This window comes from Anoxybacillus tepidamans PS2 (assembly GCF_000620165.1).
Taxonomy (GTDB): domain Bacteria; phylum Bacillota; class Bacilli; order Bacillales; family Anoxybacillaceae; genus Anoxybacteroides; species Anoxybacteroides tepidamans_A.
Genome location: NZ_JHVN01000020.1, coordinates 1 through 49,274, shown reverse-complemented (window position 1 = coordinate 49,274; position 49,274 = coordinate 1). Strand labels below are relative to the sequence as shown.

Annotated in this window: 48 protein-coding genes and 1 other annotated feature; of the genes, 7 read left to right on the top strand and 41 right to left on the bottom strand. The window is 43.3% G+C overall.

Annotated features, from left to right (window positions below):
* Positions 1-312: 312 nt before the first annotated feature.
* The 24 genes from N667_RS0114270 to N667_RS0114155 form a co-directional block, all read right to left on the bottom strand.
* Positions 313-1,398: a M42 family metallopeptidase gene (locus N667_RS0114270; protein ID WP_027410205.1), complete on the bottom strand. Its 1,086-nt coding sequence runs from the start codon at positions 1,396-1,398 to the stop codon at positions 313-315.
* A 67-nt stretch (positions 1,399-1,465) separates the two neighbouring features.
* Positions 1,466-1,951 (bottom strand): dUTP diphosphatase, encoded by a 486-nt coding sequence (locus N667_RS0114265; protein WP_027410204.1) that lies wholly within the window; start codon positions 1,949-1,951, stop codon positions 1,466-1,468.
* 16 nt (positions 1,952-1,967) lie between these two features.
* A complete protein-coding gene (locus tag N667_RS0114260; protein ID WP_027410203.1) occupies positions 1,968-2,219 on the bottom strand; it encodes a DUF1294 domain-containing protein in 252 nt (83 codons plus the stop codon).
* Positions 2,220-2,297: 78 nt separating this feature from the next.
* On the bottom strand, positions 2,298-2,657 hold the full coding sequence (gene rplT, locus N667_RS0114255) for a 50S ribosomal protein L20 (RefSeq protein ID WP_027410202.1): 360 nt from the start codon (positions 2,655-2,657) through the stop codon (positions 2,298-2,300).
* Positions 2,658-2,694: 37 nt separating this feature from the next.
* Positions 2,695-2,895, bottom strand: coding sequence for a 50S ribosomal protein L35 (gene rpmI, locus N667_RS0114250; RefSeq protein WP_027410201.1), 201 nt, complete (start codon positions 2,893-2,895; stop codon positions 2,695-2,697).
* 22 nt (positions 2,896-2,917) lie between these two features.
* A complete protein-coding gene (gene infC / locus N667_RS0114245; protein WP_084279233.1) occupies positions 2,918-3,433 on the bottom strand; it encodes a translation initiation factor IF-3 in 516 nt (171 codons plus the stop codon).
* A gap of 213 nt (positions 3,434-3,646) precedes the next feature.
* Positions 3,647-3,780 (bottom strand) — a sequence feature (ribosomal protein L20 leader region).
* 142 nt (positions 3,781-3,922) lie between these two features.
* On the bottom strand, positions 3,923-5,854 hold the full coding sequence (thrS, locus tag N667_RS0114240; RefSeq protein WP_027410199.1) for a threonine--tRNA ligase: 1,932 nt from the start codon (positions 5,852-5,854) through the stop codon (positions 3,923-3,925).
* 505 nt (positions 5,855-6,359) lie between these two features.
* Complete coding sequence (ytxC, locus tag N667_RS18775; protein WP_035099010.1) at positions 6,360-7,238, bottom strand: putative sporulation protein YtxC; 879 nt, start codon at positions 7,236-7,238, stop codon at positions 6,360-6,362.
* An 85-nt stretch (positions 7,239-7,323) separates the two neighbouring features.
* Positions 7,324-8,268: a primosomal protein DnaI gene (gene dnaI, locus N667_RS0114230; protein WP_027410198.1), complete on the bottom strand. Its 945-nt coding sequence runs from the start codon at positions 8,266-8,268 to the stop codon at positions 7,324-7,326.
* A 22-nt stretch (positions 8,269-8,290) separates the two neighbouring features.
* Entirely contained in the window at positions 8,291-9,679 is a 1,389-nt protein-coding gene (locus N667_RS0114225) for a replication initiation and membrane attachment family protein (protein ID WP_027410197.1), read from the bottom strand.
* Positions 9,680-9,744: 65 nt separating this feature from the next.
* Complete coding sequence (gene nrdR, locus N667_RS0114220) at positions 9,745-10,206, bottom strand: transcriptional regulator NrdR (protein ID WP_027410196.1); 462 nt, start codon at positions 10,204-10,206, stop codon at positions 9,745-9,747.
* Between the two features lie 39 nt (positions 10,207-10,245).
* A complete protein-coding gene (locus N667_RS0114215) occupies positions 10,246-10,644 on the bottom strand; it encodes a hypothetical protein (RefSeq protein WP_027410195.1) in 399 nt (132 codons plus the stop codon).
* Positions 10,645-10,754: 110 nt separating this feature from the next.
* Positions 10,755-11,129, bottom strand: a complete 375-nt coding sequence (gene speD, locus N667_RS0114210; protein WP_027410194.1) for an adenosylmethionine decarboxylase — start codon at positions 11,127-11,129, stop codon at positions 10,755-10,757.
* 251 nt (positions 11,130-11,380) lie between these two features.
* Positions 11,381-12,409, bottom strand: a complete 1,029-nt coding sequence (locus N667_RS0114205; protein ID WP_027410193.1) for a glyceraldehyde-3-phosphate dehydrogenase — start codon at positions 12,407-12,409, stop codon at positions 11,381-11,383.
* A 123-nt stretch (positions 12,410-12,532) separates the two neighbouring features.
* On the bottom strand, positions 12,533-13,132 hold the full coding sequence (coaE, locus tag N667_RS0114200; RefSeq protein WP_027410192.1) for a dephospho-CoA kinase: 600 nt from the start codon (positions 13,130-13,132) through the stop codon (positions 12,533-12,535).
* An 18-nt stretch (positions 13,133-13,150) separates the two neighbouring features.
* Positions 13,151-13,975: a DNA-formamidopyrimidine glycosylase gene (mutM, locus tag N667_RS0114195; protein WP_027410191.1), complete on the bottom strand. Its 825-nt coding sequence runs from the start codon at positions 13,973-13,975 to the stop codon at positions 13,151-13,153.
* A gap of 15 nt (positions 13,976-13,990) precedes the next feature.
* Positions 13,991-16,624 carry a DNA polymerase I gene (polA, locus tag N667_RS0114190; RefSeq protein WP_027410190.1) on the bottom strand — a complete coding sequence of 878 codons (2,634 nt, stop codon included), beginning with the start codon at positions 16,622-16,624 and terminating at the stop codon, positions 13,991-13,993.
* A 187-nt stretch (positions 16,625-16,811) separates the two neighbouring features.
* Complete coding sequence (gene pnpS / locus N667_RS0114185) at positions 16,812-18,560, bottom strand: two-component system histidine kinase PnpS (RefSeq protein ID WP_027410189.1); 1,749 nt, start codon at positions 18,558-18,560, stop codon at positions 16,812-16,814.
* Entirely contained in the window at positions 18,553-19,266 is a 714-nt protein-coding gene (locus N667_RS0114180; RefSeq protein ID WP_027410188.1) for a response regulator transcription factor, read from the bottom strand. Before N667_RS0114180 ends, pnpS begins: the two co-directional genes overlap by 8 nt.
* A gap of 86 nt (positions 19,267-19,352) precedes the next feature.
* Positions 19,353-19,823, bottom strand: a complete 471-nt coding sequence (locus N667_RS0114175; protein WP_027410187.1) for a MaoC/PaaZ C-terminal domain-containing protein — start codon at positions 19,821-19,823, stop codon at positions 19,353-19,355.
* 85 nt (positions 19,824-19,908) lie between these two features.
* Complete coding sequence (gene mdh / locus N667_RS0114170) at positions 19,909-20,847, bottom strand: malate dehydrogenase (RefSeq protein WP_027410186.1); 939 nt, start codon at positions 20,845-20,847, stop codon at positions 19,909-19,911.
* A gap of 18 nt (positions 20,848-20,865) precedes the next feature.
* The gene (gene icd / locus N667_RS0114165) at positions 20,866-22,140 is read right to left on the bottom strand and encodes an NADP-dependent isocitrate dehydrogenase (RefSeq protein WP_027410185.1); all 1,275 of its coding nucleotides are present in this window, start codon (positions 22,138-22,140) and stop codon (positions 20,866-20,868) included.
* Between the two features lie 75 nt (positions 22,141-22,215).
* A complete protein-coding gene (citZ, locus tag N667_RS0114160) occupies positions 22,216-23,334 on the bottom strand; it encodes a citrate synthase (protein WP_027410184.1) in 1,119 nt (372 codons plus the stop codon).
* Positions 23,335-23,613: 279 nt separating this feature from the next.
* Complete coding sequence (locus N667_RS0114155; protein ID WP_198020558.1) at positions 23,614-24,042, bottom strand: DUF441 domain-containing protein; 429 nt, start codon at positions 24,040-24,042, stop codon at positions 23,614-23,616.
* Positions 24,043-24,171: 129 nt separating this feature from the next.
* Here N667_RS0114155 and ytvI point away from each other — a divergent pair, with 129 nt between their 5' ends.
* Positions 24,172-25,290, top strand: coding sequence for a sporulation integral membrane protein YtvI (gene ytvI, locus N667_RS0114150; RefSeq protein WP_027410182.1), 1,119 nt, complete (start codon positions 24,172-24,174; stop codon positions 25,288-25,290).
* Positions 25,291-25,320: 30 nt separating this feature from the next.
* Here ytvI and N667_RS0114145 read toward each other — a convergent pair whose 3' ends face one another.
* The 7 genes from N667_RS0114145 to N667_RS0114105 form a co-directional block, all read right to left on the bottom strand.
* On the bottom strand, positions 25,321-25,710 hold the full coding sequence (locus tag N667_RS0114145; protein WP_027410181.1) for an FxsA family protein: 390 nt from the start codon (positions 25,708-25,710) through the stop codon (positions 25,321-25,323).
* Between the two features lie 63 nt (positions 25,711-25,773).
* Positions 25,774-27,534: a pyruvate kinase gene (gene pyk / locus N667_RS0114140; RefSeq protein WP_027410180.1), complete on the bottom strand. Its 1,761-nt coding sequence runs from the start codon at positions 27,532-27,534 to the stop codon at positions 25,774-25,776.
* Between the two features lie 52 nt (positions 27,535-27,586).
* Positions 27,587-28,546, bottom strand: coding sequence for a 6-phosphofructokinase (pfkA, locus tag N667_RS0114135; protein WP_027410179.1), 960 nt, complete (start codon positions 28,544-28,546; stop codon positions 27,587-27,589).
* A 172-nt stretch (positions 28,547-28,718) separates the two neighbouring features.
* Positions 28,719-29,696, bottom strand: coding sequence for an acetyl-CoA carboxylase carboxyl transferase subunit alpha (accA, locus tag N667_RS0114130; RefSeq protein WP_027410178.1), 978 nt, complete (start codon positions 29,694-29,696; stop codon positions 28,719-28,721).
* Positions 29,681-30,553, bottom strand: a complete 873-nt coding sequence (gene accD, locus N667_RS0114125) for an acetyl-CoA carboxylase, carboxyltransferase subunit beta (RefSeq protein ID WP_027410177.1) — start codon at positions 30,551-30,553, stop codon at positions 29,681-29,683. The genes accA and accD overlap by 16 nt, the downstream gene beginning before the upstream one ends.
* Positions 30,554-30,567: 14 nt before the next feature.
* Complete coding sequence (locus tag N667_RS18770) at positions 30,568-31,182, bottom strand: FadR/GntR family transcriptional regulator (protein WP_156936138.1); 615 nt, start codon at positions 31,180-31,182, stop codon at positions 30,568-30,570.
* A gap of 844 nt (positions 31,183-32,026) precedes the next feature.
* Complete coding sequence (locus N667_RS0114105) at positions 32,027-35,362, bottom strand: DNA polymerase III subunit alpha (RefSeq protein WP_027410176.1); 3,336 nt, start codon at positions 35,360-35,362, stop codon at positions 32,027-32,029.
* Between the two features lie 108 nt (positions 35,363-35,470).
* On the opposite strand from N667_RS0114105, the gene N667_RS0114100 reads away from it, so the two are divergent.
* Complete coding sequence (locus N667_RS0114100; protein ID WP_027410175.1) at positions 35,471-35,812, top strand: YtrH family sporulation protein; 342 nt, start codon at positions 35,471-35,473, stop codon at positions 35,810-35,812.
* Positions 35,809-36,315: a sporulation membrane protein YtrI gene (gene ytrI, locus N667_RS0114095; protein WP_027410174.1), complete on the top strand. Its 507-nt coding sequence runs from the start codon at positions 35,809-35,811 to the stop codon at positions 36,313-36,315. Before N667_RS0114100 ends, ytrI begins: the two co-directional genes overlap by 4 nt.
* Positions 36,316-36,395: 80 nt before the next feature.
* On the opposite strand, the gene N667_RS0114090 is transcribed toward ytrI, so the two are convergent.
* The gene (locus N667_RS0114090; protein WP_027410173.1) at positions 36,396-37,343 is read right to left on the bottom strand and encodes a DHH family phosphoesterase; all 948 of its coding nucleotides are present in this window, start codon (positions 37,341-37,343) and stop codon (positions 36,396-36,398) included.
* 91 nt (positions 37,344-37,434) lie between these two features.
* On the opposite strand from N667_RS0114090, the gene N667_RS0114085 reads away from it, so the two are divergent.
* Positions 37,435-37,746 carry a YtpI family protein gene (locus tag N667_RS0114085; RefSeq protein ID WP_027410172.1) on the top strand — a complete coding sequence of 104 codons (312 nt, stop codon included), beginning with the start codon at positions 37,435-37,437 and terminating at the stop codon, positions 37,744-37,746.
* A 25-nt stretch (positions 37,747-37,771) separates the two neighbouring features.
* Here N667_RS0114085 and N667_RS0114080 read toward each other — a convergent pair whose 3' ends face one another.
* Both N667_RS0114080 and N667_RS0114075 read right to left on the bottom strand, forming a co-directional pair.
* Positions 37,772-39,088: a CBS domain-containing protein gene (locus N667_RS0114080; protein ID WP_027410171.1), complete on the bottom strand. Its 1,317-nt coding sequence runs from the start codon at positions 39,086-39,088 to the stop codon at positions 37,772-37,774.
* A gap of 118 nt (positions 39,089-39,206) precedes the next feature.
* On the bottom strand, positions 39,207-39,887 hold the full coding sequence (locus tag N667_RS0114075) for a metal-dependent hydrolase (protein ID WP_027410170.1): 681 nt from the start codon (positions 39,885-39,887) through the stop codon (positions 39,207-39,209).
* Between the two features lie 146 nt (positions 39,888-40,033).
* On the opposite strand from N667_RS0114075, the gene N667_RS0114070 reads away from it, so the two are divergent.
* Positions 40,034-41,128 (top strand): M24 family metallopeptidase, encoded by a 1,095-nt coding sequence (locus N667_RS0114070; RefSeq protein WP_027410169.1) that lies wholly within the window; start codon positions 40,034-40,036, stop codon positions 41,126-41,128.
* A 43-nt stretch (positions 41,129-41,171) separates the two neighbouring features.
* Here the strand turns inward: N667_RS0114070 and ald are convergent, their stop codons facing one another.
* The 6 genes from ald to N667_RS0114040 all read right to left on the bottom strand — a co-directional run bounded on the left by ald (position 41,172) and on the right by N667_RS0114040 (position 46,580).
* Complete coding sequence (gene ald / locus N667_RS0114065; RefSeq protein WP_027410168.1) at positions 41,172-42,293, bottom strand: alanine dehydrogenase; 1,122 nt, start codon at positions 42,291-42,293, stop codon at positions 41,172-41,174.
* A gap of 126 nt (positions 42,294-42,419) precedes the next feature.
* Positions 42,420-43,178: an SDR family oxidoreductase gene (locus tag N667_RS0114060; RefSeq protein WP_027410167.1), complete on the bottom strand. Its 759-nt coding sequence runs from the start codon at positions 43,176-43,178 to the stop codon at positions 42,420-42,422.
* A gap of 188 nt (positions 43,179-43,366) precedes the next feature.
* Positions 43,367-43,525, bottom strand: coding sequence for a hypothetical protein (locus N667_RS20060; RefSeq protein ID WP_198020559.1), 159 nt, complete (start codon positions 43,523-43,525; stop codon positions 43,367-43,369).
* Positions 43,526-43,566: 41 nt separating this feature from the next.
* Positions 43,567-43,719 (bottom strand): hypothetical protein, encoded by a 153-nt coding sequence (locus N667_RS20055; RefSeq protein ID WP_198020557.1) that lies wholly within the window; start codon positions 43,717-43,719, stop codon positions 43,567-43,569.
* Positions 43,720-43,986: 267 nt separating this feature from the next.
* On the bottom strand, positions 43,987-45,375 hold the full coding sequence (argH, locus tag N667_RS0114045) for an argininosuccinate lyase (RefSeq protein WP_027410166.1): 1,389 nt from the start codon (positions 45,373-45,375) through the stop codon (positions 43,987-43,989).
* The gene (locus tag N667_RS0114040; protein WP_027410165.1) at positions 45,372-46,580 is read right to left on the bottom strand and encodes an argininosuccinate synthase; all 1,209 of its coding nucleotides are present in this window, start codon (positions 46,578-46,580) and stop codon (positions 45,372-45,374) included. The genes argH and N667_RS0114040 overlap by 4 nt, the downstream gene beginning before the upstream one ends.
* Positions 46,581-46,776: 196 nt before the next feature.
* Between N667_RS0114040 and N667_RS0114035 the strand changes: the two genes are divergently transcribed.
* Both N667_RS0114035 and N667_RS0114030 read left to right on the top strand, forming a co-directional pair.
* Positions 46,777-47,091 (top strand): hypothetical protein, encoded by a 315-nt coding sequence (locus N667_RS0114035; RefSeq protein WP_027410164.1) that lies wholly within the window; start codon positions 46,777-46,779, stop codon positions 47,089-47,091.
* A 156-nt stretch (positions 47,092-47,247) separates the two neighbouring features.
* Positions 47,248-48,909, top strand: a complete 1,662-nt coding sequence (locus N667_RS0114030; protein ID WP_027410163.1) for an acyl-CoA synthetase — start codon at positions 47,248-47,250, stop codon at positions 48,907-48,909.
* Between the two features lie 107 nt (positions 48,910-49,016).
* On the opposite strand, the gene N667_RS18765 is transcribed toward N667_RS0114030, so the two are convergent.
* Positions 49,017-49,274: transposase (locus N667_RS18765; protein ID WP_035099006.1), on the bottom strand; the 258-nt coding region annotated here is incomplete at its 5' end.

Genomic DNA, 49,274 nt, shown 5'->3' with positions numbered 1-49,274 from the left:
TTGAAGGAAGTATTCTTTCGATAGCCGAAGACACTCATTCCAAACGCGTGCCGACTCCCGATTGCAGGCCACCAGCCGTTCGAGATCCTTCTTGGAGGCACGAAAGGCGATTTTTTGACCGCGAAGCATTGAGATTCCTCCCTTTCCCTACAGCTTGGTTAAGACGATTATAGCACATACGTTCTGTTTTAGAAAGAAAAACATCCGATTCATCCCCCACCTACACTTCGCTTAGAGGTGGGAGACTTCTCGGTGAATGTGTTAAATATAATTTCAAAAAGCCAGCGCACATACACTGGCTTTTCTCAAACATTAATCAAACGTAATCTCTTTCACTTTCTCCTCGTCTAGACGTTTAATCACTTCGACAAGCAGTTTCACCGTATTTTCGTAGTCGTCGCGATGAAGCATCGCCGCATGCGAGTGGATGTAGCGCGTCGGGATGGCGATCGTGAGCGCCGGAACACCGCTTGCTGTCATATGAATGGCGCCCGCATCTGTTCCTCCCCCAGGCATTGCGTCAAAATGGTACGGGATGTTCAGTTCTTCTGCAACATCGATGACGAACTCACGCAACCCTTTATGCGACACGAGCGTCGCATCGTATAACACAATGTGCGGCCCGGCGCCAAGCTTGCCCATCGCTTCCTTTTCAGACACTCCCGGTGTATCGCCGGCAATGCCGACATCGACGGCAAACGCAATATCCGGCTGAATGAAGTTCGCCGATGTTTTTGCACCGCGCAAGCCCACTTCTTCTTGCACCGTGCCAACGCCGTATACAACATTCGGATGCTCGATATCTTTCAGCTGCTTTAATACATCAATTGCGATCGCACAGCCGATGCGGTTATCCCACGCTTTGGCAAGCAGCATTTTTTCGTTGTTCATCACTGTAAACTCAAAGTATGGAACGATCGAATCGCCCGGGCGCACGCCCCATTCCATTGCCTCGTCGCGGCTTGTTGCGCCGATGTCGATGAACATATCTTTAATTTCTACTGGCTTTTTTCTTACTTCCGGAGGTAAAATATGCGGCGGCTTCGAACCGATCACACCAGTGATATCACCATTCTTTGTCATAATGGTAACACGCTGAGCCAGCATGACTTGTCCCCACCAGCCGCCAAGCGGTTGAAAGCGAATAAATCCTTTTTCATCGATTTGCGTAACCATAAAACCGACTTCATCTAAATGGCCGGCAACCATAATCTTTGGACCGTTTTCTTTTCCTGTTTTTTTCGCGATTAAGCTGCCGAGCCCGTCTGTCATCACTTCGTCGGCATAAGGAGTTATGTATTTCTTCATCACTTCCCGCGCTTCTCTTTCGTTTCCAGGCACACCTTTTGCGTCGGTTAACTCTTTTAACATCGTTAAAGTCGCATCCAATTTTGTCATGCTCAAACCCCTTTCACATCTACTCCATCCCCATTATACCTAAACATGAGTCAATGTACAAAATTTGTTAATAATTCTGATTTTGCCGCTCATGGTTGACCTCGTTTTTTTGTGTATACGCCCGCTCGATTTGTTCGGTCGAAAAGCCGAGCTGTTCGCCTAAATATAAATATTCAGCAAATAGATGTTCATAGTTTTCAAATGATTTTGCTTCATAAAATTGATTAACAGCTTGATAGACGCACAAAAACTGTTCAATCGGCGACGAACACAATTTTTGGCTGCGGTTTCCGCCAAACGTAAATCCACAATCAAGCCCGAGCGATAAAATAAAATGCAACCCATCCACATATTCTTCTAATATTTTTTCTTGCGACGCCGGCGGCTTGACGCTCCAAAACTTAAAGCAACGCGTTTCATTCGCAAGCTCGCCAAGTTCGACTAAGAGCGCTAATACCTTTTTATCAACAAGGTTTTCCTGCTGTAATCCGTGTTGTGTTTCAATCCGTTCATCAAGTTGCCGTTGCAATGAGTAAAGCAATGGAATATTCATCTCATTTCCCCCTCTGTTACCAATACAAAGTAATAGATGTGTAAATATCTATAACAGCAAGCATAGGTAATCCGTAGCGGAACACACGATGTTTTGTTTTATGCCGAAAGCTATACATGCCAGCTGTTGCTCCCACCGCACCGCCAGCGAGTGCCAGAAGCCAAATCGTCCGTTCGGAGATGCGCCATTTTCGATGTTTCGCTTTATGCTTATCAATTGCCATCGTCAAAAAACTAATGATATTGATAAACACGATATACCATCCCATCATGATCGCCACCTTGTTTATGAAAAATGACCATTCTCTTAAGCGAGAATGGTCACTTACATTTTCGATTTCCTTACATTATTTATTTAAGTTGGCTTTCGCAAGATCCGCAAGCTGTGCGAATGCTGCTGCATCGTTAACTGCCAAATCAGCAAGCATTTTGCGGTTCACTTCTACGCCCGCAAGCTTTAAGCCGTGCATTAAACGGCTGTAAGAAAGGCCATTCATGCGAGCTGCCGCATTGATACGAGTGATCCAAAGTTTACGGAAATCGCGTTTCCGTTGACGACGGTCACGATACGCGTACATCAACGATTTCATTACTTGTTGATTCGCAACTTTATATAAACGATGTTTTGAACCGAAATAGCCTTTTGCAAGTTTAAGAATTTTTTTGCGACGTCTGCGCGTTACTGTTCCGCCTTTTACACGTGGCATTTGTATTCCCTCCTACGATTATGTTTCGTTCCAAAAATTATTTTAAGTTGTCAAGCAATTGACGAATGCGTTTGAAGTCGCCAGAAGATACAAGCGTTGCTTTGCGAAGTTTGCGTTTTTGCTTTTGCGTTTTGTTTGCAAATAAGTGGCTAGTAAACGCATGAGAACGTTTAAGTTTACCAGTACCCGTCTTTTTAAAGCGCTTTGCAGAGCCTCTGTGAGTTTTCATTTTTGGCATAGGGTGTATCCTCCTCGTTCAATTATTTATCGTTTTTCGGCGCTAACACTAAAAACATGCTGCGACCGTCCATTTTTGGTGCAGATTCCACAATGCTAATATCGGCGCATGCTTCAGAAAAACGATCTAGCACACGTTGACCGATCTCTTTATGCGTGATCGCCCGTCCTTTAAAGCGAATCGTCGCTTTTACCTTATCGCCTTTTTCAAGGAACTTGCGCGCGTTGCGGAGCTTTGTGTTAAAGTCATGCTCTTCAATTGTCGGGCTTAAACGCACTTCTTTGACGTTAATCACCTTTTGCTTTTTGCGCGCTTCTTTTTCTTTCTTTTGTTGCTCAAAACGGAATTTGCCGTAATCCATAATGCGGCATACCGGCGGTTTCGCGTTTGGTGCTACCATGACTAAATCAAGGTTCAGCCTTGCAGCAATCTCCAACGCTTCCTGCTTCGATTTAATGCCTAGCTGTTCACCGTTTGGATCGATTAAACGAACTTCGCGCGCACGAATGCCTTCGTTAATGATAAAATCTTTGCTAATAACTAGCCACCTCCAAGGTTTTTTCGCGAATGACTTGTTTGCATGAGCACCCTCTCGCGGAAAACGGGACGATAGCGCTCGCCTCCGCTTTCCGTTTTGTCTAGCTGTGGCGGCTAACTCTCTTGTGCGAAATAATCTTCCCCTTCGAGGTGCAAGCACCTCTTCAGGTGAAGAACATTTCGCTTCGAGAGCTATTCTCGCCGCCTTCGCTTTTCGAACAAAAAAGCATGGATGCATACGACACCCATGCTTATTACGATCGAAATATATAAGAAACGAACCGTAACAACCTGCCAACAGCCATCTGCGTCAAACAGGTGAGAAGCCGGGTGCTTCTGCTTTTGTCACAAACAAGTATTCTATTCGACTTATAAAGCATAACACACTGGAAGCAGCATGTCAATATTTGCTTATTGCGAGTTCCCTTTCGACACAACGATTTTCATTATATCGAATGTTTCTATATTTGACAATATGTTTTTTTATTTTTTAGCGGCGCACTTCTGCTTTTAATGCATCGATAAAGGCGTCAAGCGGCATCGTTTCGCTTTTTTGTTCACCATATTTCCGCACATTGACAGCTTGTTCTTTTACTTCATTGTCGCCGACAACAAGCATGTAAGGAATTTTTTGCATTTGCGCTTCGCGAATTTTATAGCCGATTTTCTCGTCGCGCTCGTCGACTTCGACGCGGAATCCTTGCGACTGCAACGCTTCTTTCACTTGATATGCGTAGTCGGCATGGACAGCCGGCGCTACTGGAATGACTTCGACTTGTACCGGCGCAAGCCACGTTGGGAATGCTCCTTTATACTCTTCAATTAAGAAAGCAACAAAACGTTCCATCGTTGATACGACACCGCGGTGGATCACAACTGGACGATGCGGTTTTCCGTCTTCGCCGATATATGTTAAATCGAAGCGTTCCGGCAGCAAGAAATCGAGCTGAACTGTTGACAGCGTTTCGTCTTTTCCAAGCGCCGTGCGCACTTGCACGTCTAGCTTCGGACCGTAGAACGCTGCTTCTCCTTCCGCTTCGTAATATTCAAGTCCGAGTTCGTCCATCGCTTCGCGCAGCATGCTTTGCGCTTTTTCCCACATCGCGTCATCATCGTAATATTTTTCTTTATCTTGCGGGTCGCGGTACGACAAGCGGAATGAATATTCGTTTAAGCCGAAGTCTTTATATACTTCAAGAATTAAATTGACAACTCGTTTGAATTCGTCCTTGATTTGATCCGGGCGAACGAAAATGTGGGCATCATTCAATGTCATGCCGCGCACGCGTTGAAGTCCTGTCAGCGCTCCTGACATTTCATAGCGATGCATCGTTCCAAGCTCAGCAATGCGGATTGGCAGTTCGCGATAGCTATGAATTTTGTTTTTATACACCATCATATGATGCGGGCAGTTCATCGGGCGCAGCACCAATTGCTCATTATCCATCTCCATCGGCGGGAACATGCCGTCTTGGTAATGATCCCAGTGGCCGGATGTTTTATATAGCTCGACGCTTCCCAACACCGGTGTATACACATGTTGGTAGCCAAGTTCTAACTCTTTATCAACGATATAACGTTCAATCGTGCGGCGAATCGTTGCTCCTTTTGGAAGCCATAGCGGCAAGCCTTGTCCCACTTTTTGTGACGTTGTAAACAGCTCAAGTTCTTTTCCAAGTTTGCGGTGGTCGCGCTCCTTCGCTTCTTGAAGCAGGCGAAGATGCTCGTCCAAATCTTCTTTTTTGAAGAATGCTGTTCCATAAATGCGCTGGAGCATTTTGTTTTTGCTGTCGCCGCGCCAGTATGCACCCGCGATGCTTAAGAGTTTAAATTCTTTAATTTTGCCTGTCGATGGCACATGAACGCCGCGGCACAGGTCAAAAAATTCACCTTGCTCATAAATCGAAACAACTTCACCTTCAGGAATATCATTAATTAATTCTAACTTTAAGTTATCGCCGATTTCCTCATAGCGGCGAATTGCTTCTTCGCGGCTGACCTCTTTGCGAACAATTTCTAAGTTTTCTTTTACAATTTTTTGCATTTCTTTCTCAATTTTTGGAAGGTCTTCTGGCGTTAACGACTCTTCCATGTCAATATCATAATAAAATCCGTTTTCAATGACGGGACCTACGCCAAGTTTTACGTTTTTGTAGAGACGTTTAATTGCTTGCGCCATTAAATGAGCTGTGCTATGGCGCAAAATTTCCAGAGCTTCTGGCATATCTTGCGTAATAATCGCAATCGTCCCATCATCGTGAATCGGTGTGCGCAAATCAAGCAATTTATCGTTTAATTTCCCAGCAATCGCTTTTTTCTTTAAGCCAGGGCTGATCGAAGCGGCAATATCTTCTGTCGTTGTGCCTTTCGGAAACTCCTTTACCGCACCATCAGGAAATGTAATTTTGATTACCTCTGACATCGCTATTTCACTCCTTTTTTAAATTAAAATAAAAAACTCGTCCCAAAATAAGGGACGAGTTGAATTCGTGGTTCCACCCTTCTTCCCATCGCTTGCATAAAAAAGCAATAAACGATGGCTCGAATCGCATAACGGTGCTTTCCGTCAGCAATTACTAGATCGTAGCGAGTTTGGACTGCCTACAGCTTTTCTGCCGCGGTCGACATGCTATATGCATGTCGACCAGCCATGCGAACCGCATGGCTCCCCTCGAACAATGAACACTTTATGGGCAAATGAATTTGCCAGTTGGCGTTATTGTTCGAGGAAAGCGGCAGAAAAGCAAAAATAACTCCTACAATTGTTCACTGCTGAAGTTCCGAGGTGGTAAGTGCATTTTTCGTGTTAGGAAGGTTTCAGCCGATGCCTTCCCTCTCTGGAAACCGTAAAAATACACCCGTGTCCTCATCATCACTGTCTCATATGTTCGTTATGTACGTAATTATAGAATGAGAGCTTAGAAAAATCAAGTCGGCGCATCATTCATCGACAAAATCGCCTCGTATTTCGCAAAATCGTTTAATTGGCAAAAACAAATCCGCTCTTGAAACACATTTTGAATCGTTTGAATCATGCCGTCATCTGGATTTGACGTATATAAATAAATGGTACGCGGGGCGATAGACACAAGCGGTGCTAACACAGAAGAATCGATATACATTGGTTGGTTTATGCTCAAATTTCGATCAATAAGTTGTTTTAGTTCTTTTTTTGTGACTAAACAAAGTTGTTCATCAAAAAAAAGAAAATCTGGTGAACGATGAACAAGATGGACAGTTGACCACTTTTCTTTACGCTCCGCTACATAATCGCGCAACATTTGTACAAAGTTTTGATATTCTTGTTCTAATTTATATTCGTCAATAGCTAATTCGACATAGTAATGCAAACGTTCGGTATATTGCTTGAGCCGAAAAGTAACAAAGGATGTAAGCGAAAAGGAAAGACCGTCCCTTACAAATTGTAAAAGAGCGTTCATAATGATCGCTTCACGCGAAATAGTCGGTTGTTTACTGCTTCGATAGTCGTGCCGTTCACCGTCAAGAAATGAATGAGCGAGCTGCAAAATTTGTTGTTGCTCTTCTTCGTTTTTGAAATAAAATGTATCCGAAATAATGGAAAGCAGCAGTCGATCTTCGACAAAACGAAGAATAAAATCATTGATCGCTGGTACTATATGCGATGAAATCACTTCGTCAGAACGCTCGTGTATGTAAATCTTAACAATGCAGCCGCTACGATGTTCAGTTTGAAAAAGTGGACGGTCCCCTTTGTTCCTCTTTTCGTTTAAAAGATTGGAAAACTTCTCTGCATCGTTCTCTTGTTCAAAATAAATTTCAATCAACGTTGTCCCCCCTTTATAAGTGAATGCTTGTTCTATATATATGGGAGGACAAGTTGATTTAGAATCAGAAAAAGTCCATTAGTACCTAGCTGTTTTTATCAAGCCGACGGTTTCTTCCCTTAATCTCCACCGGGTGCGACAAATAACGGATACGTTCCATAATACGGGCTGCTTTCATCTGCTCTTCTTCGCCCCGCTGTGAATATGTTAAATGATGGGCTAATCGCTGCAAGTCAAAATTGGAAGTGAAAAAAGTTGGCAAATTCTCAAACATGCGGTATTGCAAAATCGGACCTAGTAAGTCATCGCGCACCCAGCTCGACATGGACTCAGCTCCGAGATCATCAAGCATTAAAATCGGCACTTTTTTAACGTATTCGAGCTTCTCATTCATCGTCTGATCTTGCCACGATCCTTTTAATTCCCGAAAAAACTCTGGAACATAGACGATGAGAGACGAAATATTTTTTTTCGCAAGCGCGTTAGCAATAGCGCCAAGAATGTATGTTTTTCCAACACCGAATGACCCGTACAAATAAAGCCCTTTCATTTTTTTGCCCGGCTCATAGTTCGCCACAAACTGTTCCGCTAGTTCAATCGCCTTCATACGGCCATCGTCGGCGAGATCCACATCAGACAAAGAGGCTTGTAAAATTTCGCGCGGTACAAATAAGCTTTGAATGAGCGATTCCTGCCGCTTTCGCTCGTCATATTTCACTTTCGTCGGGCAACGGTCGTATTGAATAGTGATCGCATTTCCTTGCAAAATAAGATGCGGATGGTAGCCCTTCAACAAATTCGTGCATCGATCTAAATTAGGACAGCGCTCGCAATGTTTGCTTTGCTGAATGAATTCATATAGCTTAATTAAACTTCTCTCTAACATAGAGTCTGTTATTTTTCCTTCGTGCTCGCGTAAAAACGCTTGCACCTCCCGATGAGAAAGAATTTCGTTTTTTAATTGCGCATATCGCTCCTGAAAATCTTTCCGGCTAAGCAGACGATTGATGAATTGGTTGATTTGTTCCATCGTTCCCACATCCTATTGTCGTTTACTCGTTTCGATACTTTTTAAGTCGTTCCTCCAGCTCTCGACGCTTTTGTTCTAGATCGATCTGTTCATTCGGCTCGGTTTCTTTTTGACTATAATCCATGTTGAGCCATTCAGGCAACATTTCTTTGCGAACCACTTTTTTTGTCGTTTTCTTTCCTTTTTCGTTCGCCCAACTTTGATACTTCTCCGCTTCCTTCTTCGCAAGTTCCATTGCTTCTTTCACCGTACGAACCTTTTTTCTCGCCCAGTGTCCCGCAATCTTTTCTACATATGCCTTTGATAGCTTCATGTCCGTCCGCAGCATGACATAATGAATAAGAACATTGACAACCCCAGGAGGCAATTTTTGCTGAAACATGACCTCTTCAATTAATTTCAAATCGCTCGCGAGTGGTTCCGCGCCACCGGAAATATCGCTGAGCAACTGGCGCGGCGAAATCGTCTCAAAGTATCGAATCAGCTTTTCTTCCTCCGTTTTCGGTTCTGTGTTTGTCATTGTTCGTTGAGAGAGCGGTTGAACACGCGTGCTTAAACTCGGTAATTCTTCTCCGCGTTCAAATTGATACCAATCGCGTGCTGCTTTTCGCAGCGCTTCGACATCAATCTGTTCTGTCGGGTCAATGACGTCCAGCACCAGTTTTTGCATCTCTAGTGGATCGATTCCGTATAAAAATGACAGCTTTTTAATCGCTTCGCGCACTTTTGCCGTAATCGCTCGTTTCGGAACCATTTGCTTTGATAGGCCGGCAAAAAATAAATCAAAATCAAATATTTCATCTTGAAGTTCATACGTTTCCGGCCGCCGTCCGATATATTCACGGCCATCCGAAAGCCACAAGTCGCTTTTCGCTTCGTCGTTCATAACAGCAATCATTTGTTCAGGATGGACCGAATAAAATATGTCGTTAAACGATCGGGTAACTGGATAAAATTGTTTTTTATCAATTGAGGGGATAGAAAAAAACTGCTTTAACTTTTGGAATTTATTTCGTCCTACCCGATTATAAAGAAAGATGTTCAGCACGCCATCCGTGAAAAAACGTTCTGGTGTAAGAGGTGGCTGCAATTCGTAAATAAATAGCTTCGGGTCTTTTGTACGGTCCACATACGTTTTTACTAATCCGATCCCTTCTAGCTTTAGACGTTCTTCATAAATGTCTTTTAAACTGCACTGCATAATCGACATAAGGCTATGATGCGTTGTTTCTTCTCCACAAAATTGCTGGTCCAGCTCTCCCCAAAGAGTCATGTATAAACTGAAGGCCCTTGAACCAATTAAAGGCTGGTATAACAAAGTTACAACTTTTCGATCAAAATCGTGTAAAATTCCGCTGCTACGCACTATGTAACGATCTACAGGAATCAGTTCTTTCCAATGATGTTCCATGCTATCGACCTTCCCCAACCCAACAGAGTAAAAAAAGGGCTTGTCCGCATGACGATATAAGCCCTTTAATGCTGCTCTTTTTTAATTAACTCTTTTAATTCTTCAATAAATACGTTTAAATCTTTAAACTGTCGATAAACCGACGCAAAACGCACATATGCCACTTCATCCACTTTTGAAAGCCGCTCCATCACCATTTCGCCGATCGTTTCACTCTTGATTTCTGCTACTCCGCGGTTGCGCAATTCCTTTTCAATTTCTTGCGTAATATGTTCTAATTGTTCTAATGCTACAGGACGTTTCTCGCAGGCTTTAATCAATCCTCGCAATATTTTGTCACGGCTAAATTCTTCTCTCGTTCCTTCTTTTTTGACAACAATAAGCGGCATTTCCTCAACTTTTTCAAATGTTGTGAATCGATAGTGACATTGCTCGCACTCTCTTCTTCGGCGGATCGAACGTCCCTCGTCAACGGGGCGCGAATCAAGCACTCTTGTGCCATTATGGTGGCAAGATGGACATTTCACATGAACCACTCCGTTTTTATGCTTTTATGCTCATTATGTTCATCCATGAATTCCTGAACCGATATAAGGGAGACGTTTGTCTATTTTTTCATATAAATCAATAATGACGCGGCGGCTCCATCCAAAGTCGAACGGAAGCACTTTTGTATCAGTCGTCACAGAAAAATCGATGGCGGTTTCAAACGGTCGAACAGAAATCACCGTAATGACGATAAACGCTTTCTTTCCACGGCGAGTAGCGACGCTAAACTCCCCTCGCTCTTCGGAAACGGACAGCAATTCGTACTCGGCGGAAGACGCGATGAGTTCTTTGACGACCTTTATGGCATTGGCGCCCGTTGTTTTGTAATAGCGGCTCCGCAATTGCTCATCCTCGTGATGTTCTTTTGTTTCACAATGATTCGTCAATGCGTATTTTAGCTTATTCCAAACGCTCATTTTTTGCCGCTCCTTGTCTTATTCTTTACTAATTATGATACCATTAGTTCCCCTTATATGTACAATACAAAAAAAGAGGTGCAATACGACACCTCTTTTATTTCTGCTCATTATAAAACTTTTGCGTTTTTCAATTCAATCGGACCCATTCCGCGCGGGAATTCGATCGTTTCGCGCGTTTGTGCTCCCAACGCTTCAGCGATATAATCAGCGGCAATCGTTGGATCTAAATGTCCGCAAGTATAAACGTCGATGCTGGCATAGCCATGTTCCGGAAAGCTATGAATGGTTAAGTGAGACTCCGAAATGATGACAACACCGCTTACTCCTTGTGGAGCAAACTTGTGAAATGCTACCTCACGGATTTCTGCACCAGATTTCAATGCAGCATCAACAAATGTTTTTTCAATAAATTCGATATCATTTAGCTTATCAAAATCGCATCCCCATAATTCTGAGATAACGTGACGACCCATTGTGTCCATCTAAATCATCCCCCTTTATCAATTTTACAAAAAAATAAACATGAATTTCTTTTGCATAATGGCATGTATAACTACCACGGGGGAAAGTTAGTCCAAAGAGGTCCTAACCCTTTAAGTAGTCACATTACCGCGCGTTTAAGAAGTTCACGAAACATAGTATACTTTGTTTGTTTTTGTTTTGCAATACACTTTTTTTATTTTTTTCACCCAAAATTACAAAAGCGCTGATCCTTGATCAGCGCTTTCCGTTATTATGCATTTACCTTGAGATTTTCCATCATTTTGCTTGCCACTAAATTTGTTAAATCGACGACGCGGCAAGAATATCCCCATTCATTGTCATACCATGCAAGCACTTTTACTTTACGTCCTTCCATCACCATTGTTGATAGTCCGTCGATAATTGCCGAATGTGGATTTGTATTGAAATCAATCGAAACAAGCGGTTCTGTCGTAAAGTCAAGAATGCCTTTTAACGGCCCATTAGCTGCGCGCATAAATACTTCATTCACTGCTTCAACCGTCACTTCTGTCTTAAGATCGACGACGAGATCGACTAGTGAGACGTTTGGCGTTGGAACGCGAAGAGCCATTCCATGCAGTTTGCCTTTTAGATGTGGCAATACAAGCGCCAAAGCTTTCGCTGCCCCTGTCGTTGTCGGGATGATCGATTGTCCGCAAGAACGAGCACGTCTTAAATCTTTATGTGGATTGTCGATATTTTTTTGATCGTTTGTGTAAGCATGAACCGTTGTCATAAGGCCATTTTCAATGCCGAACGCTTCATCTAATACTTTAACGACTGGAGCCAAGCAGTTCGTCGTACAAGAAGCATTCGAAATGATGAAATGTTGGTCTACATCCAGCATTTCTTCGTTGACACCCATAACGATCGTAATATCCTCATTTTTTCCCGGAGCCGTTAAAATGACACGTTTTGCTCCAGCCTCTAAATGAAGGCTCGCTTTTTCTTTTGAGTTAAATTTGCCAGTTGCTTCAATGACAATATCAATTCCTAATTCTTTCCAAGGAAGTTCTTTCGGATCGCGTGAGCTTAAAAGTTGGATTTTTTTGCCGTTAACAAGAAGTCCGTCCTCAAGTGCGACTACTTCCGCGTCAAATTTCCCATGGTTGGAATCATATTTTATCAAATGAGCCAGCGTTTCAGCCGGATAGCTCGCATTAATCGCAACGATATCAAAGTTCTCCGCATCAATGGCACTTCGGAACACCATTCTTCCGATTCGTCCAAACCCATTAATCGCTACTTTTGCTTTCATCAAATTTTCTCCCCTCAAATATATGTTATACTAATTGTCGTATATCCGTATAATTAGTATAACATATATTTGATATTTGTATAGAGCAAATCCTACAAAAAATAAAAAAAAGACGTCCTATTTTTACAGGACGTTCCATTGTTTTAAAATATATAAAAGTTGTTCTCTCGTTTCATCGACAGCACCGTTATTATCAATAACTGCGTCGGCATACACTTTTTTTTCAATCAGCGGCATTTGCGAACGAATGCGTGCCGTGGCATCCGTTTTCGATAATCCGTTCCGCTTCATCAACCGTTCAAGCTGAATCGCTTCATCTACATATACAACAATCACTTTATCCACAAGATGAGTAAGATTGCTTTCGAATAAAAGCGGAATATCAAGGACGACCGTTTTCGCTCCGCTTTGAATATAGGACTCCCTTTGCGCCATCATTGTTTTTCGGACAGCCGGATGAACGATAGCGTTGAGCTGCTTTCTTTTTTCTTCGTTGTTGAAAACGATCGATCCTAGCTTCGCGCGATCAATTTCTCCATTTTCCTGAAGAATGTCGTTTCCAAATACCTCAACAATTTGCCTGTATGCTTCTTCGCCCACATTGACCACTTCTCTGGCAATTACATCCGCGTCAACTACTGGAATGCCGTATTCTTTCAACATGCGCGAAACGGTGCTTTTTCCGCTCGCAATCCCTCCTGTTAATCCGATCGTTAACGCCATTTTTCCCTCTCCTTACCGTTATCGTTGACATTGCTTGCAATAGTGGGTGCCGCGACCGCCAATTTTTATTTTTTGTACAGGAGAGCCACACCGCTTGCATGGCTCTCCTTGACGGCCATAGACAAACAACTGCAACTGAAACGTTCCGATCTCCCCTTGTGTATTCACATACGTACGAACGGTGCTTCCACCTTTTTCGATCGCTTCCTGCAATGTGGCAATAATTTCATTATGAAGACGTTCAATTTCTTCATTTGTCAACGAAGCAGCAATCCGCTCCGGGTGAATTCCGGAGCGAAACAGCGTTTCATCGACATAAATATTGCCAAGCCCGGCGACAACAGTCTGATCTAAAAGTACGCTTTTAATTTTTCGGTTCGTTTTTTGCAGCTTAACCGCCAACTCTTCGTGAGTAAACATCGGCAAAAACGGCTCTGGTCCTAACTGCGCTAACGGCGGTTGCTGTTCTTCTTCCCCTATTTGAAACAGATGCATCGTCCCGAATTTTCTCACATCGCGATAACACAATTCTGTTCCGTCCGTAAATTCAAAAACGACATGCGTATGCGGCGCAAGCGGCGTACCGGTTGTTTGCAGAAGATAGCGCCCTTCCATACGTAAATGGGAAATGAGCACATAATCGGTTAACATAAATTTCAAAAATTTTCCTCGACGTTCAATGTTATGAATCGTTTGTCCTTTCAACCTTTTAGCAAACAATGTGATATCGCTTGGCTTTTTTATAATATTCGGCCAAAACACTTTAACATCATGAATGGTTTTGCCAATCGTCAATGGAATGAGTGTCCGTTTGACGGCTTCGACTTCTGGCAATTCTGGCATCGATGATCACTTCCTTTACTTAGCGTCGTACCACGTCGGTCCGAAATGATAATCGACTTTAAGCGGCACACGTAACTCAATCGCATGTTCCATCACTTCTGGAACAAGTTTGGTGAGCCGCTCGACTTCCGCTTTTGGCGCCTCTAAAATCAATTCGTCATGCACTTGCAGCAAGATGCGCGCTTGCAGCTTTTCTTGTTGCAGCCGCTCTGCTAAATCAATCATCGCCTTTTTGATGATGTCAGCGGCACTTCCTTGAATTGGCGTGTTCATGGCCGTGCGCTCTGCGAAACTGCGCACATTGAAATTGCGGCTCGTAATATCCGGAAGATAACGGCGGCGGTGCAAGAGCGTTGTAACGTAACCTTTTTGCTTCGCCTGCTGCACGATATCGTCCATATATTGCTTGACTCCCGGAAAGCTCGCAAAATAGCGCTCGATAAAGTTTGCCGCTTCTTTTCGGGAAATATTTAAGTTTTGCGACAGCCCGTAATCGCTGATGCCGTAGACAATTCCAAAATTCACCGCTTTCGCTTGCCGGCGCATTTGTGACGTCACTTCTTCTTCACTGACATGGAAAATATCCATCGCTGTTTTTGTATGAATATCTAAATCATTGCGAAACGCCTCAATTAAGTTGGGGTCATTGGCGATGTGAGCAAGAACGCGCAATTCAATTTGCGAGTAATCGGCCGCAAAAATGACCCAATCAGGTTCTGATGGGACAAACGCTTGACGAATTTTCCGTCCTTCTTCTAAGCGGATTGGAATGTTTTGCAAGTTCGGTTCCGTCGAGCTTAATCGTCCCGTTTGTGTCAATGCCTGGTTAAAAATCGTATGGACTTTGTTTGTATCGGAATGAACAACTTTAAGCAATCCTTCTATATAAGTGGATTGTAGTTTGCCAAGTTGCCGGTAATGTAAGATCTTCTCGACGATTTCATGATACGGTGCGAGCTTCTCCAATACGTCAGCGGACGTCGAATAGCCTGTTTTTGTTTTTTTCATGACCGGAAGTTGCAATTTGTCAAACAAAATGACACCGAGCTGTTTTGGAGAGTTAATGTTGAATTCTTGACCGGCTAACTGATAAATATCTCGTTCAATCGTTTTTAATTGTTCATTAAGCTCTTCTCCCATTTCCCGCAGCCGCTCGACATCGATTTTCACGCCGGCGTATTCCATTTCTGCTAAAATGAACGTCAATGGCAATTCTAATTCTGTAAATAATGAATACTGCTCATTTTCCTGCAAATCGTTAATAAATTGCTGCTTTAATTCTCGAATGGCTGCTGCCTTTCGAACAAGGTGTTCGGCGAGAATCGGCTCATCAGGTACCGCTTGTTTCGCTCCTTTGCCGTAAACGGACTCATCGGACTGCACGTTCACATATTGTTTTGCCTTTGCTACAGATGCCACATCTTCCGTTGAGTGCGAAGGATTTAAAAGATAAGAGGCGATGAGCAAATCAAAATCGATTCCTTTCATATCAAGACCTTGCCATTTTAAAGCAACAATCGCCCGCTTCGCGTCAAAAACGCTTTTTTTCTTTTCACCGTCTTCAAGCCACTGTCGAAAAAGCGAGGATGATAAGGCAACATCTGTCGGGATAAACACATTTCCGTTTTCGTTTGCCAATGCAAACCCGAGAATCGGTGCTTTATGATAGTTGTCTTCCAATATTTCTACAATGAGAGCCGACTCATTTGCTAGCATCGACTCCGTCACTTCTCGAGCAATTGTGTAACGAATCGAAGCTAAATGCGCAGTTTCTTCCTCTGCTTCTTTCACATTCATTTTTCCTAATAATGAATTAAATCCAAGTTCTTTGAATAAAGCGACGACTTTGTCAAGGTCATACCCTTCGTATTTCGTGTCCTCAAGCGTAATACCAAGCGGAGCATCGCGCAAAATGGTGGCTAATTGCTTGCTGAGGAGCGCCAGATCGCGATGTTGTTCAAGGTTTTCCTTTACTTTTTTTCCGCTGACTCTCTCAAGCGATTCAAGCAGATGCTCGACGGTCCCAAACTCTTTTAACAGCTTTAACGCTGTTTTTTCTCCAATACCTGGAACCCCTGGAATATTGTCTGATGCGTCCCCCATCAATCCTTTTAAATCGATAATTTGTTTCGGCGTCAATCCATACTTTTCTTGAATCGTTTCCGGAGTATATGATTCAACATCGGTAATGCCTTTGCGAGTAATATCAACCGTCACATGCTCAGAAGCAAGCTGTGTTAAATCGCGATCGCCCGAGATCACTTTCACCTCAAAACCTTCTTTTTCTGCTTCGGCACATAGCGTACCGATAATATCATCCGCCTCATAATTGTCGAGTTCATATGCAAGAATTCGATATGCATTCAACAACTCGCGCAATAACGGAAACTGTTCGGACAATTCGGGCGGTGTTTTTTGCCGCCCCCCTTTATATTCTTCAAACGTTTTATGGCGAAACGTCGTTTTTCCTGCATCAAACGCTACAAGCATATGCGTTGGCTTTTCTTCCTCTAAAATTTTCATCAGCATCATCGTAAATCCGTAAATCGCATTCGTGTGAATGCCTTTTTCATTATTTAAAAGCGGCAACGCAAAAAATGCCCGATAGGCAATGCTGTTTCCGTCAATAAGTACAAGCTTTTTTTCCAAAAATGTTCCCTCCTCCGATCATCCTGCTTTTATTGTAGCATGATTATCGGGATAATGAAAAAAAGACGAGAACATTTTTTCGTTCTCGTCCCTCAAGGGTTGGCTCCTTGGATGAAGGGGTTTTCGTTACTTATCATAACAATCGTTTATGAATTCATGGTAAAGTCGTTGTTAATATTTTGTAAAACTATTCTTCTTTCGGAAAATGGACGGTAAATGTCGCCCCTTGTCCAACTTGGCTCTTAACGGTAATATACCCATGATGCGCTTCGACAAGGTGCTTCACAATCGCCAATCCTAATCCTGTTCCTCCGGAATTGCGGCTTCTTGCTTTATCTACGCGATAAAACCGTTCGAAGATGCGCGGAATTTCTTTTTCCTCAATGCCAATTCCCGTATCTTGAACATGAATGAGCAGTTCATCATTTTTTTCTTCAAGGCTCACTTCGACTCGTCCATCTTTCGGCGTATATGTGAGCGCATTGGTAATTAAATTAATAAATATTTGCTTGAGCCGATTGCTGTCTCCAGCAAAATATATCGGCTTTAAAGCGTTTAAGCGCAATGCAATATTTTTTTCTTCCGCTCTTGCCCGAAACATCACAATTAATTCTTCGAGAAGTTGCGTCATATTAACAGTTTCAATCTGAAGCTGAAACCCGTGCTGTTCAATTTTCGATAAATCGAGCAAATCTTGAATTAAGCTTTGCAGCCGCTCGCTTTCCTTTAGGATAATAGATAAAAAATGCTCCAATGCCCGCTCATCTTTCATCGCCCCATCTAACAATGTTTCGGCAAATCCTTTAATAGACGTAATCGGTGTTTTCAATTCATGCGACACATTTGCGACGAAATCTTTTCGCATTTGCTCAAGCTTTTTGAGTTCGGTAATATCATGGAAAACAAGGACAATCCCTTTCCATTCATCGTTTGTACCAATAATGGGTGCACCGTATACCTCAAAATGCTTCCGCTCAATGTCAATCGTTAAGACAAGCTGTTTGCGTACTTTCGTCTCCTTCATAAAAATGTCATCGACAAGTTCGATAATCTCCTTATGGGCAAACGCTTCTCTATACAGGCAATGCAAATAATCGACAGGGCGAATATGGAAAATTTCTTTGTATGCGCGATTCACAAGGTTGATATAACCGCGGCTGTCGATTAAAATCAAGCCGCTTCCGACATTTTCAATTAACGTATGCAACCGGTCTGTTTGCATTTCCTGTATTTTACTCATCTCTTGTAAATTGCGGGCTAAAATGTTAATGGAGTGGCTAAGCATGCCTGTTTCATCGCTGCGCGTTTCATATACTCTTGCCTTATAGTTGCCGCGAGCCAACTCAAAGGCCGTTTTTGTCGCCGCTTCAATCGGCTTCATATAATGGTCTGCAATTTTTAGCCCAAGCAAAATGATCACAATTAACGCAGTGCCTAGGCTGCTAATTAACACTCCCCAAATTTGCTGATTGATCTTTTTTAAAGAATTGACAGGGGTGCTCAAAATGACATATCCCGCTTCTTTTCCGTTCCGAGAAAATGGAACGATATAATAATATACATCGCGCTTTTCCTCAATAATCGAAGGGTTGTTTGTTTTCTTGCTGTGCAAAATATCGCGCACGATTTGCTCATGGGCATGATCGCTAATATTGGCGATGCGGCCTGTATCGATTAGCGTCCGTTCCCGACCATCTAGTACGGTGATACGTGATGCCAACGTTTCACTCATTGCTTTAATTTGTGGGCGAATCGCGTCTATCGCCTCGTTCTCAAGTAAAAGAGCAATGATTTTTGCCTCTTTTTCAATTCGCTTATTCATCGTCTCTAAATAAAAATCTTTAAATAATTGCCCAAGCAATATTCCAAGACAAATAAGCACAGCTACGATTAAAGAAATAAGCGCAAACAAAAGCCGTGAGCGGGGACTAGTCATCGCCTTTTGGCTCCTCCAGCTTGTACCCTAAGCCGCGAATCGTTTTAATATATAACGGTTTTTTTGTATTTTGTTCAATCTTCTCACGCAAATGGCTAATGTGTACGTCAACGATGCGCGTATCGCCGGCAAAATCGTAATTCCATACAGCGCTTAAAAGCTGATCCCGTGTTAGCACGCGTCCTTTATGTTTTGCTAAATAAACAAGCAATTCAAACTCCTTTGGTGTTAATTCAAGTCGTTCCCCATTAAAATACACTTCGTAGTGATCAGGGAGAATTTCTAAATTGCCGATGCGAAGCGTTTGGCGTTCTTCTTCCTCATGCGCAGGCTGCGACGATTGAATGCGGCGCAAAATCGCTTTAATACGCGCCAATACTTCTCTCGGACTGAACGGTTTTGTCATATAATCATCGGCGCCAAGCTCCAAGCCAAGCACTTTATCAAATTCATCATCTTTTGCCGTTAGCATTAAAATCGGAATCATCATTTTTTGTTGGCGCAGTTGCTTACAAACTTCCATGCCATCCATTTTCGGGAGCATTAAATCAAGAATCATTAAATCCGGCTGTTCCCGAATCGCTTTTTGCATTCCTTCCTCCCCGTCATTCGCGGTAACGACCTCAAATCCGGCTTGCTCTAAGTTGTACTGTAAAAGCGTCACAATAGACGGTTCGTCATCTACAACTAACACTTTTTTGCTCATATGTTCCTCCATATTCGATAAAAGATGTTATTACTATTATACCATAAAAAAGACTGCCTCTTTATAACAGAGACAGTCCGTTTCGATTAGAAGTTCTCCAAAAACCGGCTATTAAGAGCCGATATCGAATATGGAGGGCAAACCTTTAATGTTCCTTCAAGCACCTTTTCTTTTTCATCGCGAAGCGCTTCTACTGCAACCGTAATCAAGTGCTCATCTTCATTTACTTCTTTCACTTCGAACAAAAATTGCAAATCCTCATAATGATAGACCGGCTTTAAAAAATCGATGTTATGTTTCTTAATATGGCTTCCTGGCCCTGGCAAATATTTAGAAATGGCCGATGTAATCATTCCAGTCAGCATAATCGTAGGAACGATCGGTCTCTCTAACGGTGTTTGCGAAGCGTAATCATGTTGAATGTACAAAGGATTTGCATCATCTGTCAGTCCAAGATAGAGCAATAAATCTTTATCTTCTATTTTTGAATTAATTACCAATTTCTCCCCAACCGTGATTTCTGATATATTTCTCCCCAATTTTCGTTTTTTTAGCATCACTTACACCCCTTTGTTTAGAAAGCGCTTCCAATAAAAAATTAGAGGCAAACATTCGGGATTTCCCGAATGTTTGCAGGTTTTTCTATTCTAATACCTTCATTACATTTTTCACAGATTCAACCGATTTAGCAAGAGCCGCTTTTTCTTCCTCTGTTAACTCAAGTTCAATCACTTTTTCAAGGCCGTTTCCACCTAAAATCGTCGGCACGCCTAAATAGATGCCTTCATATCCGTACTCACCTTCAAGATAAGCGATCGCTGGAAGGACGCGACGCTGATCTTTAATAATCGCTTCTACCATTTCCACAAGTGAAGCAGCAGGAGCGTAATATGCACTTCCGTTTCCAAGGAGGTTGACGATTTCACCGCCACCTTTGCGCGTACGTTCCACAATTGCGTCTAAACGCTCTTTTGGAATAAGCTTTTCAAGCGGAATGCCGCCAGCATAAGAGTAACGTACAAGCGGAACCATGTCATCGCCGTGTCCGCCTAATACGAAGCCCGTAATATCCTTCACAGAAAGATTTAACTCTTGAGCAACAAATGTGCGGAAACGAGCTGTATCAAGCACGCCGGATTGACCGATGACGCGGTTTTTCGAGAATCCGGACTCTTTGTAAACCGTATACGTCATCGCATCAACCGGGTTTGTCAACACGATGATATAGCAGTTCGGAGAGTATTTTACGACTTCTTTTGTGACCGCCTTCATAATTTTTTGGTTCGTCGTCACTAGATCGTCGCGGCTCATTCCTGGTTTGCGCGCAATTCCTGCTGTGATGACGACAATATCAGAATCAGCCGTGTCAGCGTAGTCAGATGTGCCAATGATGTTTGCGTCAAATCCTAACACAGGGCTTGATTCAAGCATATCAAGCGCTTTTCCTTTTGTCGGATTCTCTAACTGCGGAATATCAACAAGCACGACATCTCCAAGCTCTTTTTGAGCTAAAATAAACGCCGTCGTTGCTCCCGTAAAACCTGCACCGATAACAGAGATTTTTTTGCGTTTCATTGGCACTTTTTGAACCTCCCCTTATTATTCGCCCATGTTACGGATCAATGCATCAGCGAATTCGGAACATTTAACCTCTGTTGCCCCTTCCATAAGACGCGCAAAATCATATGTGACAACTTTAGAAGCAATTGTTTTTTCCATTGAATCAATAACTAATTTCGCAGCCTCATTCCAACCAAGGTGCTCAAACATCATAACGCCTGATAAAATGACGGATGATGGATTTACTTTATCCAATCCTGCATACTTCGGAGCAGTGCCGTGAGTTGCTTCGAAAATCGCATGTCCTGTCTCGTAGTTGATATTCGCGCCAGGAGCGATGCCGATGCCGCCTACTTGAGCTGCCAATGCGTCGGAAATATAGTCGCCGTTTAAGTTCATTGTAGCAACAACATCAAATTCACGCGGACGCGTCAAAATTTGTTGCAAGAAAATATCAGCGATCGCATCTTTAACAATGATTTTTCCTGCTGCTTCCGCCTCAGCTTGCGCTTTATTCGCAGCTTCTTTTCCTTCGGCTTCAACAATGCGGTCGTATTCCGCCCATGTGAATACTTTATCGCCAAATTCCTGCTCTGCTAGCTCGTAACCCCAGTTTTTAAATGCGCCTTCCGTGAACTTCATGATATTTCCTTTATGTACGAGCGTTACAGATTTGCGGCCATGTTCAATTGCATAATTGATCGCTGCGCGAACAAGGCGTTTTGTTCCTTCTTCAGAAATTGGTTTAATCCCGATTCCAGATGTTTCAGGGAAGCGGATTTTGCGCACGCCCATTTCATTTTGCAAAAACTCGATCACTTTCTTTACTTCTTCCGTGCCTTTCGCATACTCGATGCCCGCATAAATATCTTCCGTATTTTCGCGGAAAATGACCATATCTGTGTCTTCAGGACGCTTTACAGGCGAAGGAACGCCATTAAAATAACGAACAGGACGAAGACAAACGAACAAATCTAACTCTTGGCGAAGTGCAACATTCAAGGAACGAATTCCGCCGCCTACCGGAGTTGTAAGTGGACCTTTAATCGCAATTATGTATTCGCGAATCACATCAAGCGTTTCTTGTGGTAACCATTCTCCAGTTAGTTTATATGCTTTTTCGCCAGCAAGAACTTCTTTCCATACAATTTTCTTTTCACCTTTGTATGCTTTCTCTACCGCAGCTTCTAACACGCGGGAGGCTGCTGCCCAAATATCAGGGCCTGTTCCGTCGCCTTCAATGAAAGGAATAATCGGATTGTTTGGTACGTTTAGCACACCATTTGTGACTGTAATTTTTTCACCTTGAACCACTTGTAACAACCTCCAATGTATTTAATGTAAAGGGCGAGAATATGTACACATCTCCTCACCCTTTTTTCCATAATGTTATCCTCTTTGTTCAATTGGAACATACACTTGCTTCGCTGGTCCTGTATACTCAGCACGCGGACGGATGAGACGGTTGTTTTCATATTGTTCCAAAATATGTGCAAGCCATCCTGACATGCGGCTTACCGCAAAAATAGGTGTAAACAAATCATGATCGATTCCTAAACAATGGTATACAGACGCCGAATAAAAGTCAACGTTCGGCGGCAACGGCTTAGTGGAGTTCATAATCTCCTCAATCTTCACCGACATTTCATACCAATGTGGCTCTCCTACAAGTTTTGTTAATTTTTCAGACATCTTTTTCAAATGTTTAGCGCGCGGATCGCCTTTTCGGTAAACTCGGTGACCAAAGCCCATGATTTTCTCTTTGTTTTCGAGTTTTTTATGAACATATGAATCAACGTTGTCAACACTCCCAATTTCTGTAAGCATTTTCATAACGGCTTCATTTGCTCCGCCATGGAGAGGTCCTTTTAACGCGCCAATCGCTGCTGTAACACCAGAATAAATGTCGGATAGGGTTGCTACGCAAACACGTGCCGTGAACGTCGATGCATTTAATTCGTGGTCAGCATGCAATACAAGCGCTTTATCAAACGCTTCGACAGCTACCTCATTCGGTTCGTTACCTGTCAACATGTATAGGAAGTTGGCAGCAAATCCGAGATCCTTGCGTGGCGCGATCGGCTCCAATCCTTTTCGGATGCGGGAAAAAGCTGTCACAATTGTCGGAATTTTCGCTTGCAAACGAATCGCTTTACGATAGTTCGCTTCTACATCCATCACATCCGCTTCGTCATCATGCAGTCCTAGCAGCGAAATCGCTGTGCGCAAAGCGGCCATCGGATGAACTTTTTCAATCGGATATAATTTGAAATGCTCAATAATTTCATTCGGAATTGCCGCGTTTTCTGCAAGCTGCTTTTTTAGTTCATCGAGCTGTTGTTGCGTTGGAAGCTTACGATGCCAAAGTAGATAAACAACTTCTTCAAATGTGGCATTTTCCGCTAAATCATCGATGTCATAACCAACATAAGTTAGCGTGTCATCAATAATCGAACTAATGCTGGACGTCGTTGCGACAACCCCTTCTAGACCGCGTGTTACTGTCATATACATCTCTCCTTCTTCACTAAAATTCCCCTACTCCCATTCTGTTTCAGCACACGAGAGCGAGCGCTTGCTCGAAATGATTGGATAAAATTAGAAAGAAAATGCTTACATTTTATATTGTATTCATATTGTCTTTTATTCATTGATACATGGCAATATGAATACCATCCACGTCCCATGGCAAATAAAAGGGCTCTTGTCTATATTATAAACAATTATCTGACTTTTGTGAATCAAAACGATTCATTCTCCGCCGATATTATCATAAAAAAATGATTTTCATAAATATTCTATCACCTTCATAACCATATATGCAATTCCTGCACCAATTAACGGTCCAACAGCAACTCCCTGAAAGAGGGATACAGCAATAATCGTTCCAAATACAAGAGCGGTGGTTATATGGGGATCAGTCGAAAGCAAAGTCAGTCCTCCTTTGGCAATTAAAGCAACAAGCAGTCCGGATAAAAGCGCGATCCATGCCGACAGCGATTGGAGGGATTCACCCAACTGCTTTAATCCGATTTCCCCTGTAGCAATCGGTGCTAATACAGCAACAGTGATAATTGTGACTCCCCAATTTATTCCTTTTGATTGAATGGTTGGAAGCCATTTTCCTTCTAATCCCACTAGTTTAATAATTAACAAAATAGACACAGCTATGATTAACGATTGATTTTTAGCTATAATGCCAATTAATAATAACATAAACAAAAATAGTACCGGCTCATTCAATGTTCGTCTTCCTTTCCCATTAAAAAAATTGAAACCTGTTTCTTTTCATTCGCGTATATAAAAGGTACTATTATAGTATGGAAAAAACTTGGAGGTGAAATTTTGTCTCATCAATATTTATATAGTGCGCTGCGCTTTGTTTTCGTCGTCATCACCGTCGCGCTTGGCATCATTTTCATTTACTACGCAGCAGCCGTTACATATCCTTTTCTTATCGCTTTCTTCATTGCGTTTATGATCAATCCGCTTGTCAACTATTTAGAGAAAAAAGCAAGAATGCCGAGGTCACTTGCAGTCATTCTTACATTAATCCTGCTTTTTGCTGTTTTGGCAGGGTTGGTGACATTGTTAATTGCTGAAATTGTATCCGGCACACAATATTTAGCAGAGGTCGTGCCAAGCCATTTTCAAACTCTTGTTGTCTATATTGAAGATTTTTTTGCTAGCCAAATTATCCCTATTTATAGAGATTGGGCTGCTTTATTTAAAAATTTAGATGCAAGTCAACAAGATACAATTATGAACAATATTCAGGCAGTCGGAACACATATCGCCACAACCTTCGGCCAATTTGCACAGAATGTATTGCAAAACATTCCAAGACTCATCGGTTGGTTGCCAAACGCAGCAACTGTTATCATTTTTTCTTTACTCGCTACCTTTTTCATCAGCAAGGACTGGTATCGTTTGAGCGGAGCGGTCCAGCATTTATTGCCAAATAAAGCGCGGACAAGCGGACGCACTGTATTTCTCAATCTAAAAAGAGCATTGTTCGGTTTTATTAAAGCTCAAGCAACACTTATTTCCATTACGACGGTAATCGTTCTTATCGGACTATTGATTTTACGCGTTGACTACGCAATTACGATCGCGCTCATCATCGGTATCGTCGATGTGTTGCCATACTTAGGCACAGGCATCGTCTTTGTTCCTTGGATCATATACACTGCTGTCAGCGGAAATATGCCATTTGCTATCGGCCTCGGCGTTTTATATGTCATCGTACTTGTCCAAAGACAAATTATGGAACCAAAAGTTCTATCTTCATCAATTGGTCTTGACCCTCTTGCTACTTTAATCGCCTTATTTGTAGGATTTAAGTTACTCGGCTTTCTCGGGCTTATTGCCGGTCCAGTGCTGCTTGTCATCATTCGTGCTTTGCATAGCGCCAATGTCTTTCAAGACCTTTGGCAATTCATTAAAGGCAAACCCTCTACGTAAGCAAGCCCTTCTTTCATCCGAGAAGGGCTTCTATCTTCTCATATAGAAAAACATTTTCGTTTCAAACAGCGATTTTAGCCAACGGGTTATAGCTGGCTTGAAAAACATCCTCGTCGCTGGCAAAAGTAAAAGAAAACCGATTATATCCGTAAGAAATCCTGGCGTTAACAAAAAAATGGCGCCCGCTAGCACACAAATTCCGTCGAGTACCGCTTCGCTTGGAAGCCGGCCATTCATCAATTCCCATCTTGCTTGCTGCAAAACTGCTAGCCCTTGTTTTTTGGCTAGCCACGCTCCCCCGATCCCTGTCATGCCAATACCTATCACAGTCGGCCAAATCCCGATCGTTTGGCTCGAAATCACAAACAAAGTGATTTCAAGCACCGGAATGATGATAAACAATGCTATAATCATTCTCATTTTATCTCATCCTTCCTGACAAAAATAAAACAGAGAAGGATTTCTTCTCTGTTTTATTATACCTTATAATACGCTTGCATGTCCTTGATAAATAGCGCCAAACCCAGCATCAACAGTGATTTCTTGTCCATCTTTCAAAATGGCTGTTGCATTCGGTACACCTACAACAACCGGAATGCCGAGACTTAAACCGACAACAGCCGCATGGCTTGTTAAGCCGCCCTCTTCTGTAATAATTGCCGCCGCTTTTTCTAGCGCTTTAATCATATCAGCGTCTGTGCTATATGTGACAAGTATACCGCCTTCTACCATCTTGCTCAGCGCTTCTTCCGCTGTTTTGGCGATCACTGCTTTTCCAAAAGCCGATTTTCGCCCAATTCCTTGCCCCTTCGCAATAATGTCACCAATGACATGCACTTTCATTAAGTTGGTTGATCCAGTTTCTCCAATTGGAATGCCGGCAGTGATTACCACAAGATCCCCGTGCTTGACGATTTTCGATTTTACTGCAGCTTCTACCGCAATATCTAGCATTTCGTCAGTTGAGTTTACTTGCGGGGCTACTTGCGGATATACTCCCCACACAAGCGCTAATTTGCGTGAAACAGCATCGCTTGATGTAACGGCGACAATCGGCGCCTTTGGACGGTATTTTGAAATCATGCGCGCTGTTTGGCCGCTAACAGTTGGTGTGACAATAGCTGCAACATCAAGGTTAATAGCGGTATTAGCGACAGATTGGCAAATGGCGTCTGTAATGGTCGTGCCGCTTTGTTTCGTGCGCTGCGTAAGCAAATCGCGATATTGGAGCGCTTGTTCTGTGCGCAATGCAATGCAGTGCATCGTTTTCACAGCCTCTACCGGATAAAGCCCAGCTGCTGTTTCCCCTGACAGCATAATCGCGTCAGTTCCATCGAAAATCGCATTCGCCACGTCGCTTGCCTCTGCCCGTGTCGGGCGGGGATTGCGCTGCATTGAATCTAACATTTGCGTTGCTGTAATAACCGGTTTCCCAAGAGCATTACATTTTTTTATCAGTTCTTTTTGAACAAGAGGCACTTCTTCTGCAGGAATTTCTACACCTAGATCACCGCGCGCAACCATAAGGCCGTCCGCTACTTCCAAAATCTCGTCGATATTATCGACTCCTTCTTGGTTTTCAATTTTCGGAATAATCTTAATATCAAGAGCATCGTTCGCCTCTAGTAATTCCCGAATCTCCAGTACATCAGAAGATCGGCGAACAAACGAAGCAGCGATAAAATCGATTCCCTGCTCAATTCCAAATAAAATATCGTGGCGATCTTTATCGGTAATTCCCGGCAAATTCACGCGCACTCCCGGAACATTAACACCTTTTTTGTTTTTTAATACACCGCTGTTAAGAACTTTTGTCACAATTTCTCTTTCTTGCTTATGAACAGATACGACCTCCAAACCAATTAGACCGTCGTCTAGAAGAATTTTAGCTCCTGGTTCGACATCGTCAATCAGACCCTCATACGTAACCGAAATTTTTTCGGGTGTGCCCAGCACTTCATCCATCGAAATAATGACTTCAGAACCTTCTTTTAGCTCAATCGCTCCATTTTCCATATCATGTGTGCGAATCTCTGGGCCTTTTGTATCTAGGAGAATCGCCACCGTTTTCCCCGTACGTTTTGCTGCTTCGCGAATATTTTTAATACGTTGACCATGTTCAACGTAATTGCCGTGTGAAAAATTTAGGCGTGCGACGTTCATCCCGGCTTCAATTAGCTCAACAAGCTTTTCGACACTTTCGCTTGCAGGACCAATTGTACAGACAATTTTTGTTTTCCGCATGTTTCCCATTCTTCCTTTCTACCCACCATTATGGTAACGATACCATGCTCCATTAGATGGAAAGTTCTTTTGAAAGCTGATACATTTTTTGATCGACCGTATGTGTGTGCGATAATGCTTCAATAATATCATGATCAACTAGCTGGTTATTTTGAATGCCGACACAGCGTCCGCCTTTTCCTTCGAGCAGTAACTCGACCGCACGCGCACCTAATCGGCTTGCTAGCACGCGATCAAACGCCGTCGGAGAACCGCCGCGCTGTACGTGTCCTAACACGGTTACACGAGTTTCAAATCCAGTTGCCTCCTGGATTTTGTTTCCGAATTCGACCCCGCTTCCAACTCCTTCTGCCACAATGATAATACTGTGCCTTTTCCCGCGTTCATGGCCTCGTTTTAAGCGGGCTACAATATCATTCATATCATAATCTGCTTCTGGAATTAAAATGGATTCCGCACCGCCAGCAAGTCCCGCCCAAAGCGCAATATCTCCTGCATGACGTCCCATGACTTCGATCACATATGTGCGTTCATGAGAGGTAGCCGTATCGCGGATTTTATCAATTGCATCAATAACTGTATTTAAAGCTGTGTCAAATCCGATCGTAAAATCTGTTCCTGGTATGTCGTTATCGATCGTTCCAGGTACGCCGATACAAGGATAACCGTGCTCAGTAAGCTTTTTCGCCCCTTGATAAGAACCATCTCCGCCAATGACAACGAGTCCCTCGATGCCGTGCTTTTTCAATTGTTCAATTCCTTTAAGCTGACCCTCTAACGTTTTAAATTCTGGACAACGTGCTGTGTGTAACATCGTCCCGCCGCGATGAATAATGTCACCTACATCGCCAATCTCTAGCTTTCTAATTTTCCCTTCAATGAGCCCGGTATAGCCGTGGTAAATTCCGAACACTTCTACTCCATGATAAATCGCTTTACGTACCACCGCCCGAATGGCAGCGTTCATTCCCGGGGAATCGCCTCCGCTTGTCAACACACCTATTCTCTTCATTTTGCTCACCTCGTATTCATCAGTCTTGCCTATACCCCTTTAGAAGTCCGACCTCATACATTGTATAAAATACCATGAAGCATAGAGGAACACAATAGAGAACCATCGTTTAACAAAATGTTTCTATAGTAATAGACAAAAAGCCGTCCCATTAAATGGGACAGCTCTCCTTTTATTTTACACCTTGGTAATCTGTCGAAAAGGTAAATTGACCAATTTGCTTGAATTTTTGGTAGCGTTGTTCGATAAGCGCTGAGTGATCTAGTTGCAGGAGTTCTTTCAGTGATCGCTTCAACACCTCATCAATCGCTTTCGCTTGCTCATCGACATTGCGGTGTGCACCGCCGCGGACTTCCGGAATAATTTCATCAATTACACCTAATTCCTTTAAATCGGGAGCAGTAATTTTCATCGTTTCGGCCGCCCGCTTTGCAAGCGAAGCATCTTTCCATAAAATCGCCGCCGCTCCCTCAGGAGAAATCACCGAATAGGTTGAGTTTTCAAGCATATGAATGTGATTGCCCACGCCAAGAGCTAATGCTCCGCCGCTGCCTCCTTCACCGATAACAATGCAGACGATTGGGACAGCAAACCCTGCCATTTCGAACAAGTTTCTCGCAATTGCCTCGCTTTGTCCGCGTTCCTCCGCAGCCTTTCCCGGATACGCCCCCTTTGTGTCTATAAAGCAAATGATCGGACGCCCAAACTTTTCTGCTTGCCTCATGAGACGAAGCGCTTTTCGATATCCTTCCGGATGCGGCATTCCGAAGTTGCGGCGAATATTTTCTTTCGTATCTTTTCCGCGCTGATGACCGATGACAGTGACAGGGAGTCCATGATATTTCGCAATTCCCCCTACAATCGCTTCGTCATCTCCAAACAAGCGGTCCCCATGGCATTCTAAAAAGTTTGTAAATAGCCGCTCGATGTAATCAAGCGTTGTTGGCCGGTTCGGATGACGGGCAATTTGCACTCGGTCCCAAGGAGTCAAATTAGCATATGTTTCGTTTTCCAGCTTTTCTAATCTTGCCTCCAGTTTCTCGATTTCCGCTGACAAATCGACATCTGTCGTTTTCGTAAATTCCTTTAGTTCACTAATTTTTTTTCGCAGTTCAATGAGCGGTTTTTCAAATTCTAGTTCTCCCACCATGCGCCGTCACCCCCTGTCTGATGAATATCAAGCACATTCGTTAACGCCTCTTTTAGTTCATGGCGGTGAATCACCGCATCTAATTGCCCATGCTTCAATAAAAATTCGGCAGTTTGAAAGTCTTCAGGCAATTCTTCGCGCACCGTCTGTTCAATGACACGGCGACCAGCAAAGCCAATCAACGCGCCCGGCTCTGCAAAGTTATAGTCGCCAAGCGAGGCAAAACTTGCTGATACCCCGCCTGTCGTTGGGTGCGTCATGACGGAAATGATAAGCCCGCCCTCATCGCTAAATAACTTAAGCGCAGCGCTCGTTTTCGCCATTTGCATCAAGCTCAGCACGCCTTCTTGCATGCGCGCTCCCCCTGAAGCGGTAAAAATGAGAAACGGAATGCGAAGTTCTCTCGCTTTTTCAACGGCACGTGCAATTTTCTCGCCCACGACTGATCCCATGCTCCCCATACGAAAAGCTGAATCCATTACAGCGATCACAAGCGGATGTCCATTTATTGTTCCCTTGCCTGTGATGACGGCTTCGTTCAAATTCGATTTCCGCCGGTCTGCCTCCAGCTTTTCCAAGTAATCAGGGAATTGCAACGGGTTTTCGGAAATCATCTCTGCGTCATACTCTTGAAAGCTTCCTTCATCAAGCAAACTTTCGATGCGCTCGCGCGATGGCAGCGGATAATGATAGCCGCAGCTCATGCACACGCGCAAATTTTTAACGAGCTCTTTTGTGTACATAATCTTTTTGCATTTTGGGCATTTACTCATAATGCCTTCAGGAACATCCTGTTTCACTTGCTCCGAAGGAATGGTAGCATACTTTTTCTTTTTGATAAAAAGCTCTTTCAGCAAGAGGTGTCCCCTCCTTAACAATTAATGTGATCATTGTTTTTGGTATGCTTCACAAATAAATCAATAACAGTTGCAGCTTTTTTTTCTGCTAGTGCAGTATACATCTGTTCGTAAAAAGCAATTGACGCTTGGGTGCCTCTATGCTGGAGGCGGGAAAAATCGTTTAATACTCGCCAGATGCGCTCTAACAAATAGTTGTTACCTGTCTTAAATACCCATTGAAAAAACGCTTCATACGTAATCGCTCTTCCTTGCATGAGCGTTTTTAACTCATCAAGCTGTTCTTTCGTACAACGTTCGCATGCAAGCATCAACCCGATTTGTTCAATAAGCCGCTTCGTTTCTACTAGATCTTCCTTCGCTTTCTGTTCGCGCAAAATAAACATTCCAAGCAAATCAATCAGCTGATGTTCGCCGAATTCTCTTAAATATGTCCCCTCTCCTCGTTTCGTTTCAATAATTCCAAGAAATTCAAGGGAACGGAGTGCCTCCCTCACAGAAGAGCGTCCTACCCGCAATCGCTCCGATAGTTCCCGTTCCGAAGGAATTTTGTCTCCAGCGACAAGCCCATCTTCTTCAATAATATGATAAATTTCCCGCAAAATTTCTGTGTAAACTTTTTGCTTCATCATCCTCTTTTTCACTCGTTTCAGATCATGAACGTTGTTTGCCGTGCCTTATCCTCGATTTTTGTTAGATACACTTGAGCCTGAGCGATTTTCCTTGGCAATGCCATTTTCCCCGCCCCTATTGACAAAGGCCAACGTTATCTGTGAATCGAATGGCATTGGAGCTACGTAATTCTCTCTATACTTTAGAGAAAAAAGGATTGTTTTCACTGCTGCCATTTCATTTGCTTTGCCCGAGCATTTAGCGCATCACGAAAATGCTAGAAACTCTAACTTAGTTCAGATCACTGAAGCGGCCCAACTTTCTTTAACCGCTTCTCTCGATATAACTGATGGACTAGAAATGACAATGATAAAAAGCAATTGAGATGATCTTTCATAAGACGCGATGTTTCTTTGATTAAAATTTTTTCGTTTCTAGTTCATAGATTTTGCAATAGCTTCTTTCACTTAATCATCCCTTGCGCATCTTTCCTGAGGCCAAACATAATAATATTCTGAGCACCGTAGCGGTATAAGAGATTAATGATAGCAAATTTATCCGCACTAGTGTTATTGACCTCAATTTTTACACGTTTCATCTTTACACAACGGACTTATTTGCGACGAACCCCCTCTGTTTGTTACTACATCCTCCGCAGTTTCTTTGCAAAGCGCTTCTAATGGGAATAAACTAGCTCACATTGCTAACGAAAAACTGGTTCTCCATTTCTAAGCTTTCTCTGGCATCCTTTATAACTATGTAGCTCCCCTTCACACAAAGCTAAACAGATCGTTAAACAGAACTGGTCTGACCACCTAACGTTTATACAATATAATAAAACGATGAAATAGTAAAGAAATATTATTTTAGCACAACATATGAATAACCGAATATTTCTCTTAGTTCTTCTAAACATTCATTCGAAGCATTTACATGATATTCCTCTGATAGCTTGATCGTTTTCTTGTCTTTCTCGTAATAAAGCACTACAGGAACATGCCCGCGATATTTTTTCAGCGCTTCTTTAAGCACCGACAGCTTTCCGTAGCGAATGTGATCAGGGGAGATTTTTATATAAAGCGCCTGTTCTCGCAATTCGGCAAGCGGGAAAACCCTTTTAATGATAAACTGTCGATTTGTCTTGCGCTCTTCCATTTTTCCTTCCAGCAATACCACTTCACCTGTTTTCAGCAAAGAATGGTAACGAGCGTATATATCAGGAAAAGCGACCGCTCTGATCTCACCGCTTTCATCACTAACGGACAAAAGCGCCATTTCCTCTCCTTTTTTCGTTCTCACCTTCCGCTCCTCGACAATATAAACACCGATGCGCAATTTCTTACCTTCGTTTTCATTCCGCACATCAGCAATACGAAGTGCACCAGCTGCTTGAAATCGACCGGTATAAGCGGAAACAGGGTGTGTCGATAAATACATCCCTAATACTTCTTTCTCACGCGCGAGCTTCTCGACAAGCGGAAGAGCCGGAGCTTCCACATACTTTGGTTTAAAAGATAGTTCATTGATCAAATTGTCTCCATCTTCCACAATATATGGGCCCATCAAATCGGCATGCTCGAGCGCCACATCGATGCTCTCTCGTAAAGTGGCCCGCTCAATACCAAATTCATCGAATCCTCCTGCTAATACTAATGATTCGATAGCCTTTCGGTTCACCGCCTTTTTTGATAAACGAAGGCAAAAATCGAATAAATCGGAAAAAGGACGTCTTTTTCTTTCCTCAATGATCGCTTTCACCGTTTGGGCACCGACATGTCTAATCGCAGCAAGACTGCAGCGAATAGCATCATTTTCAACGGAAAATGAATAATAGCTTTGATTAATAGAAGGAGGAAGTAACCGAATGCCCTTTTGTTTCATTTCTTGAACGCAATAGGCAATCTTCTCCTCATCCCCTATAAGGCTCGTTAACAACGCCGCATAAAAATATAGTGGATAATGTGTCTTTAAATAGGCGAGCTGATAAGCAATGATGCTATAAGCAACCGCATGGCTTCGGTTGAATCCGTAATTGGCAAACCGGACAATTAAAGAGTATAGTTCGTAGGCCATCTTTTCATCGTACCCTTTTGCGATGCACCCGTGAACAAAACGCTCCCGCTCTTTATTAAGAATGTCTTTATCCTTTTTGCTTATGGCGCGGCGCAACAAATCCGCTTGTCCGAGGGAAAATCCCGCCATTTCTGCGGCGATTTGCATGATTTGTTCTTGATAGATGATCACGCCATAAGTCATCTGCAAAATCGGCTGTAGATCCCGATGAAGATACGTGACGGCTTCGTCACCGTGTTTCCGTTTCACATACGTCGGAATAAAGTCCATCGGCCCTGGCCGGTATAATGCATTCACAGCAACAATATCTTCAAATTGCGATGGACGCAGCTGTTTTAATACATTTTTCATTCCTTCCGACTCCAATTGAAAAATGCCGGTTGTCTCTCCTCGACTTAATAGAGCATATGTTTTCGCATCATCGAGCGGTATGTGTTGTAAATCAACCGTTTCTCCTGTTTTTTGATAGATAAGCTTGCATATATTCGAAATGAATGTCAATGTGCGCAAGCCGAGAAAATCCATTTTCAGCAACCCAAGTTGCTCTAACACGTCCATCGGATATTGTGTCAAATAAATATTACCATGCCCTTGCTGCAATGGAACAACGTCTGAAAGCGGCTGATCGCTTATTACAACCCCTGCTGCATGGGTTGACGTATGTCGTGGAAGCCCTTCCAACTGTAAAGCGACAGCAAACGCCTTGCGCCACTTCGGCGACCCGTTAACCGCTTCTTTGAGTAAAGGCGATTGGTCGTATGCTTCTTGTAGCGTTATTCCCATTTTACTAGGAATGTGTTTCGTAATTTTCTCTATCTCTTCAGTATCAATCCCCATTGCCTTGCCGACATCACGAATCGCAGCCCGCGCTCCAAACGTTCCGAACGTAATAATTTGCGCAACGTGCTGCATTCCATATTTATCAGCGACATATTGAATGACTTCATCGCGTCGCTCATCCGGAAAATCAATATCAATATCGGGCATTGACACACGTTCAGGATTTAAAAACCGCTCAAACAGTAATCCGTATGCGACAGGATCTACGTTTGTAATGTAAAGGACATATGCTACAAGAGAACCGGCCGCCGAGCCGCGCCCCGGCCCCGTTATGATCCCCTGCTTTCGCGCAAAGCTCATAAAATCGGAGACAATTAAAAAGTAGTCGCTAAAATTCATTTGTTTAATGACTTCCAGCTCATAGCGGAGGCGCTCCAAATATACAGGGGACGGCGATACAATCCGCTCATGCAGCCCTTTTAGACAAAGACGCTGTAAATAGTCATGGGCATTTTCATTTTCCGGCAAAGGATATTTCGGAAGTTTCATATCCCCAAACACAATATCAACGTGGCATTGGGAAGCGATTTTTTCGGTATTTTCGAGCGCCAAAGGTGAGTCAGCGAACAAAGCAGCCATTTCATCGGTTGATTTTAAATAATATTCGTCGCTCGGAAGCTTTATCCTTCCCTCCTCATCGAGTTTCGTACCTTGTTGAATGGCAAGAAGACAATCATGCACGAAGGCGTCTTTTTTCTCCAGATAGTATACGTCATTGGTGGCAACAAGCGGCACCTTAGCTTCCGAACTTAAAGCGATGAGCTCCCGTTGCCACCATTCTTCCGTTCCGTGCCTTTGCACTGCTATGTAAAATGAGTCATCGCCAAACAGCCTCTTGTAGGCAAATGCAGTTTCAAGCGCTTTTTCCCATTGCTGCTGCCCTAGCAGCGTTTCAATTTGTCCACTCCTTCCCGGCGTTAGCGCGATGATACCGTCGCAGTAATGCCTGAGCCACTTCTCCGGAATACCGCCTTTCGTTTTTGTTTGAATTGCGCTGCTGATTTTGAGCAAATGTCGATACCCGATGTTATTTTTAGCTAATAACACGAGCGGGTACGCTTCATCCCCTTCAAGCTGGACGTGGGCCATCATTCCAATAATCGGCTTGATGCCGTATTTTCTGCATTCTTCATAAAACGGAATAGCACCGTACAACACGTTTTCATCTGTTAGTGCAAGCGAGTGAAATCCTAGCTCGTTTGCTTTTTTTACTAAATCTTTAATTTTCGTCGTCCCATTTAATAAGCTGTATCCGCTTCGCACATGAAGGTGAACAAACGACAATGTTCTTCCCTCCTTTTTCCTCATTATAGTCGACAAAACTTTTCGAAAGCAAAACATACTTATCATCGTTCGTCCATATATATGATTAAAGAAAGGGATGAGGCGACGATGGGAATGAAGTTAGCGTTTTTACCGGCATTCGTTCAAGGTTATTTTATCGCTCTTGGAGTGCTGCTAGGAGGAGCAATTATAGGTGGGATCGGAGCGTTTTTAATGGGGCAGCCACCGCTGACCTCCATATACCGATTTGCGCTCGATTTGAAAATTTGGGCGGTCGTGTCTGCTATCGGCGGAACGTTCGATACCTTCTACACAGTGGAGCGCGGTTTGTTTTCGGGGGAAACACGCGATATCATTAAGCAGTTTCTGCTCATCGTTTCGGCGATTGGCGGTGCGCAAACAGGTATGACAATCATTACTTGGCTGACACAGGAGCATATCTCTTCATGAGAATTCCTCCTTATTATCAGAGTCGTGCATGGCAGCGTTTTTTTGCCGGCGCAGCTATTGGTGCAATTGTAAGCTGGTTTATATTCTTACACTTATTTGGAATCCTGCAAGAAAAGCAAGTCCGCCGCATCGCCGAATTACAAGACAAAATCGTTGACTTACAGAACGATATTCAAATTTGGCAAGAAGATTATGTGAAATTAAATAAAATGAACAAAAAAAAATTGACGATACAAGAAATCCGCATCCATCTTACAAACGCTGAACAGTATAAACTCGACTCATATATGAAGTTCCGCATTGAAGAAAGCGTAAAAGAAGATATATCCCATCTCGTCGCTAAAGATATTGAAACAGTTTACAAAAGTAAAGAGCTGCTAAAAAAAACAATTGAGAATAAAACTTTTACTATTAATGAACAAGCATATAAGCTTGAAATTACTGAACTATTCCTATTCACTACGTTATCGATCGAGCTGAAGCTTAAACCAATTAGACAATAAACCTCTCCCTCCCGCACATCGTTTAGAAGCGGGAGACCTCTCGATGAATATGTTAAAAATCCCGGCGAAGCGCCGGGATTTTATGTTGCACAGCAAACGGCTTCTAAATCGGCAATCACCCGATCGGCATCATCCCATGAGTAAATGGAAGCGCCAGCGGCGAGCGGGTGTCCGCCCCCTCCGTATTTTTTGGCAACTTCATTGACAATTGGGCCTTTCGAGCGAAGGCGAACGCGAATTTCTTGATCTTCCTCAATAAAAAAGACCCATGCCTTCATTCCGTCAATGTTGCCAAGAAGGCTTACAAGCTGAGATGCTTCTGAAGGAGAGGCTCCATATTGCTGAAGCAGTTCCTTAGAGATTTTCACAAATGCCGCTCCGGTTGGTAAAAACACAAAGTTTTGTAGCACATAACCGCTTAAGTGAGCGATATTCACTTTTGTCCGGTACATATTGTCATATAGCTCTGTCAACGAAAATCCGTACTGGATTAATTCGCTTGCATAACGAAATGTTTTCTCTCCTGTTCTCGGAAAAAGAAATCGGCCCGTATCGCCGACAATTCCTGCATAAATCAGGCGTGCTGCCTCCTGCGTCATAATAAGCCCTTTTTCTTTCCCGGCTAAATAAAATTCATAAATCATTTCGCTCGTCGAACTCGCATCTGTGTTGACCCATAATAAATCGCCGTATGGATCTTCGTTCGGATGATGGTCAATTTTAATCAATTTTTTTCCAAGGCGATAACGCCCATCGCAAATGCGCTCTTGATTTGCTGTATCGCACACAATCACAAGCGCTTGTTCATAGACGCTGTCATCAATTTCATCTAATCGCCGCAAAAAGTTGAGAGATTCTTCTTCTTTTCCTACAGTGTAAATCTTTTTTTCTGGGAAAGACGCTTTTAAAATTTCCGCTAATCCCCCTTGAGAGCCGTAAGCATCTGGGTCAGGGCGCACATGGCGATGAATAATAATTGTATCAAACTCTTTAATCGTTTCTAAAATTTCCAATGCTTTTTCATTCATCATCGTCTTTCTCCTTATTTACGATAGTTTTCTTTCATTATAAGGGAAAAACATGTACAATGGTAGAGAGATAAAAGATGGAGGGTCGTCTATGCCTGTATTGGTCATTTTGATTATTTTTTCGCTTTCCTTTTATGCATACTATAAAATGAAATATTTCCGCAGCCGCCGCCCGATTGAGCGGCGATGGCTTTCTGCAAAATCTAGCATTGCTCTTGGGTCGTTCGTCTTTTTCTTCGGAGTCAATCAATTTTTTCTTTATTCTTCGACAGTGACATATGTGGTCGGATCTATATTTTTATTGATCGGTGCCGGAAGCGTATGGGCAGGGTACCGTGCCTACAAGCATTATCTGCCGCTTGTTATTGAAGAAGCTCAACAAACGGCAAAAAACGGGGGATGATCCCCGTTTTTTTTAATAGACACGTTTATCGATCCATTAGCTGGCACATCATCAGTGCCTTGCCCACAACCGTTCCTTCATGATATACCTCTACATCAACCTTCCCGAATTTCCGCCCGATTTCAAGCAATTTGGCCTTGATATCAATGGTGCTATCAATTTGCACCGGTTTAATAAAATAAATGGTAATATTTTCGATCACTAAATCTCCTCGCTTATACAGCCGCAACACTCTTGTCGCCGCTTCTGTCACAATCGTTGTGAACACACCGTAAGACAACGTCCCGAGATAGTTTGTCATTTGCGGTGTCACTGTACAGCGAAACACGTTTTCAGTTTTGGATTGCGGGTCCATTTCATGAAATTGGCTTGTAATAATATCGTCGATAGTCTCTCCCACCTGAGGCTGACGCTGAATCATTTGCAACGCCTTTAATACATCTTGCCGGCTAATAATGCCTTGCAACCGATTATGTTCATCAACTACTGGTAATAGTTCGATTCCTTCCCACACCATAATATGCGAAGCGGAAGCGACAGATGTTTTCCCGTTGACGGTAATCGGGTGTTTTGTCATCACTTTCTCAATTGATAACGCCCGGTCGCAATCTAGCACGTCTTTTGATGTAACCATCCCTTGCACTTTCAACTGCGGGTCCACAACAGGAAAGCGGCTATGTTTCGTTTCCCTATTAAGCTGATACCATCTTTCTACTATGTCGGTTGTTTGCAAGTACACCGTTTGCTCAGTCGGAATTAAAATATCTTCAACGAGAACAATTTCTTTTTTAATAAGCTGGTCGTAAATCGCTCGGTTAATCATCGTTGCCACGGTAAATGTATCGTAGCTTGTGGAAATAATCGGCAGCTGCAATTCGTCTGCTAATTTTTTGACGTAGTCAGCCGTATCAAATCCGCCGGTAATTAATACAGCCGCCCCCGCTTCTAGAGCAAGCTGGTGCGCTTTTGTCCGGTTTCCGACAATCAACAAATCCCCGGCCCCTGTATAGCGCATCATCGCCTCTAGTTGCATTGCTCCAATCACAAAGCGATTAAGCGTTTTATGAAGGCCTTCGCGTCCTCCTAACACTTGGCCATCAACAATATTGACAACTTCCGCGTACGTCAGTTTCTCAATATTTTCTTTCTTTTTTCGCTCAATGCGGATCGTGCCTACGCGCTCGATCGTGCTTACGTATCCTTTATTTTCGGCATCTTTAATGGCGCGGTAAGCCGTCCCTTCGCTCACCCCCATTTCTTTGGCAATTTGCCGAACGGAAATTTTTTCGCCAACAGGCAGACTGTCGATATATTGCAAAATTTGCTCATGTTTTGTCGCCAAAATTATTCACCCTTTGCCAAATATCTACTTTCTATTATACGGGTGAACGAGATGCGATTCAATGAAGCGGCATGATAGAAAATAAGGAAAGGAGAGCCATTCAACCGGCTCTCCTTTTCTATAACTCGATACTTTCTCCCGGTTTCAATACTTTGCCAACACCATGTTTCAACATGGAAACGAACTTGTGGGGATCTTGTTCGATCACCGGGAACGTATTGTAATGGATTGGAACAACCGTCTTTGCCTTCAGCCATTCCGCTGCCAGCGCCGCATCTTCTGGACCCATTGTAAAATTGTCGCCAATCGGCAAAAACGCGACATCGATGTCGTTTCTTTCGCCAATCAGCTTCATATCGGAAAATAACGCCGTATCCCCCGCGTGATAAATCGTTTTTCCTTCAGCGGAGAATAACATTCCACAAGGCATCCCCGTATAAATAATTTGCTTGTTTTCATCAATATAGCTTGAACCGTGGAAAGCTTGCGTCAGCTTTACTTTTCCAAACTCAAATTCATGCGCCCCTCCGATATGCATCGGATGCACATTGACCCCTTGCCAGCTTAAATACGTTGCCAATTCAAACGGCGCTACGACAAGCGCATTGTTGCGCAATGCAAGAGGAACGGTGTCGCCGACATGATCTCCATGGCCATGCGTCAGCAAAATGACATCAACATGCACGTCATCTGCTTTTAAATCGGTAGCCCCGTTTCCTGTAATAAACGGATCAATAAAAATCGTTTTACCGCCTGTTTCGATTTTTACCACCGAATGTCCGTAGTAAGTTAATTTCACCGATATTCGCTCCTTTCCTAATAAACCTTTCATGTTATGTATTCGCAGAAAATTTCGGATTTCCTTTTTCAATTGAATAAGCGTTTACATCTCATTCAATTATTGGTACCCTCAAAATAGACTACTATAACAAAGAAGGGGATGCTATGAACCAACGACTTCAAGCGTTTCAACAATGGCTCCAAGAACAACATATTTCATTTGCTATCATTACGTCAACACCGAATGTTTTTTACCTTAGCGGATTTTATAGCGATCCGCACGAGCGACTGCTCGCTCTTGTCGTCTTTCCAAATGAAGAACCGATACTCGTTTGCCCGCAAATGGAGGCAGGGCAAGCAAAACGCTCGGGCTGGCACTATTCGTTGATCGGCTACAGCGACATTGAAAATCCTTGGGAGCTCATTTCCGAGCATGTCACTAAAAGACAGCCTGCCGCCGACCGCATTGCTGTTGAAAAAACCCATCTTTCGCTTGAACGATATGAACAGCTATGTACATATTTTTCAGCACGATCCACCATTAACGCCGAAGAAAAGCTGCGCGAGCTTCGGATGATGAAGGATGAACAAGAGGTTTCGATCTTGCGCCAAGCAGCGGCGTTGGCCGATCTTGGAGTTGAAGTCGGCGTCAAAGCGATCGCCGAAGGAAAAACAGAATTAGAGATTATTGCAGCGATCGAATACGAACTAAAGAAACAAGGTGTTCGCGAAATGTCGTTCGCAACGATGGTGCTCACGGGACAAAAAACAGCCGACCCGCATGGTACGCCTGGCTTGGCGGCGATCCAAAAAGGAGATTTTGTCTTATTTGATTTAGGCGTCGTTCTCGATGGATATTGTTCTGACATTACAAGAACCGTCGTCTTTGGCAAGCCGAGCGATGAACAAAAGCGAATCTATGAAACTGTATTAAAAGCCCAACTTGCGGCGATCGCTGCCTCAAAGCCCGGCGCGGCAGCGGGAACAGTGGATCAAGCAGCACGACAAATCATTGAACAAGCCGGATACGGATCCTACTTTACTCACCGTGTCGGCCACGGATTAGGAATCGAGATTCACGAATACCCGTCAATGAACGCAACGAATGCGATGGCACTTGAACAAGGAATGGTATTTACAATTGAACCAGGCATTTACGTTCCGTCCATTGGCGGCGTGCGAATCGAAGATGACGTGCTTATCACCAATGATGGTGTTGAAATTTTAACAAGCTATCCAAAAGAGTTGATCACTCTATAAGCAAAGCGGCGTTTTCGCAAAAAGCGAAGACGCCGTTTGACTTTTACATTGATTCAAGGATCGTTTTAGCCTCTTGAAATGCTAAGCCGTGCGCTTGTGCGACCGCTTCATACGTTACATATCCATTTAACGTGTTCATCCCTTTTAATAAAGCCGGATTGTCCAAACACGCCTTTTGATACCCTTTGTTTGCGATTTGCAGCGCATACGGAACGGTCACGTTCGTTAATGCAAATGTTGATGTGCGCGGCACCGCCCCTGGCATGTTGGCTACCGCATAATGAACGACACCATGTTTCGTATATGTTGGATCGCTATGGGTGGTGACCCGATCCGTCGTTTCGAAAATGCCGCCCTGGTCAATCGCGATATCAACGACGACAGACCCTGGTGTCATGGAGCGAATCATTTCTTCCGTCACAAGCTTCGGCGCTTTGGCCCCCGGAATGAGAACCGCCCCGATGACCAAATCCGAATCTTTCACCGACTCGGCGATGTTATACATGTTCGACATGAGGGTCGTCACATTGTTTCCAAATAAATCTTCAAGCTGGCGAAGCCGCTCTGGATTTACATCAATAATCGTTACTTCCGCCCCAAGTCCAACCGCCATCTTCGCCGCATTCGTTCCAGCCACTCCCCCGCCGATAATTGTCACTTTTCCGCGCTTTACTCCCGGCACGCTTCCGAGTAAAATTCCTTTTCCGCCATGCGGCTTTTCTAAAAACTGCGCACCAATTTGCACTGACATGCGCCCGGCCACTTCGCTCATCGGTGTAAGAAGCGGCAAAGAACCGTTCGCTAATTGCACTGTTTCATATGCGATGGCAACAACTTTTTTATCAATGAGTGCCTTTGTTAATGCCGGCTCTGGAGCAAGGTGCAAATACGTAAATAAAATGAGCCCTTCCCGAAAATAAGCATACTCCTCTGGAAGCGGTTCTTTTACCTTCATCACCATTTCTGCCGCCCATGCATCTTCTGCAGTCTTAACAATCGTCGCTCCTGCTTGCGCATATTCATCATCCGAAAATCCCGACCCTTCGCCAGCTCCTGTTTGCACGTGCACCTCATGTCCCGCTTGAACTAGCGTCATTGCTCCCGCAGGGGTCATCGCAACACGATTTTCATTATTTTTTATTTCTTTAGGAACACCAATTTTCATAACGAGCCATCCTCCTCGTAATAGTTTAGAACATCATATACATGGTAATGCTTCTGTTTTACTCGCAGCCATAAAAAAATCACCTCATTCTTCTAGGATGAGATGATTTTTGGAAAAATATTCACATTACCGATGGCGGTGAATCACATCCAATCCTCCTGTCACTTCAATCACCGTGCCGGTAATCATATCGGAATTTTCCTCGCATAAAAATGCGACGACACGCGCAATATCTTCCCCTGTTCCAGACCGTCCAATCGGCGTCATATCATCTTTTTTTTGCCGTGCTTGTGCAATCGTCGCTTCTTTCATATCCCCTAAAATATTACCGGGGCAAATCATATTCGCGGTAATTCCATATTCTGCTTCTTCTACTGCAATCGTTTTTGTCAATGACACGAGGCCGACTTTCGCCGCGCTGAACGCGGAGCGGTGCAGCCAGCCTGGCGCGCTTTCTGCCCCTTGAAATCCGTATGTAATAATGCGCCCAAATCTCTGTTTTCTCATAATCGGAATCGTTTTTTTAAACAGATGGAAAACAGCGCTTAAATTGCCTTCAATCATTTCATACCATTCCGCTTCATCATAGTCGGCTAGTTTTTTTCTTTCAAAAATATATGGGCCCGCATTGTTAATCAGAAAATCAATTCTACCAAAACGATTAACAGCCTCATCTACTAAACGATGCAAATCTTCTTTCTTGGTTACATCCCCTTTCACAAATTGCAAGCGTTGCGAAAGGTGAGCATATTTGTCTTTTAATGACTGAACTGCATTCTCGTCGCTTCTATAATTAACAGTGACAGAATAGCCTTTCTCGAGCAGCTTTTCCGTTACTTTTCTCCCTAATCCCTTTGCTCCAGCAGTGATAAGGGCATGCCGCACAAAAAACGCCTCCCTATAATCTCTTTGTACATCTCTAATTTACTATAAAAAATACGGTTATAACATTTTTTATGATAAAAAAATCAGGCTGACGGAAAAATATTATGTCAGCCTGTACAACTAGCCTGCGCTGTAGTGGTGTATTAGATGCAATTATCATTTGATTTAAAGATCAAATATAGTTTTTCTTAATCTAACTCAAGGGTTCGTTGTTCTGTTTGGCGATAACGCGGGTCTTCAATAAGCTCTCGATCCTCAAAACCGCTATGGTAAGCGCTTGTAATTTGCTGGCTAATCTCCAAAGCATCTTCTTCGTCATAGTATAAAATTTCGCGCTCTCTCGGCATCATATTCCCCCCTTTTCATGAAACTGTAACCCCTAATTTTTCTATTCTCCTACTTCCCTGTCCGGTTGATAGTGCAGCTCTTCTCGTTCAAGACCTCCGCTTTGGTACGCATTAGTAATTTGTTCACTAACTGCCCGCGCCTGCTCTTCATCATAATGCAATGATTGTTTGTAACCACTGCTCCTTTTCTCCACTGCTGTCACCCCTTTTCATCAAATCATCATGACAGCTTTAGTTTTCTTATTTTTTCTCCTGATATACTGTCGTTATCATTAACATTTCTAGCCAAAACAAGAAGGCCGTGAACACTTATAGAAACGAGGGGGCAAAACCGTTAAACGAAATAGCAGTAAACATGCCTCGCTTGTAATCATTGAGGTAAAGGCGGAAAATAGTGGTATTTAGTCATCAGAAATAAAAAACGAGGATCATTCCTCTGAAAGAAATGATCCTCGTTTTGTTTATTTTCCATTGTCGGCTGTCAAAAGCATCTTAGCCTTTTCAATCGCTTGACGGACTTCAGTGAATCCTGTACCGCCTGCGCTTTGGCGACGATTCACTGCCGTATAAGGATTCAACGCGTCGTAAATATCTTGCTCAAACAATTCCGATGCCTTTTTATAATCGGAAAGCGGCAAATCCGCTAAGAAAATACCTTTTTCAATGCATATTAAGACAAGTTGGCCGACCACTTCGTGTGCCTCGCGGAACGGCATGCCTTTTTTCGCTAAATAATCAGCAAGCTCCGTTGCATTGGAAAAATCCTGCTTGGTCGCCTGTTCCATTACTTGCTCGTTCACTTTCATCGTCGCAATCATGCCAGCGAAAATTTTTAAAGAGCCGATCACCGTTTTTACCGTATCGAACATGCCTTCTTTGTCTTCCTGCATGTCTTTGTTGTAAGCAAGCGGCGTCCCTTTCATCACCGTCAACAAACCGAATAAATTGCCGTACACTCGCCCGGTTTTGCCGCGAATGAGCTCGGCCATATCCGGATTTTTCTTTTGCGGCATGATGCTGCTTCCTGTTGCGAACGCATCGTCCATTTCGACGAAGCGAAACTCTTGGCTTGACCAAAGAATCAGTTCTTCGCAAAAGCGCGACAAATGCATCATGAGCATGGAGCTGTTGCTTAAAAACTCAATGATAAAATCGCGATCGCTTACCGCATCGATGCTGTTTTCATAAATGCCGTCAAACCCGAGAAGCTCCGCCGTCAAATGGCGGTCGATCGGAAACGTCGTCCCTGCCAATGCCCCAGCGCCAAGCGGCGATTTATTGATGCGCTTGAGCGACTCCGTAAACCGCTCGCGGTCGCGCTCAAGCATCCAAAAATACGCCAGCAAGTGGTGCGCAAACGAAATCGGCTGCGCCCTTTGCAAATGCGTGTATCCCGGAATAAGTGTTTCGACGTGGGCTTCCGCTTTTTCGATTAGCACTTTTTGCAGCTCTTGGATCAGCTCGATAATTTCTTTGACCCGTTTGCGCAAATATAGATGCATATCAGTCGCCACTTGGTCGTTCCGGCTGCGGCCCGTATGCAGCTTTCCGCCGACCGGGCCGATTTCGTCGATCAGCATTTTTTCGATGTTTAAATGAATATCTTCATATGCAACGGAAAACTCAAGCTGCCCTTGCTTTGCTTTTTCTAAAAGGGAAAGCAAACCAGCTTTGATCACTTCGACATCGTCGTTTGGCAAAATGCCGCATTTCCCCAGCATCGTCACATGGGCGATACTTCCTTCAATATCCTCTTCGACAAGCTGTTGGTCAAAGGGGATCGATGCACCAAACTCATCGACCCATTCTTCTGCCGTTTTCGTAAACCGGCCGCCCCATAGCTTTTTCACACGTTCACCTTCTTTTGGCTGTTCACGATGCTGTATACTTTCGTCGGCAAACCAAAGAGGGAAATAAAGCCGACTGCTGCCTGATGGTCAAATTCGTCTTCTGCTGTATATGTCGCCAATTTTTCATCGTATAATGAGAACTCCGATTTCCGTCCTTCAATAATCGCATGGCCTTTAAACAATTTAACACGCACAACACCAGTGACATTTTTTTGCGTCTCTTTTAAGAAAGCCACGAGCGCATCTTTCAATGGCGAGAACCATAAACCATTGTAGATGATCTCCGCTAATTTTTGTTCAATTAACGGTTTAAAATGCGCCACTTCCTTCACTAATGTTAAATCTTCCAATTCTTTATGCGCTTTAATAAGCGTGATCGCTCCCGGACACTCGTATACTTCGCGCGATTTAATGCCGACAAGGCGGTTTTCAACATGGTCGATGCGGCCAACTCCGTGTTTGCCGGCAAGGGCGTTTAACTCAAGAATTAATTGAGCTAGCGAATATTTTTGGCCATTTAGCGTTGTCGGCACCCCTTGTTCAAAACCGATTTCAATGATATCCGGCACATCTGGTGTATTTTCAAGAGCCGCTGTTAATTCATAAGCTTCTTCCGGCGGCGCAGCCCATGGATCTTCTAAAATGCCGCACTCGTTGCTGCGTCCCCATAAGTTTTGGTCGATGGAGAACGGGCTGTCTAAATCAACAGGAATTGGAATGTTATGTTTTTTCGCATATTCGATTTCCTCTTCACGGGACCAGCTCCACTCCCGCACTGGCGCCACAACCTCAAGATTTGGATTTAACGCTTTAATTGATACTTCAAAACGCACTTGGTCGTTTCCTTTCCCGGTGCAGCCGTGCGCGACCGCTACTGCCCCCTCTAATTCTGCGATTTCAACTAATTTTTTCGCGATGAGCGGACGAGATAGAGCGGAAACTAGCGGATATTTTCCTTCGTAAAGCGTATGCGCCTGCAAAGCAACAAGAGCATACTCATCGGCAAATTCTTCCTTTGCATCAATCACGTATGACTTAATCGCTCCAACTGTTAACGCTTTTTCTTTTATAAAATCAAGGTCCTTTCCTTCGCCTACGTCTAAACAACAAGCAACAACATCATAGCCTCGCTCTTGTAACCACTTAATCGCAACAGATGTATCTAAACCACCCGAATAGGCTAACACAATTTTTGGATTGGCCATGTTTATTCCCCTTCCGTTTAATAAATATACTTTAAATTAAATAATTATTCAAAAATTCCACAATACCACTTTATCAACTTTTGCTGCTTTTTTCAATAGTTATTCATAAAAAAGCATAAAAATACTAGAATTCCCCTATTGGTTATTTTTCATACTTTTTTGTAAAATAAAAATAGGAGAAAGCGAGGGAAGGATTATGAATGATTATTTTACGTACGATGAGCGTCTTGGCATCCCGCTGCCGATGCTTTCGAAAGAATGGGAAGAGTATGACGAAAAAGAACAGCATGATATTTTGCTCGAGTGGGAAAAAATTCGCGGAGCCATTCCCGACCGAATCGCTGAACTAGAACAAATCATTAATCAAAAGCAAGCAGAGTTGAGCGATGAAAGCGATTTTGCCCGCTCCTGCCAATTAAATTCAGAAATTGCGGAACTTGCTTCAATTATCAATGATTTATGGATCTGGTACCGCATGAACCAGACCGTATCAGAAAGAATTCATCGCTAAATAATGGATTGAAAGGAGGGACAAATTATAAAGCTCTCCTTATTTATTTTTATTGTTTTTATTATGATAATTTTTTGTTTTTATAAAATATATTGAATATTTATTTTGTTCGTATTACTATTTTATATGAATTTGTATTTTTTGGGGGAGATAAATATGGCTAACTTATCATCATACGCTTCAGTTATTAACTCTTTTTCTTGGGATCAAGTATTTGCACGTTATGACTGGAATCCAAAAGAACGCTTCAATGCCGCCCATGAAGCGTGCGATCGCTATGCGGACGATCCGCACCGCATCGCTTTATTTTACGAAAATTATTTAGGTGAAAAGAAAGCGATTACATATCGCGAGTTGCGCGATTGGTCGAATCAAATGGCCAATGTGTTCCGTAAAATCGGCGTACAAAAAGGGGACCGGGTTTGCGCGCTTCTACCGAAAAATCCGGCGCTAGTCGTCTACATTCTCGCTGCATGGAAAGTCGGAGCAATTTATGTGCCGCTATTTACAGCGTTTGGGCCGCAGGCTGTCGAATACCGAATTAACCACTCCGAGGCAAAAGTTATATTAACTAATAAAGATCAACGTGTGAAATTACCAGAAAAGGAAAAAACACCGTCATTGAAACACGTATTTGTCATTGATGGATGCGACGACGCGAGCGACTTGCCGTTTTGGGAAACGCTTGCAAAAGAATCCACGGACCATACTACCGAAGAAACAACGGTTAACGATTTGTTGGCGATTCAGTATACATCAGGTTCTACCGGAATGCCGAAGGGCGCAATGTGGCCGCACAACTTGCTTATTAACGTTTATCCTTACATGAAATATGCGATCGATTTACGAGAGGACGACGTGTTTTTAGGAGGAGCTGACCCGGGATGGGCTTATGGTCTCATCTTTTGCACGTTCGCCCCAATGAGTTTCGGCGTGCCGATCGTCTTTTATGAAGGGCCATTTAAACCCGAAACATACTACGGGCTTATGGAAAAGTATCGCGTGACGAATTTTGCCTACGCGCCGACCGCTTACCGGGCAATGGTCGCCTCTGGCGAAGAATTAATCAAAAAATACGACATCAACGTGCGCGCGATGAGCTCAGCGGGAGAACCGTTAAACCCAGAGGTCATTCGCTTCTTCCAAAAACATTTAGGCGTAACTGTTCATGACCATTACGGTTTATCGGAAACGTTAATGCTAATTGGCAACTTTAACGCACTCAATATGGAAATACATCCTGGCTCGATGGGATGGGCGTTACCAGGATTTGAGGTCGCACTGCTTGACGATAATGGAAACCCTGTCAAAGACGGAGAAGTTGGACAAATTGCGTTCAACACTGATTCCGTTCCGAACGTATTTAAAGGATATTGGAGAGACCCTGAAAAAACAGCAGAACGATTGCTAGGCAGCTGGTTCCTTACAGGGGATTTAGCGTCAAGGGATGCCGACGGATACTTTTGGTTCCAAGGCCGTGCCGACGATATTATCTCTAGCGCCGGATACCGTATTGGTCCTTTTGAAGTGGAAAGCTCCCTTATTGAACATCCAGCAGTAGTGGAAGCTGCTGTCGTCGGAAAGCCGGATCCGTTCAAAGGAGAAATCGTCAAAGCTTTTGTCGTGTTAGCCGACGGCTACGTGCCATCAGAAGAGCTAGCGAAGGAATTGTCCTTGTTTGTGAAAAACCGTTTATCAAAACATGAATACCCTCGTGAAGTAGAATTCGTATCAGAACTGCCAAAAACATCGAGCGGGAAGATCCAGCGATTCATCCTTCGCAATCAAGAAATCGAAAAACAAAAAAATGCGAATTAAAAACTAAGAAGTGTCCGTCTTTTCATACGGACACTTCAAAGTGTTGAAAAAGTCAGGCGTCAAGAAAAAGTTCACGGAACATGTGAACTTTTTCTTTTCTTTTGGCTTTACATTTGATACGTTAAAGATAGGCCATAGAGTTGAAGGGATCGTAATTTGGCCCATTTTTTTAGGTTTTGGATCATGGCGGTGATCCAAACCTGAATCTGTACGTATCGAACTCCTCGGTACCGCGCAAAGCGAAGACCGTGGAGTTCTTTGCTTTCTGCGAAACTTCGCTCGATCGTGGCGGGACGAACTGATCGCAACACCTTGCCCCTTGCCGATAACCGACGATTCCTCATTCGATCATAGATGTCTTGATG

What these genes read in the sequence shown, in the direction of transcription:
- dnaI (WP_027410198.1), bottom strand. Translation starts at nt 8,268, where the DNA reads ATGGAACAAATCAACCAATTCATCAATCGTCTGCTTAGCCGGAAAGAT.
- pnpS (WP_027410189.1), bottom strand. Translation starts at nt 18,560, where the DNA reads ATGACTAGTCCCCGCTCACGGCTTTTGTTTGCGCTTATTTCTTTAATC.
- N667_RS0114085 (WP_027410172.1), top strand. Translation starts at nt 37,435, where the DNA reads ATGCCTGTATTGGTCATTTTGATTATTTTTTCGCTTTCCTTTTATGCA.
- rplT (WP_027410202.1), bottom strand. Translation starts at nt 2,657, where the DNA reads ATGCCACGTGTAAAAGGCGGAACAGTAACGCGCAGACGTCGCAAAAAA.
- N667_RS0114100 (WP_027410175.1), top strand. Translation starts at nt 35,471, where the DNA reads ATGGGAATGAAGTTAGCGTTTTTACCGGCATTCGTTCAAGGTTATTTT.
- N667_RS0114270 (WP_027410205.1), bottom strand. Translation starts at nt 1,398, where the DNA reads ATGACAAAATTGGATGCGACTTTAACGATGTTAAAAGAGTTAACCGAC.
- citZ (WP_027410184.1), bottom strand. Translation starts at nt 23,334, where the DNA reads ATGACAGTAACACGCGGTCTAGAAGGGGTTGTCGCAACGACGTCCAGC.
- N667_RS0114035 (WP_027410164.1), top strand. Translation starts at nt 46,777, where the DNA reads ATGAATGATTATTTTACGTACGATGAGCGTCTTGGCATCCCGCTGCCG.
- N667_RS0114265 (WP_027410204.1), bottom strand. Translation starts at nt 1,951, where the DNA reads ATGAATATTCCATTGCTTTACTCATTGCAACGGCAACTTGATGAACGG.
- N667_RS18770 (WP_156936138.1), bottom strand. Translation starts at nt 31,182, where the DNA reads ATGAAGCAAAAAGTTTACACAGAAATTTTGCGGGAAATTTATCATATT.
- N667_RS20060 (WP_198020559.1), bottom strand. Translation starts at nt 43,525, where the DNA reads ATGCCGAGAGAGCGCGAAATTTTATACTATGACGAAGAAGATGCTTTG.
- N667_RS0114090 (WP_027410173.1), bottom strand. Translation starts at nt 37,343, where the DNA reads ATGAATGAAAAAGCATTGGAAATTTTAGAAACGATTAAAGAGTTTGAT.
- N667_RS0114225 (WP_027410197.1), bottom strand. Translation starts at nt 9,679, where the DNA reads ATGGAACATCATTGGAAAGAACTGATTCCTGTAGATCGTTACATAGTG.
- coaE (WP_027410192.1), bottom strand. Translation starts at nt 13,132, where the DNA reads ATGGCGTTAACGATCGGATTAACAGGAGGGATTGCGAGCGGAAAAAGC.
- accA (WP_027410178.1), bottom strand. Translation starts at nt 29,696, where the DNA reads ATGGTGGGAGAACTAGAATTTGAAAAACCGCTCATTGAACTGCGAAAA.
- speD (WP_027410194.1), bottom strand. Translation starts at nt 11,129, where the DNA reads ATGGACACAATGGGTCGTCACGTTATCTCAGAATTATGGGGATGCGAT.
- N667_RS0114260 (WP_027410203.1), bottom strand. Translation starts at nt 2,219, where the DNA reads ATGGGATGGTATATCGTGTTTATCAATATCATTAGTTTTTTGACGATG.
- mutM (WP_027410191.1), bottom strand. Translation starts at nt 13,975, where the DNA reads ATGCCAGAATTGCCAGAAGTCGAAGCCGTCAAACGGACACTCATTCCA.
- thrS (WP_027410199.1), bottom strand. Translation starts at nt 5,854, where the DNA reads ATGTCAGAGGTAATCAAAATTACATTTCCTGATGGTGCGGTAAAGGAG.
- ytrI (WP_027410174.1), top strand. Translation starts at nt 35,809, where the DNA reads ATGAGAATTCCTCCTTATTATCAGAGTCGTGCATGGCAGCGTTTTTTT.
- N667_RS0114070 (WP_027410169.1), top strand. Translation starts at nt 40,034, where the DNA reads ATGAACCAACGACTTCAAGCGTTTCAACAATGGCTCCAAGAACAACAT.
- N667_RS0114145 (WP_027410181.1), bottom strand. Translation starts at nt 25,710, where the DNA reads ATGAGAATGATTATAGCATTGTTTATCATCATTCCGGTGCTTGAAATC.
- pyk (WP_027410180.1), bottom strand. Translation starts at nt 27,534, where the DNA reads ATGCGGAAAACAAAAATTGTCTGTACAATTGGTCCTGCAAGCGAAAGT.
- N667_RS0114155 (WP_198020558.1), bottom strand. Translation starts at nt 24,042, where the DNA reads ATGTTATTATTAATTGGCATTATAGCTAAAAATCAATCGTTAATCATA.
- N667_RS0114215 (WP_027410195.1), bottom strand. Translation starts at nt 10,644, where the DNA reads ATGAGCGTTTGGAATAAGCTAAAATACGCATTGACGAATCATTGTGAA.
- N667_RS0114180 (WP_027410188.1), bottom strand. Translation starts at nt 19,266, where the DNA reads ATGAGCAAAAAAGTGTTAGTTGTAGATGACGAACCGTCTATTGTGACG.
- pfkA (WP_027410179.1), bottom strand. Translation starts at nt 28,546, where the DNA reads ATGAAGAGAATAGGTGTGTTGACAAGCGGAGGCGATTCCCCGGGAATG.
- N667_RS0114175 (WP_027410187.1), bottom strand. Translation starts at nt 19,823, where the DNA reads ATGCTAAAAAAACGAAAATTGGGGAGAAATATATCAGAAATCACGGTT.
- N667_RS0114030 (WP_027410163.1), top strand. Translation starts at nt 47,248, where the DNA reads ATGGCTAACTTATCATCATACGCTTCAGTTATTAACTCTTTTTCTTGG.
- rpmI (WP_027410201.1), bottom strand. Translation starts at nt 2,895, where the DNA reads ATGCCAAAAATGAAAACTCACAGAGGCTCTGCAAAGCGCTTTAAAAAG.
- N667_RS0114205 (WP_027410193.1), bottom strand. Translation starts at nt 12,409, where the DNA reads ATGAAAGCAAAAGTAGCGATTAATGGGTTTGGACGAATCGGAAGAATG.
- N667_RS0114040 (WP_027410165.1), bottom strand. Translation starts at nt 46,580, where the DNA reads ATGGCCAATCCAAAAATTGTGTTAGCCTATTCGGGTGGTTTAGATACA.
- ald (WP_027410168.1), bottom strand. Translation starts at nt 42,293, where the DNA reads ATGAAAATTGGTGTTCCTAAAGAAATAAAAAATAATGAAAATCGTGTT.